Origin of the sequence: Aurantimonas sp. C2-5-R2 (assembly GCF_036549495.1) — a bacterium.
Lineage (GTDB): Bacteria > Pseudomonadota > Alphaproteobacteria > Rhizobiales > Rhizobiaceae > Aurantimonas > Aurantimonas coralicida_A.
This window is the reverse complement of the sequence record NZ_JAZHLJ010000033.1, coordinates 1-42,544: the sequence shown is the minus strand read 5'-3', so window position 1 is coordinate 42,544 and position 42,544 is coordinate 1. Positions and strand designations below refer to the sequence as shown.

43 protein-coding genes and 4 pseudogenes are annotated in these 42,544 nt (G+C 62.8%); 18 read left to right on the top strand and 29 right to left on the bottom strand.

Features of this window, described 5'->3' with window-relative positions:
- Positions 1 to 92: 92 nt before the first annotated feature.
- Together VQ044_RS25710 and VQ044_RS14655 are read left to right on the top strand one after the other, a co-directional pair.
- On the top strand, positions 93 to 176 hold the full coding sequence (locus VQ044_RS25710) for a JAB domain-containing protein (RefSeq protein ID WP_442872954.1): 84 nt from the start codon (positions 93 to 95) through the stop codon (positions 174 to 176).
- A gap of 148 nt (positions 177 to 324) precedes the next feature.
- Positions 325 to 651: pseudogene (locus VQ044_RS14655) on the top strand (integrase arm-type DNA-binding domain-containing protein); the annotation flags it as partial.
- Here the strand turns inward: VQ044_RS14655 and VQ044_RS14650 are convergent.
- Positions 591 to 1,118 (bottom strand): helix-turn-helix domain-containing protein, encoded by a 528-nt coding sequence (locus VQ044_RS14650; RefSeq protein ID WP_327647926.1) that lies wholly within the window; start codon positions 1,116 to 1,118, stop codon positions 591 to 593. The pseudogene VQ044_RS14655 and the gene VQ044_RS14650 sit on opposite strands and share 61 nt — an antisense overlap.
- Positions 1,119 to 1,544: 426 nt before the next feature.
- Between VQ044_RS14650 and VQ044_RS14645 the strand changes: the two are divergent.
- Positions 1,545 to 1,691 (top strand): annotated as a pseudogene (locus VQ044_RS14645) (IS3 family transposase); the annotation flags it as partial.
- Positions 1,692 to 1,786: 95 nt separating this feature from the next.
- On the opposite strand, the gene VQ044_RS14640 reads toward VQ044_RS14645, so the two are convergent.
- The 5 genes from VQ044_RS14640 to VQ044_RS14620 are packed head-to-tail and all read right to left on the bottom strand — an operon-like array spanning position 1,787 to position 6,588.
- Positions 1,787 to 2,554: an SDR family NAD(P)-dependent oxidoreductase gene (locus VQ044_RS14640; RefSeq protein WP_327651128.1), complete on the bottom strand. Its 768-nt coding sequence runs from the start codon at positions 2,552 to 2,554 to the stop codon at positions 1,787 to 1,789.
- Positions 2,555 to 2,594: 40 nt separating this feature from the next.
- Positions 2,595 to 3,413 (bottom strand): ABC transporter permease, encoded by an 819-nt coding sequence (locus VQ044_RS14635; RefSeq protein ID WP_327647925.1) that lies wholly within the window; start codon positions 3,411 to 3,413, stop codon positions 2,595 to 2,597.
- A 10-nt stretch (positions 3,414 to 3,423) separates the two neighbouring features.
- Positions 3,424 to 4,275 (bottom strand): ABC transporter permease, encoded by an 852-nt coding sequence (locus tag VQ044_RS14630; RefSeq protein ID WP_327647924.1) that lies wholly within the window; start codon positions 4,273 to 4,275, stop codon positions 3,424 to 3,426.
- A gap of 20 nt (positions 4,276 to 4,295) precedes the next feature.
- Positions 4,296 to 5,456, bottom strand: a complete 1,161-nt coding sequence (locus VQ044_RS14625) for an ABC transporter substrate-binding protein (protein WP_327647923.1) — start codon at positions 5,454 to 5,456, stop codon at positions 4,296 to 4,298.
- 25 nt (positions 5,457 to 5,481) lie between these two features.
- Positions 5,482 to 6,588, bottom strand: coding sequence for an ABC transporter ATP-binding protein (locus VQ044_RS14620; protein WP_327647922.1), 1,107 nt, complete (start codon positions 6,586 to 6,588; stop codon positions 5,482 to 5,484).
- A 234-nt stretch (positions 6,589 to 6,822) separates the two neighbouring features.
- Here VQ044_RS14620 and VQ044_RS14615 point away from each other — a divergent pair, with 234 nt between their 5' ends.
- From VQ044_RS14615 to VQ044_RS14565, 11 genes are all read left to right on the top strand, one after another.
- Complete coding sequence (locus VQ044_RS14615; RefSeq protein WP_327647921.1) at positions 6,823 to 7,224, top strand: phospholipase D-like domain-containing protein; 402 nt, start codon at positions 6,823 to 6,825, stop codon at positions 7,222 to 7,224.
- Between the two features lie 590 nt (positions 7,225 to 7,814).
- Complete coding sequence (locus VQ044_RS14610) at positions 7,815 to 10,238, top strand: heavy metal translocating P-type ATPase (protein WP_327647919.1); 2,424 nt, start codon at positions 7,815 to 7,817, stop codon at positions 10,236 to 10,238.
- A gap of 125 nt (positions 10,239 to 10,363) precedes the next feature.
- Entirely contained in the window at positions 10,364 to 12,061 is a 1,698-nt protein-coding gene (glgP, locus tag VQ044_RS14605; RefSeq protein WP_327647918.1) for an alpha-glucan family phosphorylase, read from the top strand.
- A 249-nt stretch (positions 12,062 to 12,310) separates the two neighbouring features.
- Positions 12,311 to 13,369: a type II glyceraldehyde-3-phosphate dehydrogenase gene (locus tag VQ044_RS14600; protein ID WP_327647916.1), complete on the top strand. Its 1,059-nt coding sequence runs from the start codon at positions 12,311 to 12,313 to the stop codon at positions 13,367 to 13,369.
- 125 nt (positions 13,370 to 13,494) lie between these two features.
- Positions 13,495 to 13,701 (top strand): hypothetical protein, encoded by a 207-nt coding sequence (locus VQ044_RS14595; RefSeq protein ID WP_327647914.1) that lies wholly within the window; start codon positions 13,495 to 13,497, stop codon positions 13,699 to 13,701.
- A gap of 91 nt (positions 13,702 to 13,792) precedes the next feature.
- Positions 13,793 to 14,593, top strand: coding sequence for an HlyD family secretion protein (locus VQ044_RS14590; RefSeq protein ID WP_327647913.1), 801 nt, complete (start codon positions 13,793 to 13,795; stop codon positions 14,591 to 14,593).
- Between the two features lie 7 nt (positions 14,594 to 14,600).
- Positions 14,601 to 14,750, top strand: a complete 150-nt coding sequence (locus VQ044_RS14585; protein ID WP_327647912.1) for a hypothetical protein — start codon at positions 14,601 to 14,603, stop codon at positions 14,748 to 14,750.
- A gap of 13 nt (positions 14,751 to 14,763) precedes the next feature.
- Positions 14,764 to 16,323 carry an ATP-binding cassette domain-containing protein gene (locus VQ044_RS14580; RefSeq protein ID WP_327647911.1) on the top strand — a complete coding sequence of 520 codons (1,560 nt, stop codon included), beginning with the start codon at positions 14,764 to 14,766 and terminating at the stop codon, positions 16,321 to 16,323.
- Positions 16,247 to 16,510: a hypothetical protein gene (locus VQ044_RS14575; RefSeq protein WP_442872952.1), complete on the top strand. Its 264-nt coding sequence runs from the start codon at positions 16,247 to 16,249 to the stop codon at positions 16,508 to 16,510. Before VQ044_RS14580 ends, VQ044_RS14575 begins: the two co-directional genes overlap by 77 nt.
- A complete protein-coding gene (locus VQ044_RS14570; protein ID WP_327647908.1) occupies positions 16,507 to 17,601 on the top strand; it encodes an ABC transporter permease in 1,095 nt (364 codons plus the stop codon). The genes VQ044_RS14575 and VQ044_RS14570 overlap by 4 nt, the downstream gene beginning before the upstream one ends.
- The gene (locus VQ044_RS14565) at positions 17,601 to 18,698 is read left to right on the top strand and encodes an ABC transporter permease (RefSeq protein ID WP_327647907.1); all 1,098 of its coding nucleotides are present in this window, start codon (positions 17,601 to 17,603) and stop codon (positions 18,696 to 18,698) included. Before VQ044_RS14570 ends, VQ044_RS14565 begins: the two co-directional genes overlap by 1 nt.
- Positions 18,699 to 18,822: 124 nt before the next feature.
- On the opposite strand, the gene petA is transcribed toward VQ044_RS14565, so the two are convergent.
- The 21 genes and pseudogenes from petA to VQ044_RS14460 form a co-directional block, all read right to left on the bottom strand.
- The gene (gene petA / locus VQ044_RS14560) at positions 18,823 to 19,383 is read right to left on the bottom strand and encodes a ubiquinol-cytochrome c reductase iron-sulfur subunit (protein WP_327647905.1); all 561 of its coding nucleotides are present in this window, start codon (positions 19,381 to 19,383) and stop codon (positions 18,823 to 18,825) included.
- 45 nt (positions 19,384 to 19,428) lie between these two features.
- The gene (locus tag VQ044_RS14555; RefSeq protein WP_327647904.1) at positions 19,429 to 19,956 is read right to left on the bottom strand and encodes a c-type cytochrome; all 528 of its coding nucleotides are present in this window, start codon (positions 19,954 to 19,956) and stop codon (positions 19,429 to 19,431) included.
- A 121-nt stretch (positions 19,957 to 20,077) separates the two neighbouring features.
- Positions 20,078 to 20,734 (bottom strand): methyltransferase family protein, encoded by a 657-nt coding sequence (locus VQ044_RS14550; protein ID WP_327647903.1) that lies wholly within the window; start codon positions 20,732 to 20,734, stop codon positions 20,078 to 20,080.
- Positions 20,734 to 20,973: a DUF2933 domain-containing protein gene (locus tag VQ044_RS14545; RefSeq protein WP_327647902.1), complete on the bottom strand. Its 240-nt coding sequence runs from the start codon at positions 20,971 to 20,973 to the stop codon at positions 20,734 to 20,736. Before VQ044_RS14545 ends, VQ044_RS14550 begins: the two co-directional genes overlap by 1 nt.
- Before the next feature lie 424 nt (positions 20,974 to 21,397).
- Positions 21,398 to 21,766 carry a hypothetical protein gene (locus VQ044_RS14540; protein ID WP_327647900.1) on the bottom strand — a complete coding sequence of 123 codons (369 nt, stop codon included), beginning with the start codon at positions 21,764 to 21,766 and terminating at the stop codon, positions 21,398 to 21,400.
- A gap of 100 nt (positions 21,767 to 21,866) precedes the next feature.
- Positions 21,867 to 22,085: pseudogene (locus VQ044_RS25705) on the bottom strand (DUF6629 family protein); the annotation flags it as partial.
- Between the two features lie 215 nt (positions 22,086 to 22,300).
- Positions 22,301 to 24,771: pseudogene (locus VQ044_RS25700) on the bottom strand (heavy metal translocating P-type ATPase).
- A 64-nt stretch (positions 24,772 to 24,835) separates the two neighbouring features.
- Entirely contained in the window at positions 24,836 to 25,189 is a 354-nt protein-coding gene (locus VQ044_RS14525; protein WP_331827698.1) for an SHOCT domain-containing protein, read from the bottom strand.
- Positions 25,190 to 25,313: 124 nt separating this feature from the next.
- Positions 25,314 to 26,588 (bottom strand): NAD(P)/FAD-dependent oxidoreductase, encoded by a 1,275-nt coding sequence (locus VQ044_RS14520; RefSeq protein WP_327647895.1) that lies wholly within the window; start codon positions 26,586 to 26,588, stop codon positions 25,314 to 25,316.
- 199 nt (positions 26,589 to 26,787) lie between these two features.
- A complete protein-coding gene (locus VQ044_RS14515) occupies positions 26,788 to 27,798 on the bottom strand; it encodes a bifunctional enoyl-CoA hydratase/phosphate acetyltransferase (protein ID WP_327647893.1) in 1,011 nt (336 codons plus the stop codon).
- The gene (locus tag VQ044_RS14510; protein WP_327647891.1) at positions 27,791 to 28,240 is read right to left on the bottom strand and encodes a hypothetical protein; all 450 of its coding nucleotides are present in this window, start codon (positions 28,238 to 28,240) and stop codon (positions 27,791 to 27,793) included. The genes VQ044_RS14515 and VQ044_RS14510 overlap by 8 nt, the downstream gene beginning before the upstream one ends.
- A 272-nt stretch (positions 28,241 to 28,512) precedes the next feature.
- Positions 28,513 to 29,649 carry a saccharopine dehydrogenase family protein gene (locus VQ044_RS14505; RefSeq protein WP_327647889.1) on the bottom strand — a complete coding sequence of 379 codons (1,137 nt, stop codon included), beginning with the start codon at positions 29,647 to 29,649 and terminating at the stop codon, positions 28,513 to 28,515.
- A gap of 96 nt (positions 29,650 to 29,745) precedes the next feature.
- Positions 29,746 to 31,545 carry a DUF3141 domain-containing protein gene (locus VQ044_RS14500; RefSeq protein WP_327647887.1) on the bottom strand — a complete coding sequence of 600 codons (1,800 nt, stop codon included), beginning with the start codon at positions 31,543 to 31,545 and terminating at the stop codon, positions 29,746 to 29,748.
- Between the two features lie 337 nt (positions 31,546 to 31,882).
- The gene (locus VQ044_RS14495; protein ID WP_327647885.1) at positions 31,883 to 32,209 is read right to left on the bottom strand and encodes a hypothetical protein; all 327 of its coding nucleotides are present in this window, start codon (positions 32,207 to 32,209) and stop codon (positions 31,883 to 31,885) included.
- Positions 32,210 to 32,222: 13 nt separating this feature from the next.
- Entirely contained in the window at positions 32,223 to 32,687 is a 465-nt protein-coding gene (locus VQ044_RS14490) for a hypothetical protein (protein WP_327647883.1), read from the bottom strand.
- An 11-nt stretch (positions 32,688 to 32,698) separates the two neighbouring features.
- A complete protein-coding gene (locus tag VQ044_RS14485) occupies positions 32,699 to 33,133 on the bottom strand; it encodes a hypothetical protein (RefSeq protein WP_327647882.1) in 435 nt (144 codons plus the stop codon).
- Between the two features lie 344 nt (positions 33,134 to 33,477).
- Positions 33,478 to 34,287, bottom strand: a complete 810-nt coding sequence (locus tag VQ044_RS14480; protein ID WP_327647880.1) for a PRC-barrel domain-containing protein — start codon at positions 34,285 to 34,287, stop codon at positions 33,478 to 33,480.
- A 144-nt stretch (positions 34,288 to 34,431) separates the two neighbouring features.
- Entirely contained in the window at positions 34,432 to 34,770 is a 339-nt protein-coding gene (locus tag VQ044_RS14475; protein WP_327647879.1) for a DUF5676 family membrane protein, read from the bottom strand.
- Positions 34,763 to 35,110 carry a YHS domain-containing protein gene (locus VQ044_RS14470; protein WP_327647878.1) on the bottom strand — a complete coding sequence of 116 codons (348 nt, stop codon included), beginning with the start codon at positions 35,108 to 35,110 and terminating at the stop codon, positions 34,763 to 34,765. Before VQ044_RS14470 ends, VQ044_RS14475 begins: the two co-directional genes overlap by 8 nt.
- A gap of 3 nt (positions 35,111 to 35,113) precedes the next feature.
- The gene (locus VQ044_RS14465; protein WP_327647877.1) at positions 35,114 to 35,452 is read right to left on the bottom strand and encodes a hypothetical protein; all 339 of its coding nucleotides are present in this window, start codon (positions 35,450 to 35,452) and stop codon (positions 35,114 to 35,116) included.
- On the bottom strand, positions 35,412 to 36,338 hold the full coding sequence (locus tag VQ044_RS14460) for an RNA polymerase sigma factor (RefSeq protein WP_327651170.1): 927 nt from the start codon (positions 36,336 to 36,338) through the stop codon (positions 35,412 to 35,414). The genes VQ044_RS14465 and VQ044_RS14460 overlap by 41 nt, the downstream gene beginning before the upstream one ends.
- A gap of 172 nt (positions 36,339 to 36,510) precedes the next feature.
- On the opposite strand from VQ044_RS14460, the gene VQ044_RS14455 reads away from it, so the two are divergent.
- A complete protein-coding gene (locus tag VQ044_RS14455) occupies positions 36,511 to 37,743 on the top strand; it encodes a cyclopropane-fatty-acyl-phospholipid synthase family protein (RefSeq protein ID WP_327647875.1) in 1,233 nt (410 codons plus the stop codon).
- A gap of 44 nt (positions 37,744 to 37,787) precedes the next feature.
- On the opposite strand, the gene VQ044_RS14450 is transcribed toward VQ044_RS14455, so the two are convergent.
- Positions 37,788 to 39,110 carry an APC family permease gene (locus VQ044_RS14450; protein WP_327647874.1) on the bottom strand — a complete coding sequence of 441 codons (1,323 nt, stop codon included), beginning with the start codon at positions 39,108 to 39,110 and terminating at the stop codon, positions 37,788 to 37,790.
- Between the two features lie 356 nt (positions 39,111 to 39,466).
- Between VQ044_RS14450 and VQ044_RS14445 the strand changes: the two genes are divergently transcribed.
- The 3 genes from VQ044_RS14445 to VQ044_RS14435 all read left to right on the top strand — a co-directional run bounded on the left by VQ044_RS14445 (position 39,467) and on the right by VQ044_RS14435 (position 42,028).
- Positions 39,467 to 39,997, top strand: a complete 531-nt coding sequence (locus VQ044_RS14445) for an RNA polymerase sigma factor (RefSeq protein WP_327647873.1) — start codon at positions 39,467 to 39,469, stop codon at positions 39,995 to 39,997.
- A 141-nt stretch (positions 39,998 to 40,138) separates the two neighbouring features.
- Positions 40,139 to 41,092, top strand: a complete 954-nt coding sequence (locus VQ044_RS14440; protein ID WP_442873823.1) for a DMT family transporter — start codon at positions 40,139 to 40,141, stop codon at positions 41,090 to 41,092.
- 348 nt (positions 41,093 to 41,440) lie between these two features.
- Entirely contained in the window at positions 41,441 to 42,028 is a 588-nt protein-coding gene (locus VQ044_RS14435; protein ID WP_327647871.1) for an RNA polymerase sigma factor, read from the top strand.
- 283 nt (positions 42,029 to 42,311) lie between these two features.
- Here VQ044_RS14435 and VQ044_RS14430 read toward each other — a convergent pair.
- On the bottom strand, positions 42,312 to 42,544 hold a 233-nt coding region (locus VQ044_RS14430), incomplete at its 5' end, for an oligopeptide/dipeptide ABC transporter ATP-binding protein (protein WP_331827657.1).

Sequence of the window (42,544 nt, the reverse complement as noted above, 5' to 3'; positions counted from 1 at the left end):
AAAACAGCCTATCCACTGGCCGGGTTTTACTCCGGCGCGGCCGACCCTCTCGCCGCCGCTTCGTGGCCTAATTTGTCACCGCCCTACACAAATTGTCGGCGACCGCGATCATCCTCGTCCACAACCATCCCACAGGGTCTATTTCTGTCACGCAGGATAACGCTCTATCCAATTGAAACATATTCGTTTTGCGACTTGTCGTACTCCCGGATATTGTGGCAAATTGGGGTCGGTTTTTAGGGGGATCAACCTCCCTTTTGACCCCAGTCGCCGACCCCTTTTACCCTTCTGGAGACCCCACTCGAAATCCAATGGGAGAGCCCAATGCCAAGCCTTACAGATGGAGAAATACGCCGCGCCTTGAAGGAGGTGGAACAGACCGGAAAACAACAAAGCCTTGTCGACGGCGAAGGGCACGGTACCGGCCGTCTCATCCTGACCGTGAAGTCGATGCCGACCAGAGTGACTGCGGACTGGATGGCGCAACAGTGGCGCGATCAGAAGCGCCTCAAGAAAAAGCTCGGATCATATCCGTCCATGTCGCTGAGCCAGGCGCGCGAGGTCTTCAATCGAGATTTCGCGAACCTGATTCAGAAAGGTCGCAGCATCAAGATTGCCGACGACACTCGCCCTAGCACTGTCGCAGATCTTTCGACAACACCCTCCACGACCAGCGTGATCGCCCCCTTGAGGACAAAGCCCATTTCCTCGCCGACATGACTGAAAGCGCCATCGGTCGAGCCACCCGGATTCACGATATGGATGTTGGCCTCCAATAGATGTTGCCGCGCGACCGGAGGCAATCGCTCCAGCATTATCCCGACGCCGTTGCGGGATCGGCCAAGTCCGATCACAGGGCGTTCGCCAGCCCTGTGCACGACGGTGTCCGCATCCTCTGCGGCCTGAAAGAGGAAGGCGATATTGATCCCAAGAGCTTCGACGAGCTTCCTCAGCATGGTCAGCGTCGGATTGACCTTTCCTGTCTCGACCTTGGATAGCATGCTCTCGGAGCACCCAACCTTCTGGGCGAGTTGTTTAAGCGAGAGGTTGTGCAGCGTTCGCATGTGACGCAGCTTCAGGCCAAGATCGTGGGGAAGCGGGTCTTCCTTACTACTCATACGAAGTCGCCCCCGGTTCGTTGTTCCCTACCCCCGCTCATGCAGCTTCCGGCGGGGATCTGTACGCCTTTCATAAATCGATCGGCGGAAGAAGTGGAACCCGCATCCGTCCATAAAAATCCCATTCGCCATCTCCCTCGAATGTCGGTTTCACTCACAGATGAAGATGGCCGCAATCCTCCTTTTTACTCCAGGACGCGCTTCTGTTTCCTGGCAATTCGGTGCTGCGCAACTGCGGTATCAGTATCGATGAGGACGCAGGCCTACGCCCGTCATTCGTCAATATGTGCGTCTTGGCGCGGTCAGCTTCGCTTGCCAATCGGCAGGGGTCCCCGCACCGATGGAACGACATCCGAACAGAAATCCACCTGGATGGACTTGCCTGGAGAAAGTGGAGAGCTCGTCCGAAGGAACGAGGAGCAATTCATGGGCAAACCGCAGCGCCGGTTCGGAAAGGAAGCCGTACGGCTTGTCGAGACGAGTGTACGCACGCAGCGTGAGATCGCCGAGGATCTCGGCATCGGGCTGTCGACGCTTCGCGGTCGGCTCGACAACCACCGTGAACGCGATCTGGAAACACCGACTCCCGAACGCGGGAACACCTGGCAACCATGACGGGCGGGTAGTTGTCGTCGATCAGCCGAACGGTTCAGAAATCAACGATGGTCTCAGGCGGCGCCCAGGCATTCGCCACCGTCGATCACCAGCGCCTGACCTGTCATGTAGGATGAACGGTCGGAGGCAAGGAAAAGGATCGCTTCCGCGATTTCCTCGGCTTGGCCAAAACGCCCCATCGGGATGTTGCGTCTGACATGATCCTCCATCGCGGCCCGCCCGCCCATTTGGCGCTCGAATCCGGCATTGAACGGTGTATCGACCCATCCGGGGCACAATGCATTGAACCGGATGTTGTGACGGGCGTAATCGCGCGCCATCTGCCGGGTCATCGCGACGACCGCATGTTTGGAGGTGGCATAAGCGATCATGCCGGCATCATAGATCACCCCGGAATTTGACGAGGTGATGATGATCGATCCGCCGCCGCGCGCCTTCATGTGTGACACCGCCGCGCGCGCCGCTACAAAATGCGCGCGCACATTCAAACGCCAGGACATGTCCATACCGTCGGCGTCCACTTCCTCGAGATTGCCCTCGACCTGGACGCCCGCATGTGAATGGAGAATATCGAGCTGCCCGCGATCGGCGATGGTTTGCGCGACCGCGCCGCCGAGCGCGGCATCATCCGTGACGTCGAGACCAACCGCGTCCGCGCTGCCGCCCGCGTCGCGGATCAGCGCCACGGTCTCTCGGGCGCGTTCCTCGCAGAGGTCGCTGACGACGACAAAGGCGCCCTCGCGGGCAAGGATTTTCGCGCCCGCGCGCCCGATCCCCGACCCCGCCCCGGTCACGAATGCGACCCTGTTTTTAAGGATCATCCGGTAGCTCTCCTCTTTTCAAATTCGGTCCCCTTGTCGCTTATTTCCGATTTGCCCCGCGCCGGAGCAGAACCTGGGCGACGACAAGCAGGAGCAGCGAAGCCGCAAGCACCATCGTTCCGATGGCGTTCACTTCCGGCGTGATCCCACGGCGGATGGAGGAAAAGATGTAGATCGGCAGCGTGGTTTCCGACCCCGCGACGAAGAAGGCAATGATGAAATCATCGAAGCTGAAGGTGAAGCTGAGCAGAAACCCCGCGAGCACGGCCGGAAGAATCTGCGGCAATGTCACCTGCCGGAAGGTGCCCCACGGTGTCGCATAAAGATCGGCCGATGCCTCGATCAACGCCCGATCCATTCCGGCGATCCGGGCCCGCACCAGCACGATCACCAGCGACATCGTAAAGAGAGTATGCGCGGCGATCAGCGATCCGGTGCCCATTTTCAGACTGGGAGCGCCACCGTCCACCGACGGCCATAGAGCCTCAAGCAACGGATTGAGAATATCGAACACGGTTACCAGCCCGATCAGCGTGGCGATGCCGATCACAATGCCGGGAATCATGATGGCGATGTAGATGACCGCGTCGAACAGAGTCCGTAAAAGCCCAGTCATCCCCTGTAGCGCAAGCGCCGCCATCGTGCCGAAAAGGCTGGAGAAGACCGACGTCACGAAGGCGACGGTCAAGCTGGTGGCCAGCGCATCCATCACGAACGGGTTCGACAGTGCCCGTCCGTACCATTGGAGCGAAAAGCCCGTCAGCTCGCTGGCGTGGCGGCCGGCATTGAAGCTGAACAGGACGATGACCCCGATCGGCAGGTAGAGGAACAGATAGACGGCGAGCGCATAGAGTCGCATCGGCTCGCCCTTAGAACATCTGGGCGTCGTCGCGCTGGCCGGAGCCGCGCTTGACGAGCCGCATGTAGAACGTGACGGTCAGCAGCATGATCGCCACCAGCGTCACCGCCACCGCCGAGCCGAACGCCCAGTTGCGCGATTGCAGAAACAGGTCGACCAGCGCGTTGCCGATGAAGAAAACCTTGCCGCCGCCAAGCAGCGCGGGGATCAGGAACTCGCCCATCAGCAGGATGAAGACCAGCATGCAGCCCGTGGCCACCCCCGGCAGCGACAGCGGCAGCGTCACCTGCCGGAAGGTAGCGAACGGCGTCGCCCCCAGGTCACCGGAGGCCTCGAGTAGCCGTTTGTCGAGCTTCTCTAGGCTGACATAGATCGGAAAGACCATCAGCGGCAGATAGCCGTAGACGATGCCTACCAAGACGGCGAAGGGCGTATTGATCAGGCGCACGCCCTCGATGCCGACCATATCGAGCAGGCTGGGAATGCCGCGCCCGCCAAGGATGAAGATCCACGCATAGCTGCGGATCAGGATGCTGGTCCAGAACGGCAGGATCACCATCACCAACAGGATTGTGCGGATGCGTGGGTTCACCTTCACCGCCAGATAATATGCCAGCGGATAGGCGATCAGGAGCGCCGCAAGCGTACCGGCCGGCGCCAGGATCAATGTGTTCTGGAATGCGGTCAGGCGGCTCGGCAGGTTTGCATATTGTTCGAATGTAAAAGCCGCGACATAGCCGCCCGCGGCCCCTCGTTCGCCGAAACTGAACACCAGCACGACGACGAGGGGCACGACCAGCATGGCCAGGAACCACGCGCCCGCGGGCGCCAGCAGCAGCCGATTGACCCATTTCCGGTCCATATGGTGTCTGCGCCCGCCGCTCAGGCTGACTTGAACCGCGCCATCAGTTCGGCGCGGTTCGGATCGGTCAGCGTCGCCGCTGCGCCGAACTCCAACGCGTCGAGCAGTTCCGCCGCCGGATAGAGGATCGGATCCTCGAGGATTTTCTTGGGCAGCAACTTGTTGGTGCGGCTGTCAGCGACCGGGTAACCATGGGCCAGCACTTCGCGGGCGTTGACCTCCGGCGTGATCAGGAAATCGATCAGCGCGTAGGCCGCATCGCGATGCTCGGCGCCCTTCGGAATTGCATAGTAGTCACTCCAGATCTCGCCGCCCTCGCGGCCGAGCACATAGTGGATTTCGGGAATGTCGGTGTTGAGCTGCTTGCCGTCGCCGGTCCAGCAGATCGTCAGCCAGGCATCGCCGTTGCGCATCGCCGGCTGGTAGTCGCTGGAGATGGCGAAGAGGTGCGGCTTGACGTCGATCAGCAGTTTCTCGGCCTCAGCCAGTTCGGCAGGATCGACCGAGTTGAACGAATAGCCAAAGTATTTCAGCGCGTTGCCGATGGTGGTGAGCTGGTAGTCTTGCACCATGGTGCGACCCGAGAAGCTCTCGCGGGTCATATCGAAAAACTGCTTCCAAGTGGTCATTTCCTGCCCGTCGAGATGGACGGTGTTGACCGCGAACCCCGTAGTGCCCCAGTTCTTCGGCACCGCGTAGAGTGTGCCGTCCACCGTGCCCGCGTCCGCGAAGCGCGGCTCGAAGGCCGAGGCGTCGTAGCTCGACAGCTTGGCAGTATCGATCGGCTCAATCAGGTCTTCGCCGACATAAGTGGTAATCGTGTAGTTGGTCGGCACGAAGACGTCCCAGCCGCTGCCACCGGCCTGCAGCTTGGCCAGCATCTCCTCGTTCGATCCGAAGACGTTCATCTGCACATGGGCGCCGGTCGCTTCGGTGAACGCCTCGAAGTTCGCCGGGTCGTGGTAATTCGGCCAGGTGGCCAGGATCACGCGGTCGCCGATGTCGCCCTGTGCCCAGGCGCGGCGCGGGCGCAGACCCGGCATCGCCGCGCCCAGCACGGCGGTCGCCATGCCGAGCCCGGTGACGCCCAGGAAATGCCGCCTGCTGACAGAGCCTTTTCGGTAGCGCCAGAGTTCGGCCATGAATTTCTGGCGGCTGATGGGGGTCGTATCCTTGGTCATCGTCTTCTCCCAGTTTTCGACAGTCTCAGGACGCGAGGATCCAGTTGGCCTCGCGGCCCCAGGCCACATGAGCGGGTTCGCCCGCTTCGAAGGGCTTTTCGCCCAGTTCCTGTCGGCGCGGCGCGAGGGCAAGGAACTCGCCGAGCCACTCGTGGCGCAGAAGATATTCCGTGTGTTCGCCGAGGAAAATCCGGTTGAGCACCCGCGCCTCGATGAGTACGTCGGCGCCCGCCTCAATGCGGGTGGCATCGCGCGCCAGACGGAGCTGTTCCGGACGAACGCTCACCGCCACCTTCTGGCCTGGAGAGTGCGCGAATCCGTCGGCTGGCGAGACCGAAATCCCTCCGACCAGTCCGACGCGCGCTCCATTCTCGGTCACGACGCCGTCGAAGATGTTCGAACGTCCCACGAAATCGGCGACGTAGCGGTTCGCAGGCTGGTCATAGAGCTCGCGGGGGGCGCCCGTTTGGACGAGATGCCCCTCGCGCATGATACAGACGCGGTCACTCATCGACAGCGCTTCCTCCTGATCGTGGGTCACCAGAACAAAACTGATCCCGAGGGTGCGCTGCAAATTTTGCAGTTCGAACTGCATCTCGCGGCGCAGCTTGCGATCGAGCGCCGCCAGCGGTTCGTCGAGCAACAGCAACTTCGGCTTGTTGATCAATGCGCGCGCCAGGGCGACGCGCTGCTGCTGCCCGCCCGACATCTCCCAGATCCGGCGGTTCTGATATCCGGCCAGGCGAACCAGTTCGAGCACCTCGGCCACCGCTCGCTCCAATTCCTTCTTCGCCGGGCGCGGCCGGCGCTGACGCAACCCGTAAGCGACATTGTCCTCAACATTCAGATGAGGAAACAACGCATAGTGCTGGAAGACCATATTCACTTGGCGCCGGTAGGCCGGCACCCCGTTGATCCGCTGGCCGAGCAGCAACACGTCACCTTCGGTGGGCTGCTCAAAACCCGCGATCATCCGCAGCGTGGTGGTCTTGCCGCAACCGGACGGTCCCAACAGGGACAGAAATTCGCCCTCGACGATCGCGAGGTCGATATCGCGCGCGGCGACCACTGCACCGAACCGTTTCGTTACCCCTCGAAACTCGGCAACCAGAGGTTTTTCCTCCGCCGTCAAGCCTACCTCCCGATACGGACTTTTCTTGCAAAAGATCCCAATGGCGACATAGATCAATGCACCGATGAACCGTAACGACAGGTCGCGATCCTTGTATATACCCCATTTTGAATAGGACCTCGGCATGCCGCCCGGCTGCTCGATCGGGTCGGTATCGCCGAGCAGGCTGTCTGGGGACGATAGCCGAGCGCGCTGGCGCCGCTGGTCCTGCTTCCCACGATTGTCGACACAGCCTTGCAGAATGCGGCGAAACGTGGAGTCGACGTGCGCCTGCTCGTACCCCGGCGAGGAGATCCTCTGGCCGCGGGGTGGGCAACCCGCGCCGCCTATGAGCCGCTTCTGGCCGCCGGCGTGCGGGTTTACGAGTACCTGCCTCGCCAGCTTCACGCCAAGACGTCCGTCATCGACGAGGAATGGTCCATGATCGGCTCGGCCAACCTCGATTACCTGAGTCTGTTCGTCAATCAGGAGCTGATTCTTCTGGCGCACGACCGCAAATTGGCGGAGGCGTTGCACTTTCAATACCACCGGGACGTTGGGGAAGCAGCGGAAGTGATTCTATCCGAGTGGCAGGGCCGAGGATGGCGTGAGCATGGGCTTGAGTTGGTCGGCTGGGCTGGACGCCGACTTTTTTAGGCGCCTGCGCAGACCCAAGGCGGCCGAAGAGCCTCGTCACCTAGGCTCCGCCTTGGCACTCGATCCGACCTTCGGAGCAGCCATAGGCGGAGCGAAATCCGCCGGGAGTCCGAGAGGACCGTTGCAGCAATAATGGGGGCGGCGCGGAACTGTAATGCCGGGGGCGTCCTCGCGTCTATAGAAATGAATGGCGGTTCCATTCAGGTCGGGTACCCCGACGGTCCGGCCGTGATCGAGGCGCGGACGCATATGAAAGGATGATGGCAATGCACACAGATACGAAGCCTTCGAGCGTCAGTTCGGCCAATCGGAGCGAGGGATCGTGCTGCGGTCATGGAGAGCCCTCTCCAGCCGATACAGTTAAACCCTCGGCCGCGCCTGAACGGTCTCCCGCGGAGCAGCGGGCGGAGCCGCCGCGAGAGGCGGTGCAAGGCAAATCGACGAGCTGCTGCTGCTGCGGTAGCCGAGATTTATAAGGGTCAGGCAGAAGACAGGTGCCGCTCGTCGCGGCGCCTGGACGGTCAATCCCAACCATCCGCGCTCCGACCGACGGCCGGAAGGCTTGTTTGGGCGCTTCAAGGAGATAAGTAGTGACCACTGCGACATTGGACGTCGGCGGCCTCTTTGAAGAGCTCGACCATCTGGGCGTCGAGAAACGGCTGAAGCAAGTGCGGGGCGTGCGAAACGCCAGTTCCAGCCCGGCCTCCGGCAGCGTCACGGTCGACTTTGACGAGACGTTGACGACCATCGACAGGCTGAAACAGACGATAAAGGCCTGTGGCTTCCGCTGCCATGGCGAGGTGATGCCGCGCCATGTCTGCAAGCCGGACCTGGCGAAGCGCTCCCCTGAGGTTGCCCCGATACCAGCGTCGCACGAGGGCCATGCCAAGCATGCCAAAGCCGGCGTCATCCGGGGGCCAGCTCCATCCGCCTCCACCCAGCCGTCGACTGCGCCCCCGCAGGATGAAATGGCGCACGAGATGGGCCACGGGTCCGGCGCCGAGATGCAGGCGATGGTTCGCGACATGCGCAACCGCTTCTGGATCGCGCTGATCTTCACTGTACCGATCTTCATCTATTCGCCGATGGGTGAAATCTTCACCCCGCCGGCGCCCCCCTTCGGGCTGGAGCTCGACCTGTGGTTGTTCTTCCTTGGAACCATCGCGATCGTCTATCCTAGCTGGCCGTTCTTTGTCGCGGCCTGGCGGGCGCTTCGTAACGGTGTGCTCAACATGGCCGTGCTCGTCGTGCTCTCGGTGGGCACAGGTTACGTCTTCAGCGTCGGCTCGACCTTTTTCTTCCCCGGCGTGCAGTTCTACGAAGCGGTGGCGGTGCTGCTGGTCTTCATCCTCCTAGGGCATTGGCTGGAGATGCGGGCACGCGCCGGCGCCTCGGCGGCGATCCGGACGCTGCTCGATCTTGCCCCACCCATGGCCACCGTGCTGCGGGACGGCCGCGAGACCGAGGTGCCGACCGCCGAGGTCCTGGCCGACGACATCGTCGTCATCCGGCCGGGCAACAAGATTCCCGTCGACGGCCAGATCGTCGAAGGAGAGTCGCTTGTCGACGAATCCATGCTGACGGGCGAGTCGATGCCGGTGAACAAGACGCCCGGCGATCAGGTCATCGGTGCCACGATCAACAAGAGCGGCAGCTTCAAATACCGCGCGACCAAGGTCGGCGCCGACACGGCGCTGGCCCAGATCGTCAAGCTGGTGCAGGAGGCCCAGAACTCCAAGGCGCCAGCGCAGCTGCTCGCCGACCGGGCCTCGCAATGGCTGGTGGTGATCGCGATCGTCATCGGACTCGCGACCTTCGCCGTGTGGTTCTGGTGGATCGGCTCGCCGTTGCTGTTCGCGCTGACGCTCACCATTACCGTCTTTGTCATCGCCTGCCCGGACGCGCTCGGGCTGGCGACGCCGATGGCTGTCATGGTCGGCACCGGCCTGGGCGCCATGTATGGCATCCTGTTCAAGAATGCCGGCGCGCTTGAGGATGCGACCAAGCTCGACATTATCGTCTTCGACAAGACCGGCACGCTGACCATGGGCCAGCCGCGGGTGGTCGAGGTCGTCACCGCCGAGGGGCGGACGGAAGAGGACGCGCTGCGGGCAGCCGCGGCGGTCGAACGCGGCTCCGACCACCCGCTGGCGCTAGCGATCATTGAGCGCGTCGAGGGAATCGACGTGCCGCAGGCGCGGGCGTTTCTCAACCGCGAGGGCATGGGTGCACAGGCCGAGATCGAAGGAGAAACCGTTTTCCTCGGCAACCACCGTCTCATGGACGAGGAAAAGATCGACCTTGGCGCACTCGCGGACGAAGCCGAGCGGCTGAAGGGCGAGGGCCGCACGGTCGTGCATGTGGCGCGCGGTGACCGGGTTCTCGGTCTTATCGCCATCGCCGACGCGCCCCGCCCGAGCGCCAAGGCAGCCATCGCCAAGCTGCGAGAACGCGGCGTCGAGGTAGCGATGTTGACTGGCGACAACGAAGGGACGGCCAGACGAATCGCCGAGGAACTCGGCATCGCCATCGTGCTCGCCGACGTGCTGCCTAGCCAAAAGGCCAACAAGGTCAAGCAATTGCAGGCGGAAGGCAAACGCGTCGGTATGGTCGGCGATGGCGTCAACGATGCGCCCGCACTGACCCAGGCCGACGTCGGCTTCGCCATTGGGGCCGGAACCGACGTGGCGATGGAGAGCGCCGATGTCGTGCTGATGAAGAGCGACCCCTACGACGTGCTCGGCGCCATCGAACTCTCGCGCGCTACCTTGCGCAAAATGCACCAGAACCTGTTCTGGGCGGTGGCCTACAACGTCGTCGCCTTTCCGATGGCAGCCGGTGTGTTTTATCCATTCGTCGTCAGCCCCGAGGTCGCGGCGCTGGCCATGTCGGGCAGCTCCGCGCTGGTCGCGGTCAACGCGCTCCTGCTCAAGCGCACGCGGCTCGAAGGGGTGGGCCGCGGCCAATCGTCCGAAACCGACGCCGATCGACCGGTTGCGGCGGCCGCCGGATGAGGCGGCCGGGGCGAATCAGGTCCTTCGACCCGGTGTGACAATCACCCCCGGCGCAAACGGCTCGGACCATCGGTGCCCGGCGCGTGAAACCTGGTGCCATTACTGCGACAAGTGGGAGAAGAAAAATGACCCCCGTCGAGCCATTTCTCCAAAGATACCGGATCGCCTACTTCTCCATGGAGATCGCGGTCCGACCCGAGATGCACACCTACGCGGGCGGGCTCGGCATCCTCGCCGGCGATACCGCCGGGTCCGCAGCCGACCTCAACCTTCCGATGGTGTTCGTGACGCTGGTCAGCCGGGAGGGCTATGTCGGCCAAGAGATCGGGCCCGGAGGCGAGCAGATCGACCATCCCGATCCTTGGGAGCCAAGTAGTTGGGCCACCCCACTCGATGCGATGGTGGCGGTGACCATCGAAAGCCAGCCGGTGTGGATCCGGCCCTGGCTGCATGTCCTGACATGCCCGCTCGGCAATCGTATCCCGATTCTCCTGCTCGATACCCAACTTGAGCAGAACGACCCCTTGGATCGAACGATCACCGACCGGCTCTATGGCGGCGGCGACGTCGACCGGCTGAAGCAGGAAATCGTTCTGGGCGTTGGCGGCGAACGGCTGTTGCGGGCGCTCGGCTTCCAGGTGGAGACCTTTCACCTGAACGAAGGCCATGCGGCGCTTCTCCCGGCCGCGTTGCTGCGGCGGCATAGACGACAATCGATCCGGCCGGGCGACGGGGCCCTTAATTACGATGCAGACCCGGTGCGGACACAATGCGTCTTCACCACCCATACGCCCATCGAGGCGGGACACGACCGCTTCGCCTATGCCGACGCCGAACGCCTGCTGGGCGATTTTCTCGAACCCGACCAACTCCGCCTCCTGGCCGGAAGCGACAGGCTCAACATGACGCACTTGGCCCTCAACGTCTCAGGCTACGTGAACGGAGTGGCCGAGCGCCTCGCGCAGACGACCCGGCGCATGTTCCCCGGCTACGCCATTCGGGCCATCACCAACGGCGTCCATCTTCCGACCTGGGTTCATCCGGCCTATGCCCGGTTGTTCAACGGGGTCGCGCCGGACTGGGCGCACAATCCGGAAACGCTCGCCGATGCCGACCAGTTGCCGGACGGGTCCGTCTGGACGGTCCACCAGGAAGCGAAATCGGCATTGCTTGCCGAAATCGAGCGGTCGAGCGGCGTGCGGATGAATCCGAATGTGCCGCTGATTGCCTTCGCCCGGCGCATAACGGCCTACAAGCCGCCCGATCTTCTTTTTTCCGATCCGGAACGGCTGAGGGCGATCCATGCGCGCTACCCGTTGCAAGTCGTGATTGCCGGCAAGGCGCATCCGAGCGACGCGCCGGGAAAGCAGCTGATCGAGCACATCCACCGCCGGATCGCCGATCTTTCGGACCAAATCCCGATGGCGTTCCTGCCGAACTACGACATGGCCGCGGCACAGACCATGGTGGCGGGAGCCGATATCTGGCTGAACACGCCGATTCCGCCTTTGGAAGCTTCCGGCACCAGCGGAATGAAGGCGGCCCTCAATGGGGTTCTGAACTTCAGCGCCCTGGACGGTTGGTGGATCGAGGCCTGGCGGGAAGGTGTCACCGGCTGGGCGATCGGCGATGGCGGCCCCGGGACGGGAGAGGAGGATTCGGAAGCGCTGTATGCCAAGCTCGAGAATATCGTGCTGCCGACTTACTACGACGATAGGCCTCGATGGATCGAAATGATGAAACAGGCCATCAGCAAGATCGGACCGCGCTTCAACAGCCAGCGCATGATGCGCCGCTATGCCGTCGAAGCCTATCTGAGGTGAAAGCTGACAATCATCGTCAGGAATTGACGTTCCACTGCGGCGGCCGCCGCTGGACGTGGCTGGCCGGTAGCGCTCGCGGGTCCCTGTAACGTTTTGTCCCCTCCTCCGTCTTTTCCTGTGAGCCCCAGCGAGGCGATCCGAATCGCCCTGTGGGCGGCAATTCGTGATGCGTCAGCCGGGGGCAGCGAAACCGAGATGGCGATATTCGTTTCGCCTTGAACAGCCACCTCGAACCACAACGAGGACAAGATGAGCGCAATCAGCAAAATCCGCGTCGCCGTGAATGGCTACGGCGTGATCGGCAAGCGTGTCGCCGATGCGGTGGCCTTGCAGGACGACATGGAAGTCGCCGGGGTGTCGGATGTCGACGCCGACTGGCGGATGCGAATGGCGACCCGGAAGGGCTTTCGCCTTTTCGGCGCCACCGGCGAACATGCCGGGGCAATGCGTGACACCGGTCTCGACGTCGAAGGAACTCTCGACGACCTCCTCGCGGCGGCCGATGTGATTGTTGACTGCACGCCGAAGCGGATCGCGGCGAAGAATGTCGAGCGCTACCGCCAGAGAGGCATCAAATTGATCGTCCAGGGCGGCGAGAAGCATGAGGTCACCGGCCATTCCTTCGTCGCGGAGGCGAGCTACGCGACGGCGATCGGCCGCGACGCAACCCGCGTCGTCTCCTGCAATACGACCTCGATCGTCCGCACGCTCACGGCACTGAAGCATGCCGGGCTGCTTTTTCGGGCGCGCGGAACGCTGCTGCGGCGCGCGACCGATCCCTGGGAAAGCCATCTCGGGGGCATAATGAACACGCTCGTGCCCGAGCCCGAGATCCCGAGCCACCAGGGACCGGACGCCCGGAGCGTCGACCCCGAGCTCGACGTCGTCACCATGGCGGTGAAGGTTCCCGAAACCCTGGCGCACCTGCATTACTGGTCGGTTCAACTGACCCGGCCGGCGGACAAGGAGGACGTGCTCGACGCCTTCCGCTCATCGTCCCGTATCGCCCTGATCCGCATCGATGCCGGGCTGACCGCGCTCAACGCCGTGAAGGAATTGATGGCCGATCTCGGCCGGCCGCACGACAATCTCTACGAGGTGGCGCTCTGGGCGGACATGCTCAAGGTCGAGGGCGACGAACTGTTCTACGCCTACATGGTCGACAATCAGGCAATCGTCATTCCCGAGACGATCGACGCCATCCGGGCGCTGACGGGAATCCTCGGAAGCGCGCGGGAATCGATGGCCAAGACCGATGCGAGCCTCGGCATCGGTCAGCTCGCCGACGTACTTGGCAAACCAGCATGAGGACGACCAGAGAGTATCCGACCTTGTTCGGCTTGGCGCATTGATGGCGCCGCCGACGTGGGCGGACGCCGTTACCCAACACCTGTCGTGGCGTACGAAACGCCCAGCAATGACGGAGGCGAACCATGTTCAACCTGTTTCACCGAAGCGATGAACCCGCCATCATCTGCGTCGTGCGTGACGACGCGCGGTTGCCGCGATTTCTGCGCGGCCCGAACTGGGAGTATGAAGGCAAGGCTGGCACTCTCACGGGGGCCACCGCCGCGCTCGACATGCATGCCGAGGTGCGCATGTCCAAACAGACCGGCTATTATCTGTTCACGCGGCTCTAGTGAATAAGGTCCTGGCTTGTGCCATCGGGCGACTCGATCGCGGGCCTCACAGCATTGACGGATATCCTTCTCAGCAAGGGGGAAAGCCGGGATGAGCAAGACCTGGATTTGGACGGCGATCGTGCTTCTCCTGATCGCGGGAGGCTCCTACGGTCTTTATGTCTATCTCCGGCCCCCGCCACTTCCCGAGCAGGTTGTCTACGGAAATGGCGTCGTCGAGGGCACGGAAATCCGGGTGGCCGCCGAAGTGGCCGGCCGCGTCGTCGAAAGTACGCTCGTCGAAGGCGGGTTGATCGCCGAGGGTGCCCTGCTGGTGCGGCTCGACGACACCGATGCCAGGCTGAACAAGGCGCGCGCGGAAGCGGAGATCGAAGCCCTTGGGGCAGAGCTCGTGCGCGCGGAAAGCGAACTCGAAGTGGCCCAGCACCATCTGGGCACGGCCGAGAGCGAACTGGAACGGGTGCGCAAACTCAAGGAACGCGGCACGGTCGCGGCCCAGACGCTGGACATCGCACAGAATGCGTTTCACGCCGCGCAAGGCAATGTGACAGCGCTTGAGGCAGGGACAACCGCGATGGGCAAGCGCATCATCGCCGTCCGGCGCGAGATCGACCTTCTCGACAACCAGATATCCAAAACCCGCATCACCGCACCGCTGACCGCCACCGTGCTGATCAAGGCGGTCGAACCGGGCGAATTCGTTCGACCGGGACAACCCTTGGCAACGCTGCTCGATCTTACCAGAGCGGAGGTCCGTGTCTTCATACCCGAAAGCCGGATCGGACAGGTGGAACTCGGCGCGCCCGCGCCTGCGCGTCGATGCCTTCCCCGACCGGCTGTTCGAGGCACGGGTCGCGCGGGTCGATCAGACCGCGCAATTCACACCGCGTGACATCCACATGCCGGACGAAAGGGTCCGTCTGGTCTTCGGCGTGATGCTCGCGATCGACAATCCCGACGGCGTGCTGAAACCGGGGATGCCGACCGATGCCTGGATCCTGTGGCAACCGGACGCCGGATGGCCCGAGCGGCTGTTCGTGCCGACATAGGAGACGGCCGGCCATGGCAACCGACGATATGATCATCGAGGCCGACGGGCTCGGGCGCCGGTATCGGTCACTCCGGGCGCTGAGCGACATCGACATCAAGATCGGTGTTGGCGAGATCGTCGGCCTGGTCGGGCCGGATGGCGCGGGAAAAACGACGCTCCTGCAGCTTTTCGCGGCGATCCTCGACCCGAGCGAAGGCCGGTGCCGGGTGTTGGGCCACGACACGGTGAAGCAGGCCGCCCGGATCACCTCGGCGATCGGCTACATGGCCCAGGGTTTCACGCTCTACGACCGGCTGACCGTGGCCGAGAACCTGTCTTTCGCCGCCAAGATCCGCGGCGTGCCGGGCGACGTCTATATGGCCCGACGCCGCCGGCTGCTCGACATGGCGGGGCTGGCGCCCTTTCTCGACCGGCGGGAGGGCGCGCTGTCGGGGGGAATGCGCAAGAAGCTCGCGCTTTGCGCCAATTTGATCCACGAACCGCCGCTGCTGCTTCTCGACGAGCCGGGGCTCGGGGTCGATCCACTCTCACGCCGGGAACTATGGCAGATCCTCGGTGATTTCCGCGGTCAGGGAACGACGATCGTGCTTTCGACATCCTACATGGACGAGGCCGACCGATGCGATCGCGTGGCGTTTCTGGACCAGGGCCGGTTGATCGCGCTCGGGCGACCCGAGGAGTTGCGCGGGCGGGCGAAAGGACATGTCTATGCCGTCGTTTCGGACCGGCCCGCGGAAGCCGAGGCGGCACTGCACGGGATGGCCGGGGTTCTCGGCATCCAGTGGCGCGCCGACAGCGTGCGTTTCGTGATGAAGCCGGACGCCGATCTGCCCCAGTCCGAGCGGGCGCGTCTGGACGCTCTTGGACAGGTCGCCCCGGCGGAACCGCGGATGGAGGACGTCTTCACGATCCTGCGCGGTGATGAGGCCGCGCCGGATGAAACCGCCAGCGCAGTCGTCGCCCGGCCGATCACCGATGCGGCAGAAGGCGTGACCGGTGGGATCAGCACACAAGGGCTCACGCGCAGCTTCGGCGATTTCGTCGCGGTGGGGGATGTCACTCTCGCCATCGCACCGGGCGAGATTTTCGGTTTGCTGGGGGCAAATGGCGCGGGCAAGACGACATTGATCCGCTTGCTCTGCGGGCTGTTGCCGCCCTCCGCAGGCAGCGCGACGGTGGCCGGCGTCGACGTTTTGTCGGACCCACGTCGGCTGCGGCAACGGATCGGCTATATGTCGCAGCGCTTTTCGCTCTACCCCGATCTGACCGTCGGCGAAAACCTGTCATTCTTCGCCAGCGCCTACGGGCTGTCGCGGCGCGAGGCGCGCGAGGCCATTGGCTGGGCAGTGGACATGACAGGACTCGGTGGCCAGCGAGTCGAGATGGTGGCGCGCCTGTCCGGAGCGGTGCGCCAGCGCGTGGCGCTCGGCTGCGGCATCCTGCCATCGTCCGGCGGCGCTCTTCCTCGACGAGCCGACCTCGGGCGTCGACCCGCTGGCCCGGTTCCGGTTCTGGCGATTGATCCGGCTCCTCGCCGAGGAGGGAATGACGGTCCTCGTGACCACGCATAATCTGGAGGAAGCCGCCTATTGCCACCATCTCGGCCTGATGGACAGAGGCCGCCTGATTGCCACCGGCGACCTGCCGGCGCTGCGCGCGCATTTTCCTGGCCGAGCACTGGAGACGGCGGAAGATATTTTTCTGGCTTTCATGGAGCGTGAACGGGTTACCGCCCGGTCCGAGAGGGCCGCCTCATGAAACTTTCACGCATTCTGGCCGTGATTGAAAAAGAGACGAAGGAAATCGTCCGCGATCCCGTGACCGTGGCGGTGGCATTGCTGATGCCGCTGGTGATGCTGTTCCTATTCGGCTACGCGATCTCGTTCGATGTGGACGGTGTCGCGATGGGTGTGCTCGACCACGATCGGTCGGCCGAGAGCCGAGCACTTGTCGATCGCTTCCTGGCCAGCGGGTATTTCGTCATGGCCGACGGCTATCTGAGCGCGATCGAGGTAGAGACCGCGCTGCAACGCAGCGCCGTCAAGCTTGCGCTGATCATCCCGCCAGGTTTCGCGAACCACCTCGCACGAGGGGAACCCGCGCCGGTTCAGGTCCTGGTGGACGGGACATTCTCGGCAACCGCCAATCTGGTGGCGGCCTATGCCAAGGCGATCATCGCCGGCTTCGGTGTGCAGACCGCACCGCCGATCGAGGTGGCAGCGCGGGTCTGGTACAATCCCTCGCTGCGCAGCGTGAACTATGTCGTGCCCGGCCTGTTCGGCGTCATTCTCATGGCCTTCCCGCCGCTGCTGACCGCGCTTGCGATCACCCGTGAAAAGCAGAGCGGCTCGATCCAGCAGATATTCGTCTCGCCGCTTACGCCGGCAGAGTTCCTGTCCGGCAACCTGATTCCCTACGGTCTGATCGCGTTCCTGCAGATCGTCATGGTGATCGCGGTGGGTTTCCTCTGGTTCGCGGTGCCGCTCAAGGGCGGCCTCGCCCTGCTGCTCGGGGTCGGTCTGGTCTATGTCTTCACCACCGTTGGCATCGGGTTGCTGGTCTCGACGCTGACCAACAGCCAGCTCGCCGCCATGCTGCTGGCGCTTATCATCTCGCTGATGCCGTCATTCCTGTTTTCCGGCTTCCTGTTCCCGATCTTCACCATGCCGTTCGTGTCGCAACTCTACACGCGGCTCTTCCCGGCGCAGTATTTCGTGGATTTCTCGCGCGGCGTGGTCCTGAAAGGCGCGGGCCTGGCCGAACTGTGGCCGTCGGTTCTGCTGCTGTTGGCCTATACGCTTGTGATCTTCGCGCTGGCGGTCTGGCGGTTCCGAAAGAAAGTGGCGTGATGGGCGCGCGGCTCGCAGGGCTGCTGGTCAAGGAGCTACTCCAGTTCCTGCGCGATCCGCTGATGCTGATCCTGATCCTCTGGCTGTACACCGCCGAGGTCGTGATCTGCGCCTACGCGCTATCCTTTGAGGTCGAGAACATGCCGATGGCCGTTGTCGATCTGGACCGCAGCCCCCAAAGCCGCACGCTGGTGCGGAGGTTTCTTGCAACGGATGTCTTTGCCGACGCCGGCCGACCAGCTAGCGCCACGGAGGCCGGCGCTTGGCTGCAGGCCGGACGCGCGCGGGTTGCGCTGATCGTGCCGCCAGGGTTCCAGCGCGATCTTCTGGGCGAACGCCGACCGAACCTGCAATTGCTTCTGGACGGATCGAATTCCAACATGGCAGCCCAGGCACGGGGCTACGCCCTGGAGATCGTCGGGCGCTTCGCAGCCATTGGCGACGGTGGCACGGCGGCGGGGCCGATGCCGATGGTGCGGGTCTGGTACAATCGCGACCAGACCTTCACCGCGTTCGTCGTGTTGTCGATGGTGGCGCTCGCGGCGCTGATGGTCGGCGTCATCCATCCCGCCGCGTCGATCGTGCGCGAGAAGGAGGCGGGAACGATCGAGCAGTTGCGCGTCACGCCGATACGGACGCCGGAACTGTTCGTCGCCAAGACTCTTCCGACTCTGGTGATGGGACTTCTGTCGGTGTTCCCGAGCCTGTTGATTGTCTGGTGGTTCGACATCCCGCTGCGCGGCAGCCTGCTCTTGTTCCTCGGCCTCACGGCGATCTTTCTACTCAGCGCCATCGGCATCGGTGTCCTGATCGCCAGCGTCAGCCGGACCCTTCAGCAGGCGCTGCTGCTGGCGTTCTTCGGGCTCTTTCCGCTGATGTTCCTTTCCGGCACGCTGGCGCCAATCGAGAGCATGCCGGAAGTGCTGCTGATCGCCTCCCTGGCAAGTCCGTTGCGCCACTACATGGACGTGACGCTGGGGATTTTCCTGAAAGGCGTGGGAATCCGCGAATTGTGGCCGAGCGCGCTGGCGTTGCTCGCGATCGGTATCCCGCTTTTTGCGATGGCCATTCGGATATTCAAGCAAAAAGACGCCTGAGAAGGCAAAAACCTCTGATTGCTTCGCTGCCAAGCTGTTCTCGTCCCATCCCCGTTTATGAGCATCAAGGGTCCGCCGCCTGGACCTGTTCTCTCCGGCTAAATCAGACAAAATAGCGGCTCGCCTAGCCGATGCGCACCGCGCCGTTGTCGAGGAATTCGTAGGGCGGCACATCGAGGTTGCGCGGCGCCGGGCTGCGCCGCACCCGGCCGGCCGTATCGTAGACGGAGCCGTGGCAGGGGCAGAACCAGCCGCCCCAGTCGCCGTGGGGCGCGGCCGGGTCCTGCCCGAGCGGGATACAACCCAGATGCGTGCAGACGCCGACGACGATCAGCCATTCCTCCTGGATGACGCGGGACGCGTCGGTGGCCGGATCGATCAGGCCCGGATCGTTGTCGTCGGCCCTGGCCCGGGCGATCTCCTCGGGCGTGCGGCGGGCGATGAACACCGGCCTGCTCCGCCACATCGCGGTGATCCGCTGGCCGATCTCGACGGAAGAGAGGTCAATGTCGACCGAGGACAATGCTAAGACGTCCGCCGCCGGGTTCATGCTGTCGATGAAGGGCCACAGCGCCACCGCCGTGCCGACCGCCGCCATCGCCCCGGTCGCGATGTAAAGGAAATCGCGGCGGGTCGCTCCGGCCCCTTCGGCCGGAGATTCGGAGCCGCTCATGTCTGCTGACATCGCAATGCCTCCTTTCTGCGCGCACGGCGGACCGTCGCCGTCACGTCACTCCTTGGTGTCTTCGCCGCCTTCCTCATGCGGATTTTCATCCGGCATGTGTTCCATCAACTCCTTGATCCGGGACGGAACGTCCGCCTCGGAGAACGTCTTTTGCTCGTCCGTGTCATGCACGAAGGCGATGAGATCGGCCAACTCCTGCCCCTTGAGTTCGATGGGATCGCCGAGTTCCTCACGCTGGAGAGCCACCATCGCCTCCGCCCCCCGCCACATCTTGGCGGCGAAGTCGAACGGATTCATCGGACTCGGCATCGTCGCGGCGTCGAGCGGCGGCGCGTCCTCCCCGCCCACACCGTTGATCGAATGGCAAACGACGCAGCCCTTGCTGGCGAACAGCTGCTTGCCACGGGCGGCATCCATCTTCGGCACGATGACACCAGGACTCATCATGTTCTGGTCCATCATGCCCGATCCGTGGGTGGCCGGCTGCTCGTCACTGGCAGCATAGGCCTGGCGAGCGATGGGCATCGTGAGCGCGAGCGCACCGGCCAACAGTGTTATCGTCAAGTTTTTCATGAACGTCTCCTTCGGTTTGCTTCCTTCGGTTGGCGAGGCTTCGGTGATCACGACAAGATACCTTCAAACCCTTTGCCATGATCGGAATTGGCCGGACGGGATCGGAGCATTTGCCAATGGCTCATCGTATGACCTCTCCCGTCCGGCGGCCCAGCAGGCGCGGCACGAAGCCGGGTACGCGCCGTGCGTATTCCGCGTAAACCGGCCCAAACTGAGCCAACGTTTCCCGCTCCTCCTGCCGGGCCAGATGGATGTACATCCAGACGAGAACGGGAAACATCGCGAGCGTCAGCAAGGTCGGCCACTGGAAGAGGAAGCCGAGCATGATCAGGATGAAACCGACATATTGCGGATGACGGACGCGGGCATATGGACCCGTGGTCGCGAGTCCGTGTTGCTGCTGCGCCCTGTAAAGGACGCGCCATGCTGAGGAGATAACAACGAAACCGCCGCCGATCAGGACGAAGCTCAGAAGGTGGAACGGTCCGAAATGTGGGTTCGCCTGCCAGCCGAACAGCATTTCAGGAAGATGGCCGGCATCATGGGTGAGCCAATCGATGCCGGGGTAATTGGTCTGCAGCCAGCCGGAGAGGAAATAGATCGTCAGGGGGAAGCCGTACATCTCGGTGAAGAGTGCGACCAGGAACGCGCTGAAAGCGCCGAACGATCGCCAGTCCCGCCTGGTTTTCGGCTTGAAGAAGCTGAAGGCGAACAGGATGAAGATCGCCGAGTTGACGACGACCAGGAACCAGAGGCCGTAAGAGGCTGTCTCCACCATCAAGCCCTTCCCTCATCCGACGATCCGCCGTGCCCCTGGCTCCCGTCATGGCCAGGGTGCATCCACCAATGCATCATCACACAGATCGCCAACAGGCCGCCGAGCAGCCAGTAGTCTCCAGGAATGTGAGCACGATGCTCGTAGAGCAGCATGAAGCCGGCCGCTCCGAGAAAGACGAGCAGAGCAATCCCGGCCCGCGATGTCCAAAAACCGGGATGTTCTGAATCGCGATGAAGCATGCGACAACTCCTTCGGCCCGCGCGAAGAATCGCGAAGCGCCTAAAACCACAAGGCACACTTTCCAACGCCATTATGGTGGCGTCGCCACGAAGGAAGAGGCCGGACAGCACGATGCATTCGGGCTGCCTGCTCTTGTGCCAATCGCCGCGGCAGATGCTCGACTGCGGGGTGAGCGATTATCCTTTAGGCCCTGCACCAAAGCGTGTTTCCGGCCGCTCGGATATACAGACGCACGACCCCGCCCGGCGTTACAGCTGTCGCGTCTCTCATAAGGGGCTCGTTTATCGTCCATATCCAATGGACCATTCGGACGACAGGCCGCCGCCCCGCGCAGTCATATTGCCGCGCCGGAGCCGCCTCGAAAAAATCAATCGGAACGTACGGCAAGGATGGATCCGCGGTGGAGTCAGCGTGAACGCCAGCTCAAGCAAACAGCAACGGACATTCACGAGCGCATTTGTTGCGCAGGATGATGTAGATCAGATGCAGCGTCCCGAGGCCCGCCAGAAGGCAGAAGAACGAGATATAGGCATAGCGCAGCAACCAGATGTCCAGGACCACGACCGCGATGATGGTGAGCCCGAAATAGCGCATGTGCAAGTAGCGCGACAGGAGCGGCGGCGCGATGATCAGAAACAGGTAAATCACATAGGTGAACCAGCGTGGCATCATGTAGTCGAGCAGCATGGTCCCCTCGTAGGCCAGCGAATCGCGGTTGACAGTGACGCTGATCCAGTCGGGGTAGATGGCGTGCGGAATGTAGAGCGCCAACCCGAAGGCGACGCCGATCACGGTGAGTGCAAGGAACAGACGCTTGCGCGGGCTCTCCGGCGGTTTCCAATACGTAGACCGAAAACGGGATCCAGATCGGCCACATGAACCACGTAAAGAAGATGAACCCCATCGCGCCCCAAAGCACGGTGAAGGAATCGCCGGTGTTCACCCCCCACCAGACATTGCCCTCCATGAACTGCTGGATACCTGCGAAAAGCGGCATCAGCGCCACCGGCAGATAGCGGGTGTTGATCTGAACGGCCTTCCAACTGGCGAAAGCGCCGCCGCCGACCAGAAACACGCTTGCGGCAAAGCTGACCGGGGCTGACAGGCACATGGGCGCGTCCCTCCACAACCGACATCATCGACGAGGCCAAAGCCGACCTGCCGAAAACCCGATACGTTTTTCCCGCGCCTTTTTGATTGATTCAGCGCAACCCGCCGCAGCGACGGTGCGTCAAACCTCGCGCCTGCGTCCCAAGAAACCGAGGCCGATCAGCACGACCGCGCCGAGTGCGAAGTCCCAGAGCATCCAGGTCAGCAGGTTCCACGTCAGATTTTCACGCGGCGCAGCCGTAGCGAGTTGAGCACAACGGACAGGGACGAGGCGCTCATCGCAAACGCGGCGAAGATCGGTCCGATCAGAATGCCGAGGAACGGGTAGAGGATACCCGCCGCGATCGGCACGCCCGCGGCGTTGTAGATCAGCGCAAAGAACAGGTTCTGCTTGATGTTGTTCATCGTCGCGCGACTGAGCTTGCGCGCCCGCACGATGCCGTCGAGATTGCCTTTCACCAGGGTGAAGCCGGCACTTTCGATGGCGACGTCGGCGCCGGTGCCCATGGCGATGCCGACATCGGCCTGAGCCAGAGCCGGCGCGTCGTTGACGCCGTCGCCGGCCATCGCCACCTTGCGCCCCTCGCCCTGCAGTTCCTTGATGATGCGCGCCTTGTCCTCGGGCAGCACGTCGGCGCGAATCTCGTCGATGCCCAGACGCCCGGCCACTGCCTTGGCCGTGCGCTCATTGTCGCCGGTCGCCATGATGATGCGGAAGCCTTGCTTGTGCAAAGCCTTCAGGGCGGCTGGCGTTGTCTCCTTGACGGGGTCGGCGACGCTGACCAGGCCGGCGATCTTGCCTTCGAGCACCACGAACATCACCGTCTCGCCCTGGTCGCGGCGCGCGTCGGCGGTTTCGGACAGGCGCCCGCCGTCGAGCCCGAGATCGACCATCAGCTTGGCGTTGCCGAGCGCCACCGCCTTGCCGTCGACGACGCCTTTGACGCCCTTGCCGGTGACCGCCTCGAAATCGTCGGCGCTCACCATCTCGACGCCGCGCTCTTGCGCCCCGGCGACGATCGCCTCGGCCAGCGGATGCTCCGACCCTCTTTCGAGGCTCGCCGCCAGCCTCAGCACCTCGGCTTCGTCATGACCGGATTCCGGCAGCACCGCCACCAGCTTCGGCTTGCCCTCGGTCAATGTGCCGGTCTTGTCGACGATCAACGTGTCGACCTTGGCGAAGCGCTCCAGCGCCTCGGCGTTCTTGATCAGGACACCGGCCTGGGCGCCGCGCCCGGTCGCCGTCATGATCGACATCGGTGTGGCGAGACCCAGCGCGCAGGGGCAGGCGATGATCAGCACCGCAACCGCCGACACCAGACCGTATGCGAGCGCGGGCTCCGGCCCCCAGATCGCCCAAGAGATAAAAGACAGGATGGCGATGCCGATCACCACCGGCACGAACTTGCCGGCCACCATGTCGGCGAATTTCTGGATCGGCGCGCGCGAGCGCTGGGCANCCAAGAGATAAAAGACAGGATGGCGATGCCGATCACCACCGGCACGAACTTGCCGGCCACCATGTCGGCGAATTTCTGGATCGGCGCGCGCGAGCGCTGGGCATTGGCGACCATCTCGACGATCTGGCTGAGCATCGTGTCCTTGCCGACCCGCTTCGCCTCGATCACCAGACTGCCGTTCTTGTTGATGGTGGCGCCGGTGACCTTGTCTCCCGGCGTCTTCTCGACCGGCACCGGCTCGCCCGAGATCATCGATTCATCGATCGAGGAACGACCCTCGACCACCTCGCCATCCACCGGCACCTTGTCGCCGGGGCGCACCCTCAGCCGATCGCCAACCACGACCTCTTCGAGTGGAATCTCCTCCTCGGTGCCGTCCGGCCGGATCACCCGCGCCGTCTTGGCCGCCATGTCGAGCAGCGCCCGGATCGCCGACCCCGTCTGTTCGCGTGCTCGCAGTTCCATTACCTGGCCCAAGAGGACCAGCGTGACGATGACTGCGGCAGCCTCGAAATAAACACCGACCGAGCCGGTCTCGGGATCGCGGAATCCGGCCGGGAAGATCTGCGGGAACAAAACAGCCACGATGCTGAACAGATAGGCGGCGCCGACGCCCATCGAAATCAGCGAGAACATGTTGAGGTTCATCGTTTTGAAGGACTTGTAGCCGCGCACGAAGAATGGCCAACCCGACCAGAGGATCACCGGTGTGCCGAGAAGGACCTCGATCCAAAGCGACATCCGCTCGCCGAACAGCTCCCTGAAAAATGTGATGCCCAGATAGGGCGTCATCATCAGGATCAGCAGCGGCACGGTCAGCGCGGCGCCGACCCAGAACCGTCGGGAGAAGTCGACGAGCTCCGGATTCGGTCCTTCCTCACCAATTGGCACGCCTTTAGGCTCCAGCGCCATGCCGCAGATCGGGCAGTCGCCGGGACCAACCTGTTCGATCTCGGGATGCATTGGGCAGGTGTAGATCGTACCTTCCGGCATTTCCTTTCGATCGGGCTTGCCGGACAGGAAACTTTCCGGATCGGCCGCGAATTTGTCGTGACATTTCTGCGAGCAGAAATAATAGGTTTCGCCGCTATACTCTCGGGATGGCTTGCCCTGGTCCAGAGCCACCGTCATTCCGCAAACCGGGTCTTTGACCGTCCGGTCATCCGGCGAAACACTGGCATGGCCATGCTGATGGTGACTGTGATCTTGAGGCTCGTGCTTGTTCATCGGGCTATCCTGGCGTCCTGGTCATGACGTTCTTTCTCCGCCGGCTGGCGCGTATACGGCCGTCTCAATCAGCCAGCAGGCTCCGGCGCTCCTCGAATTCTTGCCGGTCGATCTCACCGCGGGCGAAGCGCTCGCAAAGGATATCGAGCCCGCGCTTGGTCGACGAAGGCGATCCGCCTCCCTGTGATGCTCCGCTGCCCGCCCAACGGACCGCGAGGACAATCAACACAATCAGGCCGCCCCAGAACAGGATCATCATCAGCGAACCGGAAATCATGTGTCCCCATCCCCAATCCCCACCGTAATCCCAGTAGAGCGACCGATCCGTCGAAGCTTGTGCCAAGGTCGGCAAGGAGGCCATTGCGCCCGCCATTACCGGCAGAGCGATTTTCAGTCGTTCCATCATCGAAATCTCCATCGCCCGCTTGCGGCGGTGCCTATCCCAATCCCCGTTCCGGGGTATTGTGTCTCTACAGACGAATCAGGATTTGCGGCGTTACAGCTGTCGTGACGAATCCGGCGCGAGGGGCGGACGATCTCTGTCAGGCGAGGCTGTGTTCGTTGGCGATGCCGACAACCAGACCCTTCCGGCCCTTCAGATCGATGACTTCCATTTCGGAGCCTGCTCCTACCAGTACGATCAGCGGTCGAAACCCGTCGCGACGTGGCCTACCCCGTGGCGACACCAGACACAGTCGCAGCCCACATGGTCGCAACTGGGATCGCCGAGCGGCACGCGGTGGCGCCAGCGTGCGATCGGAAAGACCAGACGGGTCAGAACCGAGGGGCGGTAAAGCCGCCGCAGCTTCGCGGTCGTATCCGAGCGGCTCCCCCCCCCGCAGAGCCCAGCGCCGGCCGCGCTCGCCCACGATATTGTAGATGTAGCGATTGCTAACGCCTGTCCGAAGCAGCGGCAGAAGCTCCCGCTGCCACAGCCGCGTATAATTGACCCCCTCGATCAGGCTGCGGGCGGCCAGAATTCCGGAGCGCAGGGCATAGCGCATGCCGAAACCGGCCAGCGCGTCCTGAAACCCCGCCTGCTCACCGATCACCGGATGCCCGCCCTGGAGGGCCGTGCGCGGCAGGCGAAAATTCGCGTAGCCGCCGAAGGGACGCGGATTGCGCATTGCCAGCCCGGTCTTGTCGACGAAGAACGCGACGGTACGCTCTGCATGTTCCGCCTGGTGCTTGAAACCAGTGAACATGCAACTCGCCACCGTGCCGCGGCCTTCGTGGATAAGGAGATAGGCGTAGCCGAGCGGCGTCAACCGGTCGTTGAAGGCGATCCAGTTACCGTCTGGGTGGTCGGTCTCGAAGACGTAGCCGGTGGCGATGGCATCGGCTGTTCTCGTCCCGATTGCGAAAACAGTCGATCCTGTCGGGTCCTCGACCCGGTCGCCAAACCGCACCTCGGCGCCAGCAACGACGGCCTGCGCGAGAAGGCCCGAATCCAGGGTTCCGTCGTCGCCACCGCGCCGCACAAGATAATGAAACGGCCGGTCGCCGTGGACACGATACGCCCTCCCCCAGGCGTCGAAGGCGGTGCCGTCACGGATCGGATGACTGCCGAAATTTGTCTCGATGCCCGCCCTGCTCAGTTCGTCGAGGACGTCCCGGTCGTCGCTCCAGTTCTCCAGCCCTTGAAAGTCTCCATGGAATCGGTTGCCGACGCTCTTGTGCCATTCGCGCACGATGACCGGTCGGCCGGCGCGCGCCAGAACGATGGCGCAGGCAAGTCCAGCCGGGCCCGCGCCGACGACGGTCACAGGCTCGCCCGCCGACGCCATCCGAACGGCGGTTTGGTCATGGACGGTCATGACTGGCCCCCGGACGTGCCATCGGCGGCGCTGCGCGTCGCCACGACTTTCTGGTGGAGACCGCCGAAATAGACCATCTTGCGCGACGCGAAGTCGCCCGGCCGCACCGATCCGGCTCGTCCTTCTGTCCTTCTGCGGACGGAGCAGCGTGATTGCCGGTTAGTCGCCCGAGTTCTTTCAGCGGCGTGATCGACATTTTTCAGACTCCGACCGGCCCGCAGGCGGTTTCGGGCTGAGCCGCGCAGTGAATGGCCGACTCCGGCTCCGCGGCGCATTCCGTATCTGGCAGGCTCGGTGCCAATCGACGCGTCAGAACGGCGAGTGCCAGCCCCGCCAGCCGCGCGGCGGGGGGATCGGCGCGCGAACTCAGCACCACCGGCGCAGATAGGCCCATGACGAGACCCGCCGCTGTGGCGCCGGCCAGATATTCCAGGTTCTTGGCCAGGATGTTGCCGGAGACGAGGTCCGGGACCAGCAGGATATCGACGTCGCCGGCAACCTCCGAGACGATGCCCTTTTCGCGCGCGGCGTCGGCCGAAATCGCGTTATCAAAGGCCAGAGGGCCGTCGACAATCGCACCGGCAATCTGCCCCCGCTTGGCCATCAGAGCGAGGCAGGCAGCGTCAAGGGTCGATACGATCGCAGGATTGACCGTCTCGACCGCGGACAACACGGCGACCTTGGGTGTTTCGATGCCGAGGTGCCGGAGGAGCACGATGGCATTTTGAAGAATCTGCGCCTTGGCGTTGAGGTCCGGGGTGATGTTGATGGCCGCGTCTGTGATCGCAAGCAGCTTCGGGTAGGTCGGGATATCGACCATGAAAACGTGGCTGACGCGCTGGCCCGACACTCGCAAGCCGCGTTCCGTGTCGAGCAGCGCCCGCATGAAGGCATCGGTGTGAATCTGCCCCTTCATCACCGCATCGACCTTGCCGGTCCGAACCAGGTCGACGCCGGCTCGCGCCGCTTCGGCTTCGCTCTTTGCGGCGACGATCATTGTACGATCGAGATCGACGCCGGCTTCCTTGGCGCAAGCCAGGATCGCTTCCGGATCACCAATGAGGCGGGGCTCAATCAGGCCGAGTGACGCGGCCTCTTGTACCGTCTTGAGGACGAGCCCCTGCTCGGCGGCGACCACCGCCACACGGATCGGCGCATGCGTCCGTGCCTGCTGGACGAGATCGTCAAGGGTCGCGGCCTGCCTAGCCATGAGCGCGCACTTTCGCTTCGGAGAAGGACATCCGCAGCAAATCCCGGGTCTGTCGCGCGATAATCAGTTCCTCGTCGGCCTTGAAGGCTTCTATCGGAACGCTGCTGGCATCCGTCGAAATGACGCGCGCATGATTGGCATTGCGGCGGGCGTCGAGCCTGAGGCCGAGATAGGCGAGCCCGTCGCAAATGCGGGAGCGGATCTCAGGCGAATTCGCGCCGATGCCCCCGGTGAAGACAACCCGGTCGAGGCCTCCGAGAGCGGCGGTCAGACCGGCCCGATGCCGGCGTGCGTGATGGCAGAAGTAGTGGCCATCGGGTAGTCCGATGCGCTCGATGGCGCCCGACCAGAGCCGCTCCATCGGCTCGTCAGCCAAAGACAGCGCGAACTTCACGCTCGACGACCCGCAGTTGATCACCAATATGGTTGGATCGGGGATCAAGGATTTTTCTCCTTTATGCCGGTGTCGCCTGTCACGCGGATGCTTCCCCCAGCGGCTGCGGTCGATGGGGCCGCGGGCTCTGCGTTCGGGTCAGGTCGAGTGGATTCCTTACGGCTCTTGCGGTGACCGCCGTGACCGCCGTGACCGAACATGTGCAGGGCGATCATTCCGACCCCGAGCGCGATCCAGATCCAGTTGTCGATTACCCATTGCATCTCGATATCTCCTGTTGCCGAAACGGTTGACCTATGCTGCCGGACTGATCGGCTTCCTCATTGGTGAGACATCGTATGGCTGCCGCCCCGAGCGCCTGTCAGCCGATCCGGACCAACGTCGCGGTGTTCGCTCGCAAATGGATCGAGGGCGACCCGAAGATCACTCAGTTGGCTCTTGAGAGCTGACACAACGGAATCGACCGTGGTGATCTGCTCGCTGTGAAATACGCCGGGACCGAACTGTCCCGACAGCATCTGACGCGCGATCTCAGCAGTGACGATCGCGGTCATCAATGCCTCGTTGCGTCCGACGACGCTCACCTCGATCGCTCGGGTTCCCTGCTTGGACTTACCGATGAGGCAAACAGCGACCGCGCAGATGTCGGAACCGATCCGCATGTTTCTCAGCAACCAGATCGCGACGGTCCGCCAATGAGGCTGGCGCATTCGCCGCCCCAGTCCCGCTCGGACGCCGACCGCGAGGAGCCAAGTCAAAAAGCGGCTATCGAAGCACAACCATGTGGAGACCGAAGGCACGTTCAACGTCGCCGGCAGAACCTGCTGGTCGGAAAAATTGAAGCGATAGGCCGTACTCGCGAAGCGCTGTCCCGGGAAACGAACACGCCGGCTTTCCGCGAAGCCGCGCACTGATAGATGCCGGCCTGCCTCCCGCACCTCGTAGTCTGCGTCGAGGTTATCCAGCATCCAGCCGATGGCGGCCTTTCCATGCCTGTCGCCCAATCCGAGCTGAATGAAGACATCGATCCGATCCGTGCGGTCCATGGCCTTCACTGCGTGCGCCGCCATCAGATTGGTCAGGCCGGGGGCGACGCCGACGCTAAGCGCGGCCGTAGCGCCGTTGCGCTTTGCCAACCCATCAAGTGAACTCACTCGACGCAGGAACTCGTAGCCGGCCGTTACATCGAGATAGTCAACGCCGTGAGACAGGCACTGTTCGACAAAACCAGTGTCCGCCTGATCGACGCTAACCAGGACCAATGCCACCCCGTCCAACTGAGTGCCGAGATTCCCCGAATTCACGTCCAATACGCGTCCGGTGACGCCCTCGCCTATTCGGGCCGCACAGGCCGTTGCTTTAGCGAGACTGCGCCCGGAGATAACGAGGCGGTTCGGAAAGCCGGGAGCAAGCTGTTCGGCAATGAGCTGTCCCACCTGGCCGTAGCCACCGATCAATAAGATCTTGGCCGGCGTATCGGACGAGCCACGGTCGATCCGCGCGTCTTCGAAGGAGGTCTGTGGAGATGCCGTTGATTGTCGCGTCGTCATCGCTCAATCCTCGGCACCGCGTTCAGCCGACTGTCCATAAAGCAGGCTGAAGGTCTGCTCGTAGACGCGGTCCCGCGCCTCGCGAGCGCTTTCCATCGCCTCGCCAACCTGCCCGATGCACAAGCGCTCGCGGTCGAGTAGCGGATGGTCCGGCGGCAGAACTGTCCGGTTCCTGGCGACGACATCGGCCAGAATTTCAACGCCCCGCATCGATGGATTGAAGGCTTCGGAAAACAGATACCGGCTGGTCCGCATCGGGTGCAGCCATTTGAGCCATTCGGCGACCCATGGATTCGTCGCGACCTGAACCCAGGGGCTGACGAAATTGCGGTAAAGCGTCTCGTTGGCCTCGGACACCGCTGCCACCCGTTCGAACGCCTCGGTCTGATGTGGGAATCTGAGGTCTGCGACCTGCCGCTCCTCGAACCTGACGGTGAATTGCGGCCTATGGCAGTCAGGATCGCCGGTGGGATTGTCGATCGTCATCTCATAGAGGCCCGGCGCCAGACCCTCGATGTCGTCGAGGCTTTCCAGAATGGCCCGGTGTTCGAGACGCGCGACCTTGGCCGAGACGAAGATGCCGAGATGGCCCACATGCGGATTGGTCAGATAGACGATCCGTTGACCGGCTCTTTTGAGATCGTCGGTGTCGTCGTAGACGGCCGGAATCCAGCCCAGAGCCTGATGCGGCGGCGTGATCTTGTCGCCGTAGGAGGCAAAGATGACGAGCGGGTTTCGAATGCGGCGAAGATCGGCCACGCAGCCGTCGCAAATCGGCATGAGCCCCTTTTCCAGCTTGTTGCCGATAAACAGGTTCTCGACGATCGCCAGGATTTCCTCGCGGCTGAGGAAATAGAACCCGTTCCACCAGCGTTCGAACTCCAGGAAGCGTTCACGCTCCGTGTCGACCTTGTGAAACAGCCCGGCATATTTCTCCCAGATGGCCTTTTCGGGTTTCAGGCTCTCGAAATTCTGGGCAAGCCAGGCACCGTCGAAACGGCCGTTGCCGAGATCGGCGGTCAGATGCGCGAGCCAGGCGCCGCCCAACAGGCCACCGCTTACCCGCATTGGATTGACGCCGGCCTCACCCGCCCAATAGGACAGGGGCGAGCCGTTCAGGACCGCGGGGCCGGCGATCCCCTCGCAGTCGGCCGATAGCAGGGTGACGGCCCAGCCCGCCTGGCAGTTACCGTAGAGCACCGGCGGTTTGCCCGGATGACGCCGGGCGACTTCTTCGACAAACCGTCTGAGCGCGTGCAGCACGTCGGCCAGCGTCTGACCCGGCGCGGGTTGGGGAAAGAACACCACGAAATAGGCGGGATGCCCCTCGTGCAAGGCCATCCCGATCTCGGAGTCGTGCTTGAACCCACCGATCCCGGGTCCGTGTCCGGCGCGCGGATCGAGGACGACGACCGGCGGCTTTTCCGGGTCGACGCAATCGTCCCAGCAGTCCTCGCCCAGTTCGGTTATGCGCAACAAGGCGTAGTTGGCGGGATGCTCGAAGCCACGCGCATCGAGGATCGTCTCGTATTTGAAATCGAGCAACGGCGGCAGACCCGCCCGCTCGTGCTCCAGCATGTTGTCGGCGCGCTGTCTGAGCGTGTCCCAGAACAGGATCGTCCGCTGCCAGACGTCGATACCGTAGCCCCAAGCATCATCCGGCAACCTTACGTTGGCCGACGTCGACGGCACCGGAGCCGTTTGCACCTCTTGCAGGCGCGGCTTGGGCGGGCTCGATCGTCTGGCGGGGACCTTGGCCGAACGGCTCCGCTTGAGGGGTGTGACTTTGCTCGCCTGCTGCATGGAAATTCTCCGCTCGCATCTTCTTGGCTATCAAGACGCAGGCCGCGAACATCCGTTACACGTCGCCGGATCGCCTGAACGTTCGGTCAAATCGCGATTTTGCCCGCAATAGATTTAGAGAGCGGGATGAGATTGATGTGAATCGGCGGGGGCCACGCCCGTCAAGCTGGCGTAAATTCGAAGGCAGCCATCTCGGCGGTCGTCATGCGGCGGCAGGCTGAAACTTGAGGATGGGATCGACGGTGACATTGCCCCAGATCCGCACGGTGCCGCCGACCACGATGGCATTGATCAAGGCCGCGTTGCTGAAAAGACCGCGGTACCCCCGCGCGGCGCCTCAGATGAAAAATCCGGCGATGATCAGTCCGCTCACCACGGTGGCGCCGACGATCGTGATGATCAGCGAGTTGGCCGTCATCCGGGCATAGCTTGTGCGGCTCAGCGCGAAACCGAGCGCCACGAACACGACGACGTCGAGAACGCCCTGTGACACCCAGTGATGACCGGTGACCGCTACCAGAGCGTCGAAAACGGTCTGGTTGCTTTCCTTCAGAACCACCAGCAATGCACTGAGGATGCTGGTGATCGAATAGGATATGCCGAATGCCGTGGCGGTGGCGCCGGCAGATTTGGTTGTAATGTCGGCGGTTTGAATCGTCGTCATCGTGTGGTCCTCCCTAGACCTGTTTGGCCAACAGGGCGACCTTGACGCCCATGCTGATGAACGCCCCGGCGCCTTCCATTGCCAGTCCCATCAGGACCACCAATCCGGAAACCCACAGTACGAGATTGCGCGTCGCCTTGACCCTGGCGACATCCCCCCTGACGACAATCGCCAAGAGGGTGGCGAGCAGCAGAAGCATCAGGAAAACATGCTCCTTGGTCTCCATGACGAAGGAATGAGAGAACGCCCATGGGCCAGCCTTGATAAGGGCCTTGTCGGCTCCGTAGTAGAGCACGTACCAGTAACCGCCGATGATGTAGGCGAGCCACATCAGGATGGCGGCGAGCATGCCGGCGCTGCGAATACGGCCGGTGTTGGCTTCGCTGGCATTGAGCGTCTCGACGAACACCCATACCGCCGCGATCATGGCGAGAACGCCGAACGTTGGGTGGAGCATCAGGATCAGTTCATTGGACATGGATTGCCTCCTCACAGTTCGCGTTGGTCGGTGGGAAGATGCCGGCGACTGAACCGGAAAACGAACGCGGCCGCGACCCCGAACAGCACCTTTGATGCAAGGCTGACCCCATAGGGCACCAGCGTCACGAAGGCGGGATTGATCGCGGGCAGGATCACAAAGAAGTTCATGGCCCACACCCCAACGAGCATGGCGACCACCGCGACAGGCTCCAGCGCCGTGCCGACAAGGCGCGGCAGCAGCCTGGGCATCAGAACGGCAATTACGATTCCCAGCGCGACCGCCAAGCCCATGTGAATAGCGAGCCCCAAAGGCACAGCGGACCGCGCGGCAACCAGTCCGGGGATCACTGATTGCGTCACGCCCCGGGCGACCATGGCGCCGTCGGACCCAGCCAGCTGCTCGTACAGGGCGATCCATCCCACTTCGATGGCGCCCCCTGCCAAGCCGGCTATCGCGCCAACCGGCAATGTTCGGTTACTGCGCGAGCGCACGGTCGCGCGAAGTCTTGTCCCGTTCATACCCGATTCCTCCATGACCCGGCTTTCAGCCAATGTTGAATAACGATGGAGTTCATCCCGAACGCAGTTTTTCCGATCGCATGTTCTCACTCCTCAAGACGCCAAGGGGCGGCATTCGTTACACGGGCCGGGACCAGGTCGCATTTGGCCGTCCGATCGATCGCCTTAATCGCTTGCGAAGAGTTCGCGAGGAGCCGTCCAGCGGGGGAACTCCAGCAGAGAACGAAGCCGGCGGCTGTTTCGACAGGCCAGGCCGTGACGCGTGGCGCTTATTTCGCCAGGTTCTCGTCCCAGAAGCGATCCAGCTCCTTCCGCCAGCCTGAATCGGTCGTGTTGTCGAAGTTGCTTCGGTCCACGGTGGGCGCACGTTCAAAAGCCGACTGCGCGGCGTTCAGAACATACAGCTCATGATCCGCCGTGGCCCGGAGATCCGTCCACCGGACCGCCACCAGCTTTTCTCCGATACCCAGGAATCCGCCGCGGGAGGCGAGCACATAGGCGATATCTTGCTTTTCGGGATCGAGCACGACGTCCTCGATCTCGCCCAGCTTCTCGTCATTCGTCGTGCGAATTTCGCCGCCGATCAGGGTATCGGCCCGCATCAGACGCGACATCCCGGTAACCGGCCGCGCGGTCTGGATGTGGGCACGACGCCAGGCAACCCGCTGATCCGGATCATCCGCTTCGATGCCACCTAGTATCTGGTGCTTCTCGTAAGTGACGCGCATCGAGTCGAGAATCCGCTGGCAGGATTGCTCGTCATCATCCAGCGCATAGACGTAGGCGGCATCGCGTAGCGCGTAGATCTTCTGGCGGGGCGTTCCCGCCATCCCGTAAACGGCGTAATAACCGGGATAGGTCGATGGCGCTGCCATGCCATAATCGCCGGGGGGAAGCACACCGAATCCAACGTCGGCCAGTTTCTGGTCGAACGCTCGCAGGTTTCCAAGGCACTGGCCCTCGACCTGCCGTCCTTCTGTCTCCTCGCCAGGCAGACTCTCTATATCGGTGGCCAAGGCGCTTGATGAAACCGCGAACGCCAATAGCGTCGCAGGCAACGTAAAACGAAGATTGTCCATCCTTCATTCTCCCATCATCGGTTGCTGTGTCGTCTTGCGTGCTTGCGGGGCAGAAAGAACCGGATCGGTATCCCGCTGATCGCCGGCCTCAGGCGGCGGGGGCGCTTCCGATGGAAGCAGACCGACTTGTCTGGTCGCGGCGGATCAGGCACGGCCTCCTCGGCTGCCGCGGGCGGCGAAAAAATTGTAGAGCGGGCCGAAGACCAGGGCCACGTACCAGCCATAGGCAAAGCTCTCGGCCAGCCCCAGGAGGAAGCTCGGCCAACTCAGCCAGGTGAAGCCGGGCAGCAGGCGCAGCCAGCTCTCATACATCGCCTGACCGGGGAACAAGAGGTCAAAACCGACGCAGAGAGTGAACGTGACCGCGAGGAAAAGGCCCAGGCTTGTGCCGAGCGCGAATACCGGGAGTCGCGGCGCCGCATGAACCGGTAGCGGCGTACCCGAGCGCGGTTCAATCATCGAAGAAACGGTTGCATCAGACATGGCTGTTCTCCAAATGAGGGCGTGAGTCTTTGGCGACGTGCCCGGTATATTGCTCGGGTGCGGCCTCGAAGATTTCGCGGCAATCGCGCGAGCAGAAGTAATAGACGCTGCCGTCGTGGACGCTCGGCTTGGCCCTGTCGGTGCGGACCGTCTTGCCGCAGACGGGATCCACGTCCTTCAGCGGCGGAATCCAGCGCAAGCCCTCGGGCGTTGCTTGCCCTCCGCCATCGGAGCTGTCGGGGTTGGCATTGCCTCCGCCCATGACGTGCTTGCCGCAACCGAGCCGCATCATCAGCACAATGGCCACAGCCCAGATCAGGAAGTAGAGGAGCGCTTCCATCGATCACGCCCTCGCCGACGGCCGGGCCGCATTCGCCTTCACGGCTGCGCAACCGGGTGTCGGCGCGTAGTCCGCGCCAGCGGTCTTTGCCGAAGCCCCGGTCATACTTTCGGCCCCTTCGTCGGTCGGGCGCGCGCAGCTTTTGGAGGCGATCTCGACGAGAGCGCCGACATGGGTGGCGAGCGCTTCAATCAGTTCTCGAGAAGCCTCGGCTTGCCGCTCAGGGATGGCATCAGGATGCTGCATCTCTTGCTTGCATTTGTCCGGAGCGTTCACCCGCGTGACGGGGTATTTGACCAGCTCAGCCTGACGCTCGACGAGCGCTACGGCACTGTCGGCCATCAAATTGGCCATATGCCGGATCTCCTGGATATTGCGCGTCTGCAAAGCGATCATGGCTTCGAGGTCGAGCCCGCAAATGCGCAGAACGGCGGGACTGGGCGATTGGGCTACGGATGTGTTCGGCATTGTCGACCCCTTTTCGACGGTCCATCAGATCGCGAACGGGCGGCTTGCAGCCGACGCGATGGAGCGTTCGACCCGTTGGACAGATAGACGGTCGGAAAAGGCGTTCGTTACAGTTCGGCCGGATTTTCCATGATTTCGGCACGAACGATGCTGCCATAAGCGCAGTCGCAGTCGAGATAGCCATGAATCGGGCAGGTCCGGCAGGTCTCTTCAGTCGCTGCCGAAGTGCTTGGCGGGCGCGGTGCAGACGGACGCGCAGATTGCTCTCGGTAATACCGAGGCCGGCGGCAATGCTTTCGCGGGATTCGCCGATCAGGTCGGCACGCCACAGAACGTCCGCGTAGTCCGCCTTCAAGGTCGGAAGGAGCTTGTAAAGACACATGCAGACGATGAAATCGAGGTCGTCCCTGCCCTCCCCGTCAAGGCGCACGGATTCCTCAATCCGGTAGTCGGACTCGGACTGCCGTTTTTTCCCTTGGGCGCGATAATGATCGATCAAGGTCGTCTCGAGCACCCGGCGCATCCAGGCCCGAAGCTTCTCCGTCTCGCGCACATCGCCGAACCGCGTGAGCACTTTGACATAGAAATCATGGAGAACGTCGGCTGCCTCGTCCGCGTTGCCGAGCCGGCGCGTGAGGAAACGCAACAGGTCCTGGTGAATCTCAACGATCACCGCGCGTACGGCGCTGTCCGACGGCTCTTTGTCTCTATCGTGCGTCATTTCATCCTCCGCCCTCGACCACCGGCGCACCGCGTTCATTCCGTCCGTCGTCCCAGGCAAGGTCGACGACTGTAACGCGCGACCGAAGACGCCGTCTTTACCGAGCAGTCACCGAGAGTGTCCCATCGGCGCCGACGTGATCGCTTCGACGTAACCACACGGTCAAATAGTTCAACTCCGGAACTGTGGACTGCAAGGACAGGGCAAGACGATGTGGATGAGATCGCTGTCGTTATTTCTTCGCCGCCTGATCAAGCGTGGATCCGTGGTCGTCGTGGACCCTGACGGGCGCTCGGAACGGTACGGCGAAGCGGCGTCGGATCCGGTCACCGTCCGGCTTCATACACGATCCCTACCGCGCAGGCTCCTCGTCAATCCGGATCTCGTCCTGGGCGAGGCCTATATGGACGGAGCGCTGACCGTCGACGGTGACGACATATACGGCCTGATCGAGCTGCTGCTCATCAATCTGGCTCAGCAGCCCGACGTTTGGCATTATCGGTGGCTCGCACGCCTTCGGCAATTGTCCCGAAACCTGGCGCAATTCAATCCCGCCGAGCGCGCGCGGCGCAATGTGGCGCATCACTATGATCTTTCCGGAGCACTCTACGACCTCTTTCTGGATGCCGACCGACAATATTCATGCGGGTATTTCCGGCATCCGGGCGACAGTCTGGAAGCGGCGCAGCAGGCCAAGAAGGCGCTCATCGCCACCAAGCTCCTTTTGAAACCGGGCCAACGTGTCCTGGATATCGGCTGCGGTTGGGGCGGACTTGGGCTCCAACTGGCGCGTGACCATGACGCCCGGGTGACGGGCGTCACGCTTTCGCAGGAACAGCATCGGATCGCCGAAGCGCGCGCGCGGACGAGCGGCCTGGCCGATCGGGCCCGGTTCCGCTTGCAGGATTATCGTCAGGTCGAGGGCAGCTTCGACCGGGTCGTGTCGGTCGGCATGTTCGAGCATGTCGGCGTGCCGCATTACCGGGAGTTCTTTGACACCCTGCGTCAACGCCTGTCGGAAGACGGTGTCGCGCTGCTGCACACCATCGGCCGCGCTGACGGACCGAGCGCGACCAATCCGTGGCTCGCGAAATACATCTTTCCCGGCGGGTACAGCCCGGCGCTGTCGGAACTCCTTGCGGAAGTGGAACGGTCGGGACTTTACGTGACCGATATCGAGATCTGGCGCCTTCACTATGCCGAGACGTTGAAGGCCTGGCGCCAGCGGTTCGAGGCCGAACTGGACCGGGTGCGCGAGATCTATGACGAGCGTTTTTGCCACATGTGGCGCTTCTACCTCGTCATCAGCGAACTGGCGTTCCGGCAAGGCGGCCACGTTGTCTTCCAAATCCAGCTTGCCAGGAAGCAGGACGCGGTCCCACTGACACGGGATTACCTGGCTTTGCCGGAGATCCGCGACGACTTCGCCAGCAAGGCTGCATAGTGACGGTGCAAATGCCCCGGAGACCAATTGCGGCGGCTGCGATCCTATCGCGTATGCCGACCGCCATGGTCTCCCGTGGCCGTCCAGCGCGACAGGAAGACGCGCTCATAGGCGAAGACCGCGGCGATGGCGGCGACAGCGATACCCACGATGAGCGGGTCCGATTGCAGTTTCAAGGCGCCGAAGACGCCGAGTACGAGCGCGTCCAGGGAGATGGCAACGATCAGCACCCAGCCGTTGGCGCCGATCTCCTGGCGCAGGCGGCGGAACACGCCCCAGTGAATCAATATGTCCATTACCAGATAGAAGAAGGCGCCCAGCGACGCGATGCGGCTGAGGTCGAAGAACACTGTCAGGAACCCCGCTACCACCACCGTGTAGACCAGGGTGTGTTCGCGGATTGGACCAGACATGCCAAAATGGCTGTGGGGGATCAACTCCATTTCCGTCAGCATCGCCAGCATGCGCGAGACGGCAAAGACGCTGGCGAGCAGGCCCGAGGCGGTGGCGACGACAGCAAGCGCGATGGTGAAGTAGAATCCATAGGCACCGAACGCCGGCTTCGCCGCCTCGGCCAGCGAATAGTCCTTGGCCGCGACGATCTCTTCGAGCGAGAGGCTGGAGCCGACCGCGAAGGCGACGAGCAGGTAGACCACCACGCAGATCGCGATCGAAAAGATGATCGTGCGACCGACATTGCGGTGCGGATCGACGATCTCGGCACCGCTGTTGGTGATCGTGGTGAAGCCTTTGAACGCGAGGATCGACAGCGCGACCGACGCCGTGAAGCCCGCGATCGGGAAAGCGTCCGACGATCCGGATGCCGGCTCGAAGCTGAATCCGCTTGCCGCGAGCGCGGCGATGCCGAAGACCGCGATGCCGCCGATCTTCAGGAACGCCATGACGACCGAGAACAGGCCGACGGAGCGGTTGCCGGATATGTTGACCAGATAGGCGAAGACGATCAGCCCGACGCCGAGCACCGGCACAAGGACATTGCCTGCATCCAGATCGAACGGCCTCAGGACGTAGGTGCCGAAGGTGCGGGCGACCAAGCTCTCGTTGATCACCATGGAAAGCGTCATCAGCAGCGACGCGGCCGCCGCGATGGCCCCTGGGCCGTAGGCCTTCTGCAAGATCATCGCGATCCCGCCCGCGGACGGAAAGGCGTTCGACATCTTCACATAGGTATAGGCGCTGAACCCGGTCACGATCCCGCCGGCGATGAAGGAGAGCGGGAACCAAGGCCCCGCCAGTTCCGCGATCTGCCCGGTGAGCGCGAAGATTCCCGCCCCGATCATAACGCCAGTGCCCATAGAGACGGCGCCGGTGAGGGTGATGCTGTTCGCTTGGTAACCAGATTTCATCATCTACTCTAAAGGGCGAACAAATTTCTTTCAGTCAAGCAGGCGGCGGAAGACGCGCAACAAACCGGCACGTGCCTTGATGGTCTTCCTGGCCGGAGGCGCCGGCTTGCCACGTATTCCAGAGTTTGATGACGGACGGCGAATGAGCTGTGCGACGGTGTGTCGACGAGGGCTGATTATTCTGATTTCGCCAGCGGCGCGTCGCACCAGCGCCCCAGAGACGAGGCCGCGCTGATAAGGTTACAAGCGACGTTCCACCTGGCTGACCGCCTGACCAGAGCGCTGCGCCGTCGCGCCTCCTGGCAGCGACGAGGCTCCGTGTAACGACCGGCTGTGTGTCTACGTCTTTGGTTGCGATGAAAAATTCCGCTATCCGCATCGATCCACCCAAACCACGGCTCGAAATAGACCGCGTGGCTGCAAAGCCGGAGCAAGAAACCACGATCGCTTCAAGCCTGAGCGACATCGCGAGTGGTCACGAATTTGATTCTGATCCAGCCGGGCACCAAATCGTGGAACGCCTGCCGTGCCGGTGGCGACCGAACGCGTCCGCCAGCGGGTCGGACGGTAATCGCTCGACGGCAAATCGAGGCATCGCCGGGCGACACGACGGCGGCGGCGGCAGCGGAGGCTCCGGGAACCCGGACGGGTTCAACGAGGCCGATTTGGAAGCCGACCTGCGAGAGTTCGTCGAAACCCTCATCGATCTTTTGGATCCCGCTTGCGCCGAGGTCGTCCGTCGCGCCGAACTCCTGGATCAGCCGCCGGCCAAGATTGCCCATGAAATGGGCCTCAGCGAACGGACGGTCGCCTCCCGTCTCGAGGTGGGGCGCCGTGCCCTGCTCTATCTCGTCATGCTGACCTTGCAACCGCCTTCGGACGCATGAGCCAGGAATGGATAGCGCGGCAGCGGCCGCCAGACCTGATTGCGAAGCGCCCATGCCGATGCGCACACGGGCGGCTAGCGGCAATCGTTCATGGACCAATCGTCGTGCATCGGAACAACGACCAAATAAAATGGTGAACGAGTGACCGTGAGGACGATTGCGCAGATCATTTTCGTCATGTTGCTCTGGGCGGCTTGCTATCCTTTGATCACAGTCGGCATCGCGTTCGCTCCGCACCTGACGTTCGCCGCGTTGCGCGCGGTTTTGGCGGGGCTGGCGTTGACCGGTCTGGCGATCGCGTTGCGACGGCCGCTCCCCAGAGGACGACGGGTCTGGGCAATGGTCACCGTCATCGGTGTCGGTGCCACCAGCCTTGGGTTTCTGGGCATGTTTCATGCCGCGGAGTTCGTCTCTCCCGGAATCGCCACGGTGATCGCCAACACCCAGCCGCTCTTGGCGGCCGTCCTGGCGGGTCTCGTTCTCAACGAGCGGCTGACCCCGCGCGGCAAGTTCGGGTTAATCCTGGGCTTTGTCGGGATCCTCATCATTGCCTCCCCCCAGTTCTTCGCGGGCGGACAGGACAATTACATGATCGGCATCGCCTACATCATCCTGGCCGCGCTCGGCATTACGATCAGCAATGTGGTGATCAAGCGGATCGCCGGCGAAGTCGATGTTCTCATGGCGATGGGACTTCAAATGCTGATCGGCAGCCTTCCACTGGTTATCGCGGCCTGGAGCTTGGAGGACCCGACATCGATCCGATGGTCGTTTACATTCGTCGGAGCTCTGCTTGTTCTCAGCCTGTTCGGATCCGCGCTGGTGTACTGGCTGTGGTTTTCGATCCTACAGAAGGCCCCGCTCAACCGGGCGAACGCGTTTAGCTTTCTGATTCCCATCTTCGGTCTCACCATGGGCGCGTTGTTTTTCGACGAGCCTCTGGGCTGGCCGCAACTGGTTGGCATCGCCCTCGCGATCCTCGGAGTCGGCCTGGTCACGCGTCAAGGGACGCGATCCGAGACGTCCAGCGGACAGAATGCGCCGATTGGTGCCCAAGTTCCGGGCGGCGGCAGGCGCGAACCACAGCAGACGTGATCGACTGTCGGCGGGCTTCGGCCGCGTCTACATCGAAGACCGCCACTCTTTGACAGTCCTCAGGCAGCTTTTTTGCGATGTGGCCGGTGGTCTTGATCAAGATCAAAGCCGCCTGCGCGCACTCCTTGCATGATTGATCTGAAATTGGCGCTCGGACTGCGTGCTCGACCATGGGAAAAGGCCGGATCTTTTTTTAAGCGCTGATCCTAAGCGGCTGAAGCGGGAAACGACCCTGTACTTCCCGACGCAGCAAATCAGGAGAGGCTTTGGAAAATGTTCACAGCGGATCACCGAATTCTCGCACCCAATGTGAAGCCGGTTCAGCCCAATGATGCTCATGTACCGGTAATGCCGGTCGTCACCGCTGCCCTGGCTGATCATCGTGGCGAGTTTCTGCGCTATCTCCTGCGCCGCCTCGGAGACAGGGATACGGCGGAGGACGTGCTTCAGAACTTCTGCCTGCGGGTAGTTTCCAGCAGCGTCGACCTCAGAAAGAGTGAAAGCGTCATCGCTTGGCTTTATACGGTGCTGCGGTCGGTCCTCACGGATCACTACCGCCGGGAGGCAGCGCGGCGGCGGCGGGAAGACCGCTATGTGCGGGAGCAGATCGCACTGGGCGAAAATCCTGACGAAATCGATCTCGAAGATATCCCTTGCGAATGTTTCCGCGAACTCCTTCCCGCATTGCGGCCGGACTATGCGGAGATTCTGCGACGGGTCGATTTGTCGAACGAGCCCCGCGGAAAGGCCGTGGCGAATCTCGGCATTACACCTGGAAACGCCAGAGTCCGGCTGCATCGAGCACGCCAAGCTTTGCGCGAAGCAATGCACGAATGCTGCGGCAGCTGTTGCGAACATGGTTTCAACAGTTGCACATGCGGCGACCGTCACCACTCGACTGGTGCGACAGAGACGAGTCAGGTCGCCTTTTCCTGACCGATTGGATCGCCTGCTTCGGCCATAATACCGCGTCGAATGCCTCATCGCGGAGCTGTGTCCGCCGATCGGTGATCGGGTCCGGTCGTCGAGGCGTCCGCACGACGGGAGGCCGATGTCTGGNTGCCGCAGCCGGATTCGCCGACAATCGCCAGCGTCTCGCGGCGGCGGACGGAAAAGCCGACACCATCGACAAGGTTCTTGCCCGGCTGGAAGCGCAGCGCAAAGTTTTCGAGCGTCAGGACGGTTTCGGAATCTGCCGATGACATGGCGCTGACCTGGCTCATGCCGCCACCAGATGGCCGGCGCCGCGATCGACCAGCACCAATCGCGCCGGCGCATCGCCCAGCTTCCTCACGGGGCTCGGGATCTCCTGGTCGAGGCGAGGAAAATGCGGTCGCCGCCGCGTCGGATCCGGCACCGGAACTGCTTCGATCAGCCGACGGGTATAGGGATGCCGGGGGTTGGAGAAAATCTGATCGCGAGTCCCGGTCTCGACGATCTGGCCGAGATACA

Excerpts from the sequence above, each read along its gene's own strand:
- glgP (WP_327647918.1), top strand. The coding sequence starts at position 10,364 with ATGACCCCCGTCGAGCCATTTCTCCAAAGATACCGGATCGCCTACTTC.
- VQ044_RS14630 (WP_327647924.1), bottom strand. The coding sequence starts at position 4,275 with ATGGACCGGAAATGGGTCAATCGGCTGCTGCTGGCGCCCGCGGGCGCG.
- VQ044_RS14590 (WP_327647913.1), top strand. The coding sequence starts at position 13,793 with ATGAGCAAGACCTGGATTTGGACGGCGATCGTGCTTCTCCTGATCGCG.
- VQ044_RS14600 (WP_327647916.1), top strand. The coding sequence starts at position 12,311 with ATGAGCGCAATCAGCAAAATCCGCGTCGCCGTGAATGGCTACGGCGTG.
- VQ044_RS14525 (WP_331827698.1), bottom strand. The coding sequence starts at position 25,189 with ATGGAGATTTCGATGATGGAACGACTGAAAATCGCTCTGCCGGTAATG.
- VQ044_RS14460 (WP_327651170.1), bottom strand. The coding sequence starts at position 36,338 with ATGAACGCGGTGCGCCGGTGGTCGAGGGCGGAGGATGAAATGACGCAC.
- VQ044_RS14495 (WP_327647885.1), bottom strand. The coding sequence starts at position 32,209 with ATGACGACGATTCAAACCGCCGACATTACAACCAAATCTGCCGGCGCC.
- VQ044_RS14465 (WP_327647877.1), bottom strand. The coding sequence starts at position 35,452 with ATGGCCGACAGTGCCGTAGCGCTCGTCGAGCGTCAGGCTGAGCTGGTC.
- VQ044_RS14565 (WP_327647907.1), top strand. The coding sequence starts at position 17,601 with ATGGGCGCGCGGCTCGCAGGGCTGCTGGTCAAGGAGCTACTCCAGTTC.
- VQ044_RS14545 (WP_327647902.1), bottom strand. The coding sequence starts at position 20,973 with ATGCTTCATCGCGATTCAGAACATCCCGGTTTTTGGACATCGCGGGCC.
- VQ044_RS14520 (WP_327647895.1), bottom strand. The coding sequence starts at position 26,588 with ATGACCGTCCATGACCAAACCGCCGTTCGGATGGCGTCGGCGGGCGAG.
- VQ044_RS14435 (WP_327647871.1), top strand. The coding sequence starts at position 41,441 with ATGCCGGTCGTCACCGCTGCCCTGGCTGATCATCGTGGCGAGTTTCTG.
- VQ044_RS14625 (WP_327647923.1), bottom strand. The coding sequence starts at position 5,456 with ATGACCAAGGATACGACCCCCATCAGCCGCCAGAAATTCATGGCCGAA.
- VQ044_RS14635 (WP_327647925.1), bottom strand. The coding sequence starts at position 3,413 with ATGCGACTCTATGCGCTCGCCGTCTATCTGTTCCTCTACCTGCCGATC.
- VQ044_RS14515 (WP_327647893.1), bottom strand. The coding sequence starts at position 27,798 with ATGGCTAGGCAGGCCGCGACCCTTGACGATCTCGTCCAGCAGGCACGG.
- VQ044_RS14490 (WP_327647883.1), bottom strand. The coding sequence starts at position 32,687 with ATGTCCAATGAACTGATCCTGATGCTCCACCCAACGTTCGGCGTTCTC.
- VQ044_RS14550 (WP_327647903.1), bottom strand. The coding sequence starts at position 20,734 with ATGGTGGAGACAGCCTCTTACGGCCTCTGGTTCCTGGTCGTCGTCAAC.
- VQ044_RS14580 (WP_327647911.1), top strand. The coding sequence starts at position 14,764 with ATGGCAACCGACGATATGATCATCGAGGCCGACGGGCTCGGGCGCCGG.
- VQ044_RS14475 (WP_327647879.1), bottom strand. The coding sequence starts at position 34,770 with ATGTCTGATGCAACCGTTTCTTCGATGATTGAACCGCGCTCGGGTACG.
- VQ044_RS14650 (WP_327647926.1), bottom strand. The coding sequence starts at position 1,118 with ATGAGTAGTAAGGAAGACCCGCTTCCCCACGATCTTGGCCTGAAGCTG.
- VQ044_RS14640 (WP_327651128.1), bottom strand. The coding sequence starts at position 2,554 with ATGATCCTTAAAAACAGGGTCGCATTCGTGACCGGGGCGGGGTCGGGG.
- VQ044_RS14445 (WP_327647873.1), top strand. The coding sequence starts at position 39,467 with ATGAAAAATTCCGCTATCCGCATCGATCCACCCAAACCACGGCTCGAA.
- VQ044_RS14595 (WP_327647914.1), top strand. The coding sequence starts at position 13,495 with ATGTTCAACCTGTTTCACCGAAGCGATGAACCCGCCATCATCTGCGTC.
- VQ044_RS14570 (WP_327647908.1), top strand. The coding sequence starts at position 16,507 with ATGAAACTTTCACGCATTCTGGCCGTGATTGAAAAAGAGACGAAGGAA.
- VQ044_RS14455 (WP_327647875.1), top strand. The coding sequence starts at position 36,511 with ATGTGGATGAGATCGCTGTCGTTATTTCTTCGCCGCCTGATCAAGCGT.
- VQ044_RS14500 (WP_327647887.1), bottom strand. The coding sequence starts at position 31,545 with ATGCAGCAGGCGAGCAAAGTCACACCCCTCAAGCGGAGCCGTTCGGCC.
- VQ044_RS14450 (WP_327647874.1), bottom strand. The coding sequence starts at position 39,110 with ATGAAATCTGGTTACCAAGCGAACAGCATCACCCTCACCGGCGCCGTC.
- VQ044_RS14470 (WP_327647878.1), bottom strand. The coding sequence starts at position 35,110 with ATGGAAGCGCTCCTCTACTTCCTGATCTGGGCTGTGGCCATTGTGCTG.
- VQ044_RS14555 (WP_327647904.1), bottom strand. The coding sequence starts at position 19,956 with ATGAAAAACTTGACGATAACACTGTTGGCCGGTGCGCTCGCGCTCACG.
- VQ044_RS14480 (WP_327647880.1), bottom strand. The coding sequence starts at position 34,287 with ATGGACAATCTTCGTTTTACGTTGCCTGCGACGCTATTGGCGTTCGCG.
- petA (WP_327647905.1), bottom strand. The coding sequence starts at position 19,383 with ATGTCAGCAGACATGAGCGGCTCCGAATCTCCGGCCGAAGGGGCCGGA.
- VQ044_RS14585 (WP_327647912.1), top strand. The coding sequence starts at position 14,601 with ATGCCGGACGAAAGGGTCCGTCTGGTCTTCGGCGTGATGCTCGCGATC.